Source organism: Enterococcus canintestini (genome assembly GCF_001885735.1).
Lineage (GTDB): Bacteria > Bacillota > Bacilli > Lactobacillales > Enterococcaceae > Enterococcus_C > Enterococcus_C canintestini.
Map to the genome: position 1 here is coordinate 57,672 of NZ_JXKG01000008.1, position 50,883 is coordinate 108,554.

Sequence of the window (50,883 nt, forward strand, 5' to 3'; positions counted from 1 at the left end):
TTTTAGATGAAGCATCTTCTTCTCAAATGAAAAATATCGTCTCCACGATTCAAAAAGCCCAAAATAAAATTATTCGCAATACAACGAGCAAAGTCATGTTAATTGAAGGTATCGCAGGTAGTGGTAAAACTTCTGCCCTTTTACAACGAATTGCTTTTTTACTTTATCGTAATCGTAAATGGTTGGCTGATGAACAAGTTCTCTTATTTTCACCTAACCATCTATTTTCTGATTATATTTCAATGGTTTTGCCTTCCCTTGGAGAAAGTACTGTCCCAACTCGAACATTCCGCTCTTTTATGGACCAGTTATTGCCACAATTTACGATTGAAAAAGAAGCTGAGCAAGAAGTTGTCTTTTTATCTGGCAATGAAAAACAAAGCGAGCGACTAAAAAGCAGTTTAGTTTTAGTCAAGGCTATTAAAAATTATATTAAAGCAATCACCGACTTAGGACCGTTATTTCGTAATTTGAAAATTAATGGAGAAACTTTGATTTCAACAAAACAAATGCGCACTTGGTATCAAGAAACAAATCCAAATTTACCACTTTACCAACGGACACAATTATTGCAGACAAAACTATTGAAAAAAGTTGGTGGCCTACAAAAAGACGAAGCCAAAAAAACTTGGGTAAAAGAGGCCGCCGAAGAAGAATTACAACAATATTTTGCAGATCATCCTAACTTAACTGATTCTGAAGAAAACGAACGAAAATTACGCAATCAGATTAAAAAACAAATTGTAAAGCGCCACTTTCACAGTATGGTTAAAAGTATTAATCGTTTCCAATTTATTAACTTTTCCAAACAATATTTGCATTTTTTACAAAACGTTTCTAAAAAAACTTTAACTGAAAATCACGTGACTGTAAATCAATGGCAAGAAAGTCTCGAAGCTACCCGCGACTTATTAAAAAATCGCCTGTTAAAACAAGAAGATGCTGTTTTATTCTTCTTACTATTAAAAGGATTGCGACCAGTTGACTTACCAGTCAATGCTCGTTTCATTTTTATCGATGAAATGCAAGACTTTCCACCTGCACAAGTGGCGCTATTACGGGAGTTGTACCCCCAAGCCAACCTTACGCTGTGTGGAGATTTAAATCAAAAAGTCTTTGGTAATGAGACCATTGTCGGTAATTTAGCTGCCCTTTTCCCAGATCAAGAAGTAACCCGATACCAATTAACAACAAGTTATCGATCCACTAAAGAAATTACAGACTTTGCCAATCAATTTTTATCAGAAGAAGATACTGTGGAAATGACTGCCAGAAAAGGAGATCTACCAACCCTAGTAACTGGCTTTAATAAAACGGAATGTCTGAATTATTTAATAAATGATTTAAAAGAAAATGAAGCAAAAGCTCAATATTGGCGGACAGCAATTATTTGTCGGACCAGTCAAGATTGTGTTGCTCTTTATGAAGCGCTAGACGAAAAAATGAAACAAGAGATTCAATTAATTATCTCGGAAGAGGATTTCATGAAACGACGTATTATGATTATCCCTGCTTACCTAGCGAAAGGCTTAGAATTTGATCGTGTCTACGCTTGGCAAATTGACGATAGTTTTAAGACGTTACAGGATCGGTTAATTTTTTATACTATTGCAACTCGGGCGATGCACGAACTAACCGTTATTAGCCATGAGCCCCTCTCACCATTTTTTGACACAGCGGATCCATTAACATTTAATAAAGTCGTTTTATAAAAACTCAAAATTTCACTAACAAGAATGAAAATACCCAAACTATCACAAACGATTGGTTAGTTCTAAAAACTAGTAAATCGCTGTAATAGTTTGGGTTTTTAAATGAATAATGGCATCTGTGGATATTTTAATTGAATAATATTTAATATCATTTTAAGTTCTGACAACTGCTTTTTATCTTCTTCATCAAATAGTTTCGCGTGACGTCCTACCAAACCATTATCAATTAAATGATGTTTTTTATTCCATGTTTTAAAATCATTCAAGTTTTGACACTGGCTTACAGGTAATCCAGCCGCATCTATTATTTCAGACAGACGAAAAACTAAAAAGGCGCTGTCAATCACTGTATATTCTTGATATTTATGAGATTTTTCTTGATTTTTACGATCTCTTAAAATTACTTTTTGAGGTTCATTTTTCAAATACCAATCCAATAGTATAAAAAAACCCTCTAAACGAAATTCTTCAGCAAATAATTCATAACTCTCAGGGTTTTGGCGAAAAACCAAAGGAATCAAATAATTACGACGATAAATAAGCATTGGCGCTTGGGTCACACTGTAGTAAACATAACGATTCAAGTAACCAGCTCCACGAAAATCACCTAAGCGATACCCTTCCACCCCAAAGCGTTGACATCGAGCAGCTAAGGTAGAACACGCACCGACTGATACTGCTAACTCCGCTTTTTGTTCATAGTCGCTTAAAATGCGATCAAAAGGTTCCAAACTGATTTTTTCCAAACAACAACACCACCTCAAAGATAACGTTTTCTCTTCAATAGTATAGCATAATTTCATTAAACCATTTGCAGAGAAAATTCGAAAAAATAAAAAAATTCATTTTCTGACAATAATATCAGCCAATTTATACTTCAATAACTAAATCATAAGTCAAATTGGAATTTTTTAAACGTTGGTATCAAGATAATACCGTAATTTTTTCTACCACTTATTTGTTTATTTTTTGAAAAGACATAATAGTTTTCAAGAGATAAAAATAAGTCTAAAATAAATATGAAAACAAATGAAAACATACTGGAGTGATGGTATTGAAATTATTAAAAGAATATGGCTTTTACCTGCTGCTATTAGCCATTATCAGTGAAATTGCACTCCCTTTTATTTTGGCGCACTATTATCCCAATTACAGCCAAATAAATAATTTAATTTCAACTTTCGGTGAAACCGATAGTCCGACAAAATGGGCCTTTAAAATTTGGGAAATTATTAATGGCACCCTTTTTGTTTTAAGTGCCCCAGCAATTTATGAACGATTTAAAGAAACCAATCAAAAGTTTTCTCTTATTCTTTCGTTAATGGTGGTTGTTTTTGGAATTGGCGATTGTATTATCACTGGTTTATTTGATCGCGCCGCAAATGAAAGTGAGGTTGATTTTACTTCCTTATTGCACAATTATGCTTCTGGCGCAGGCTTCGTTGCACTTTTGTTAGGAACATTCCTTTTGTTTTTACTTTATCGCCAAGAAAAAAATGAAATTTTCATCGTCTTTTTGCCCCTCATTTTTATTGCCGCTATGGTATTTATGTTTTTATTTGCAATGCCAAAGATTCCGATCATCAGCCAATTTCAAGTTTCCCATCGTGGTTTATGGCAAAGATTGAATTTGTGGTTTTTGTATTTACCTTATTTTCTCAGTGCTATTCAAAGTCTTTTAATAAAAAAAAGCTAAAAAACAAGCCTTCATTTTTAATCCTGAAGGCTTGTTTTTTTACTTTTTCTTTTAGTATCAATTGGCTACAGCTCCGATTGATTGATCGGCCAGCGGGTGTTGGCTTTACTTGGTAAAATTAAAGTGATGAAAATAACGATATTACCAATTAAAGGAATCAAGTAAAATAAAATCCACCAGTTACTGTGGTTGCGATCATGTAGACGACGTGCGCGTACAGTAAAATTAGCCAACCAAATTAGTGCGCTCAATAGGACAAAAACTAACGTTACTGCATTCCATTCTTTGATAATTGTACCGTCATCAGCTGTAATTTCAATATAACGGTTAACTCCTGTCACAACCGAATAGATTGCTAATACTAAATAATTAATAACTTGCGGCCACCAATATTGCCCTCTTTTGGCAGATGCGTTCATAACAGTCATGTTATGCCAATATTCTTTATAAGCATTAATCATTTTAACACCTCCTATTTTACTATCCCAAAGCCTATAGCAGTTGTCAAAATTTAAGCTTAAAATCCTTTTAATAAATTCACCAATCATTTATTTTATTTAGAAAGCAATTTATAAATAAAGTTATAAACGCCAACAAAAAGATAAATGAACCCACAAGTGCCGCCTAATTAATCATAGCATCTCCATTTAGCCCATAAAATTTTGAACTTACTGAAAAAAGATTAAATTTTTATAGGCCAGTACTTGTTCAAACTACTTTCTTGATATGAAGAAAGAATTTTTAATTCACATCGAAGGATGTAATCACTTCTTGGGCATTTAAATTTAACACGCTAATATTTACCACTGTGCCACCGCCACCCCATTTTACCAGTGCTAAATCGCCATATCTTCTAAAAACTGGAACGTTGCCAACTCCATTTTGATATTGAAAACTATACCAACCAGAAGTGGTAGTTTCCTCTTGAAAGCCTATGTAATTTCCAGTTGCTTCAGGAGTCAGAGTGTTCCAAATTTTTTCAGCAACTTCATCTGTCATTGTCGTATCAATCGTATGCGATTCTGCTTTCAATTGTTGTAATTCTGTGTTTTTTTCAGACAATGTTTCCTCAAGTTCTGAAATTTTCTGCTTATTTGTTTCTGCACTTGCTAATTCTTTTTCTTTTTCGAGTAATTCTTTTTTCAATGATTCAACTTCAGTCATTAAAGAATTGGTAGTACTAGCATTACTAGTTGATGTAACATTTGTTTGACTTTTTGATGTTTCATTACTTATTGAGCTACAAGAACTTAAGATAACTAGGCTTACAAGTAATGTTGCAAATCCAATCTTTTTCATCAATTTCTCCTTTAATAAATTTTTTTGTAATTAAACGAATGCTAAATAGCTAATAAAACCAGACAAGTAGATACATAAAAAGGTTTAAGTGAAGTAGAAATATGTATTTTGAGATAGTTTTTTATGTACTTAACATCCCCTTAAATTTGCTACATATATATGAGTTTAACACGTTATTTTTGAATTTTAAACCACATTTTTCCGCTTACAAAGAATATTTTTTAATTCTATTAAACTAATTTATTTTTTATACTTTTTTCAATTCTCAAAGAAACTAGCTTAGAAAAAAAGACCAACGAATTTCTTCGCTGGTCTAAATTATCTTATCTTACAAAATTTATGTTGTACTACTTTTTAAACAAAGTGCCGTTTCATACTGACACTTTTCCTAGTAAATCAAAACTAATCATCTAATTCTACATTATGGAAAATACGTTGCACATCTTCTAAATCATCCAAGGCATCGATCATTTTTTCAAATTTTTCCAAGTCTTCACCGGTTAATTTGATTTCATTTTGAGGGATCATTTGAATTTCAGCTACTGAAAATTCACTGATTCCTTTTTCTTTCAACGCTTCTTGAATGCTGTTGAAATCTTCCGGTTCACCGTAAACAATAATTTGATCATCTTCTTGAATTACATCACGAACATCGATATCTTTTTCCATTAGATATTCTAAAATTTCGTCAGCATCTTCACCGGCAAAACCAAAAATTGCCGTATTATCAAACATATAACTAACCGCTCCAGAGACACCCATGTTCCCGCCATTTTTACCAAAAGCAGCTCGTACATCTGCTGCAGTACGGTTCACATTGTTTGTCAAAGCGTCAACGATAACCATTGAGCCATTTGGTCCAAAACCTTCATAACGCAATTCTTGATAATTTTCATCGCCAGAACCTTTTGCTTTTTCAATCGCACGATCAATGATGTGTTTTGGCACATTATACGTTTTCGCCCGTTCGATAACAAAACGTAATTTTTGGTTAGCGTGGGGATCAGGATCACCTGATTTTGCTGCTGCGTAGATTTCAATCCCAAATTTTGCATAAATACGGCTGTTTGCACCGTCTTTTGCGGTTTTTTTCGCGACGATATTTGCCCATTTACGTCCCATACTTTCACTTCCGTTTCTATTATTATTCAACTGACGAAAAAACGTCCTTTTCCATTATACTTGTGTCACAGCTTTATGTGAAGTGTTTTTTTACATCAATTCACTATAAGTGGCATCTGACCGAAGTTTTGTTCTTTGATCTCTTTACTGGCTAAACGATAAACTTCATCTGAGCGTAGTGTTAAAGGTACTTGTTTTGCACCACTTTTCCCTACTCGCGCTAGGATAGGCCAAGTAACATTTTTTTTGATTTGATTTAAATATTTTTGCCCATTAGCCGTAAAACCTAAGATCCGCAAATAGTTATTTTCCCATGCATTTGTGATTTCTTTAGTACGTATATTTAATAAAACATAGCAGAGTTGGCGTTGAATGCGGGTCACAGTAAAATGTTTTGATTTCACGTCTTTTAAAAACGTTGTGAACTCACTTTGTTTCACTGCTACTTCTTTTAATTTTAAAGCTAACCCTAATTCCATTTGATAAATTACTAATAGTTCTTCTACTGTGCTGCTTATTAAACGATAGCGCAAATAAGGCCAAAATTGCTGCCACGAAATAGCAGGTTGTTTCAATGCTTGCGCCATTTCCTCTGGTACAAAATCTGCAACATTTTCATTTGTTGCCAGTAATCGCCGAATTGCCGTTGCACTGGCAATTTTCTCATCTGTAACCGCAAGATCATGATACCCAGCTTTTTGTCGCTTAATCGCAATTAAATTCATTGGCTTTGGTAATTGTGCATTTTCTTTAGCGTAACTTAAACCTAAGATATGATTAGGTAACACTTGTTCAACCGGTGGCAAAGCAAAAAGCGTTTGATAAACCTCTTGCATAATTTGAGGATAAGTTCTTTTTTGATCCGCTTTTTCTTTAAAAAGGGCTGCTACTTCTTCTGCTCTAAAATTTAGTTGGTGACCAAAATAATTATAGTCAAAAGAAGTTTCATAGTCGGTACCAAAACACAAGCTTTCACACTGTAATTGTGCTAATGTTTGGACACTCCCATTGGCAAAAATATCTGCTGCTTGGCAGGCGTATTGAAAAGGGAGTTCTACCACTAAATCCGCTCCATTTGAAAGGGCTGCTTGTGCTCGTTGCCATTTGTCTACCACAGCAGGTTCTCCCCGCTGTAAAAAATTACCACTCATTACTGCTACCATTACATCGGCCTGGCTTTTTTCGCGGGCTTTTTTGAGATGATAAAGATGGCCATTATGAAAGGGATTATATTCAACAATTACGCCACATGCTTTCATCGATTTCTCCTTTACTAGCAAAAAATGTAAATATCTTAGTCCTAAACAAAGATATCCGAACTCAGCATGTTTCATACTAACACACAAAGTTCGGATAAAGGTTTAATTATTTTTGACAGACAAAAAACCAACGGCGCGTTTTTTCATTGGGTTCACTATCAGTAAAATCTCCCAAACAGGCGACTTGGCTAAAACCTGCATTTTCTAACATTCTTTGATAAAGCTCGAGCGAATAAGTACGCTCTTTATGCAATTCATCACGACGTTCAAACAAATCACTTTCTGCATCTTGGGCGACAAAGAAAGTTAAAAAATGTTCAATACTGTTGGGAAGTTCTCCTGCATAACTTTCCCACAAAAAGGCAAAATCATCCGTTTGATAATGGTAATTATAATCAGGAAAAACTTCATTAATTTGATAAAGAGAGTGAACATCAAAAATAAAGATACTTTCATCTTTTAAAATTTGATAGACGCCATCAAATACTTGTTGCACAGCTTGTTCATCTGGCATATAGCATAATGAATCTGAAAAACAAGTCACTGCTTCATATTCGCCAATATCATTTAAATCTAGCATGTCCCCTTCAATAAACTGAACGGAAACATCCGCTTCAAGCGCTCTTTGACTTGCAATCATTAACATTTCTTCAGACAGATCTAACGCTGTTACATCATAACCAGCTTTGGCAAAGCGACAGGCTAAAGCACCTGTCCCACAAGCTAGTTCCAAAAGTTGTTTTTTTCCTTTTAAGTGGCGCTTTGAAAATTCATACCACTTTTCATAGAGGCTTTTATCCATTACTTCATCATAGACAAAAGCAAAAGTTTCATAGGCCATTTTAAGACACAAGCCATGCGTTTAAGTCGACTAAAGGTGCGTCAGACCACAATTTTTCTAAATTGTAAAATTCGCGTTCGCTCGTGCTAAAGACGTGAACGATCACATCGCCTAAGTCAATTAAAACCCACTTAGCACCATCTTTACCTTCAATCCGTTTAATGGCAACTCCTTGTTCTTCTTCTTTTTCAACAATTTCATCGATAATTGCATTGATTTGACGTTCACTATTGGCCGAACAGATTAGAAAATAATCCGCTAACAGTGAAATCTCCCGTACATCTAACGCAATAATATCTTGCGCATGTTTTGAATCAGCAGCTTTTACAGCTGTCTGTAAAATATTTTCACTTTCTATGGTGATTCCCTCCTAAAATATATCTTTCTGTAATTAAATGTGTTTTGCAACCCACTTATTATATGTCTCAATTGTTTTGGGGTAGATTGGTTTTCCTTGTTCAATCAAATACGTTAATGTATGTTTAGTTTCATAAGCTACCGCATCATCTAAATTAACCAAAGCAATTTCTCTTGCTTCATTTACACCAGGAAAATCACGGCCTGGTTCAATAAAATCTGCGACATAAATAATTTTAGCTAAAAGTGACATTTCAGCAGCGCCTGTTGTATGCAACGCAATTGCATTCAGAATTTCTTCATCATCAATGCCAAGTTCACGTTGAACAAAATCAGCTCCAACAATGCCATGCCAAATCGCGTTGTTCCATTTTAATAAGGCTAAATCAAAACCATCGCGACGAATAACCAATTGGAATTCTTCATCACTTCGTTCTTTTGCATAATCATGAGTTAGCGCAGCAATACTTGCTTTTTCAGGCGAGGCACCATATTTTTCAGCTAGCGCAATCGCGGTTTCTTCAACGCCTAAAACATGTTTGAAACGTCTTTCGCTCATTTGCATTTGCACTTTTTGCATTAACAATTCACGATCCATTGCCGTATAATTATCACTATATTTCATCAAGATACAGCCCCTTTTCTAAAATATAGTTTAACACAGGATCAGGTAGAAAGTAGCGAACAGAGCATCCTTGCGCAATTTTTTTCCGAATCTCAGAAGAACTTAAATCCATTTGGGGGATATCTACCCAGATAATTGGATAAGGTGTTTCTTGACTGTAATTTGGCCGTTTCACCCCGACAAATTGAACCAAATCGATCAGTTCATCGATTTGACGCCATTTTGGCAAATACGCCACCATATCACCGCCAATAATGAAATAAAAATCGACATCAGGGTTTTGCTCTTTTAAAAGCTTCATGGTTTCAATCGTATAACTTACACCTTGTCGCTTTATTTCAATGTCTTCCACTTTCAAGCGCGGATTATCTGCCACAGCCAGCTCCAACATCGCCAAGCGATGTTCTGGCGCAATTGTTTTTTTTGCATCGACATGAGGTGGCAGATATTCAGGCATTAAGCGTACTTCATCCAGGCCCAAAAGTTGACCAACTTGATCGGCAATAATTAAATGCATCAAATGAACAGGATTAAAATTTCCTCCTAAAATTCCAACTTGTTTCCGCCGCTTCGTATTAAGAGGAGCAACTTTAACATTGGGCACAACATCAATTGTCACTTTTTGCATCTGCCAAACCTCCTAAATTGCTTTTACTTCTTTTGAAATTCGTTGATATTTTTCTTTGCTACTTGGACGATACAAAACCAAAACCCGCCCAATAATTTGGACAACTTGGCAATGTACTTCATCGGCCAAAATATGCGCCACATCTGTTGCAATTTCATCGGTATTTTGTAACAAAGAAACTTTAATTAGTTCGCGTTTTTCCAACGCTTCGCCAATTTGTGTTAGCATTGGTCCACTAACCCCACCTTTACCAATTTGAAAAATTGGTTGTAAGTGATGTGCTTTACTTCTTAAAAAACGTTTTTGTTTTCCCCGTAATTCCATAATTGCCTTCTTTCTAAATCAATGCTTTTCTAGTTAAAACAGATACACCCTTTGGAGCCCACCCAGCTATAACACAAGGTTCAGTAATTGTAATCCATCCTATACCAGCAAAGACAATATCAGTTTTTTCTTTAATTGAAAATTCAAAACGTTGTAAGGGCGGAAAATCTTTCACTTCATCAAGACGAGGTGGTTGTAATAATCCCCCGACGTGTTTTTCATAAAAAGCATCCGCATTTATAAGCTTCGTGCGGTGAATCTCTACGTCATTTGAAACATATGTTACAAATGAACTACGCTTCCCTTTAATAAAGTCAAAGCGAGCCAAACCACCTAAAAAGAGTGTTTGTTCTGGATTTAATTGATAGACTTTAGGTTTAACTTCTTTTTGCGGTGCGATAATTTTTAAATCTTTAACCCCTAAATAGTGAGCCATTTGCTCTCTATGAATAATTCCAGGAGTATCAATTAAGAAATGTCCATCTTCTAAAGGAATTTCAATTTTATCTAACGTGGTACCTGGAAAGCGAGAGGTAGTAATTAAATCTTGTACGCCAGCCGTCTGCTTAATAATTTGATTAATTAAAGTCGATTTACCAACGTTGGTTACTCCGACCACATAGACGTCGCGCCCTTCACGATATTTTTCAATCGCTTCAAGTAATTCCGTCATTTCTTGCGGTTTTTTTGCACTAGTTAACAAAACATCGACAGGACGTAATCCAGCTTCATGGGCTCTTTCTCGCATCCATTGTGTCATTTTTCCGCGTTTTAAAGATTTCGGTAAAATATCCACTTTATTACCTACTAATAAAACGGGATTATTCCCCACAAAACGATGCAAACCTGGAATAATTGAACCATTAAAGTCAAAAATATCGACCACATTAACAATTAACGCATCCTTTTGACCTAATTCATTTAATAAACGTAAAAAATCATCATCCGTTAAAGCAACGGGTTGGATTTCGTTATAATGCCGCAAACGAAAACATCTTTGGCAGTAGACTTCGCCACTTTCAAGGCCTTTATCTAATGCAGACTGAGGTGTATAGCCTATTTCCCCAGGATGTTGTGTTTGAATTTCTGCACCACAGCCAATACAATAAATTGCTTCAGTTTCAGTCATTTAATTCACCTTGCCATTTCATATCCGGATTATTTTTTTGTAGATGCTTCATAATTTTCCGTTCAAAAAAGCGATTAATACGGGTATTCCAGCCATCTGTTGCCACCACAGGCTTGACTAAAATACTTTTCACGCCTGCTCTATTAGCACCGCGAATATCCGTCATAATTTGATCGCCTACCATTACAACATCTTCTTTTTTCATTCCCAGCTTTTGATAGCCTGCCTTAATTCCTCTAGCAAAAGGTTTTAACGCGCGCGCAACAAAATCCAAGCCAAATGGCTCCAATGCATGGGCAATACGTTCTTGATTATTATTAGACACTACCACAACTGGAATTTTTGCCTCATCCATTTGTTTTAGCCATTGGCGCAACTCTTCTGTGCCATTTGGATTATTCCATGCGATTAAAGTATTATCTAAATCTGTTAAAACAGCTTTAATACCATGTTTTTTTAATTGTTCCGGTGTAATTTGATAGATGGCTGATACCATCCAAGTTGGTTTATATTCCTGAAACATAGGTGCTCCTTTACTTAAAAAATGAAGAAGTACCCTGTACTCCTCAAACCGAAATTATACTATAAAAGCTGTGATAATTCTAGCTTTGGTAATTTTCATAATAATTCTTTCAAACTTTATTAAACAATCTCTCGCTTTTTTATAAAAAGGAATTACAATTCTTTTTTATCAACGCATTTAAAAAAAGTTCATCAAATTACTTGCTCGAAAATAAAAAAAGCTATATACTAGTTCTTGTTTCGCGGGTGTAGTTTAGTGGTAAAACAGAAGCTTCCCAAGCTTCCGTCGCGAGTTCGATTCTCGTCACCCGCTTTGATTACAAAGCCACAAGCCTTGTTATTATAAGGTTTGTGGTCTTTTTTATTTCGATTACACAAAAATTACACAAAATTTGCTTTTTTAGTCTCACTTTGATTTAGATTTTCATAAAAAGTTTCATCCCCATCTGAAAGTGACAGATTCCCAAAAATAAAACAAAAGACATTTCATATTTCAATTTTATAAGTTGTATGCGTAATAAGGTAGTGCTGTGATTTCAGATAAAAAAAGAAAACGATCGCATAAAAAGATAAAAGAATTTCTTTATGAAATATATTCTTAAATATTTAATGGTGTTTTCTTTAGTATTTATTTTGACGAGTTGTGAATTAAATAAAACTAGTCAAATTAGTTATTCGGGGGTAATCGCTGCTGATGCTATAAATTAGTATCTTTAGGTTTATTACTCAATCGGTACATCAGTAATCATGCGATATCGAGTTTTTATCGTCCATTAAGAGTTTAACAATTGCACTATTTCGTTTAGATAAACGCGTACCAGTAAATAATTACCGGATTAGACCAATCATTCCACCTATCAGATTTTTCTTTTAAAAGTTACTAAATAGTGAAATCCTAGTGAAATTGAATCGATTTTGTACAAACGTGGCAATATGATTGTAAATAGATTGGCGATAAAATATTTAACAGTTTCTTTAACTAAATCTCTTCACATCGAAAATCACACATCCGTTTCAATCATTCGTTGCCTTCTTACAAACTTATTCCACTAGATATACCAACTATTGGGTTTAAATATTCATTCTTACCATACACTTTTTCTAAATAATTTGAATCTAAGTATTTAAGATTAACAGTGACCAAATCTTCTATCTCATATTTATCTTCCCATATCATCCAAAGCTCAAATGAATCTGAAGAGCGGATTAAAAATTCAGACAGTCTATCATAGAAAAAATTCCAACTATATAAATCAAGATAGTAGATATTTTTCTTTGCTGTATATTTCGAAATAATACCGTCCCCGCTGTCTTTAATAACATTAAAGGGTTGAGCTTTCTTTTCATCTTCGATTATTGTAAATATCTTATCGTCTTTATCAATATTACTTAAATCAATTTCCATATTCTTCACGAAGTCTGAAATCAAATTATCAGCGTTAGCAAATTTCATAATGTCGTTAATCGAAATCATCCCAGAACATTCAGTATTTTCTTCTAAATTAATTTTTGAATCAGTTGCGAAATAAAAGCCAATAGACAACTCCTTTACCTCCTTGAAAGTTATATCTAAAAAAGTATAAACTTTTTTACAATCTTTTTCGCTAAAATTAACTACATTGTAATAGTCGAATTAGTTATAACAAAAACTAATATTTTTAATACCAAATTGAAGACATTTTTCAATTTGAGTTCTACTCAATTATATTCATTATATCAGCACGATTTTTCTTTATTGATGCATATATAAATTTAGATGTGCTTTTTTACAAGCTGTATAATTACATTTAATTAATATCTTTCATTGATTATTGACTATAAAAAGTATAAACCTTATTTCAGTCAAAACCGTAAAAATATGCTAAAATTATTGAAAGCGATATTTTCACGCTGAGAGTTATTTTTACTACTTTTATTTAAAACTATTAAGGAGTATACACAGATGGAAATTTTAGGAAACCAAGCTGCTTTTTTAGCAGACTACAAAAAAATTGTTAAAACTGGTGATATGTCTGATGAAATGATTATTGACAAAGTTGTTGGTGAATTGCCTACTGCGCCAAACTTTCAAATCATCGCCGACAATAACGAAACGAAATTAGGACAACGAATTTGTTTTCCTTTTAAACAAGAAGTCACCGCTACTGACCCAGATGGCGTGATTACTACGCGCTATATTTATATCGGTTCACCTTTTGAGCTGGATACTAAAGCAGACGAACAGCCATAAAATAAAAAAGTGTAAAACTGTAAGACCATGATATCTTTTTTGTCACAGTCTTTTCAGTTTTACACGTTTTTTATGCTAGAACCTTTGATAAGAAGCTAATGGTACGTGGATGTTTGGGCTGATCAAAAATAGCAGTCGGTGTTCCTTCTTCCATAATAATTCCTTCATCCATAAATAAAACACGGTCTGCTACCTCTTTGGCAAAGCCCATTTCGTGGGTGACAATTACCATGGTCATACCATCTTTGGCTAAATCTTGCATGACCTGCAAAACTTCGCCTACCATTTCAGGATCAAGAGCAGAAGTCGGTTCATCAAATAGCATCACATCAGGTTGCATAGCCAGTGCACGGGCAATCGCAATCCGTTGTTTTTGGCCACCGGATAAAGATTGCGGATAAGCAGTAGCCTTGTCCGCTAGACCAACTTGAACTAACAATTTCTCTGCAATTTTTTCTGCCTCTGAATTGGAAATATTTTTCACTTTTCTAGGGGCTAATGTAATATTGGCTAACACATTCATATTAGGAAACAAATTAAAGTTTTGAAAAACCATGCCCATTTTCTCTCGCATGTGATAAAGATCGTTTTTTGCATCTGTAATATTTTGTTCTTCAAAAAAGATTTGTCCACTTGTTGGTGTTTCGAGTAAATTCAGACAGCGTAAAAAAGTACTTTTACCTGAACCAGAAGGGCCAATGACTACAACGACTTCACCTTTTTTTATTTCAGTGCTAATTCCCTTTAAAACTTCATTATTTTTAAAAGATTTGTGCAAATTTTTAACATCAATTAAAACAGACATTTTATCGCTCCTTCAAATTTTACTTATCGACTGTAACCAACACCCATTTTTTGTTCCCACCAGGCTAAAAGACGCCCGGTTGAAAAAGTAATTACAAAATAAATAGCTGCCGCTACAAAGTAAGGCTCTAAAGGAATATAAGAATTGGTAATGACAATTTGTGCAGTATTCATTAATTCATAAATACCAATGGTTGAAAGTAAAGATGAATCTTTAATCAAAATAATAAATTCATTTCCCATCGGTGGTAGAATATTTCGTAAGGCTTGGGGAAAGATAACATAACGCATTGCCTGCATTGGCTTTAATCCCAGCGATCCTGCTGCTTCTTTTTGACCAGCGTCAACAGATTGAATTCCCCCGCGAACAATTTCAGCTACATAGGCACCTGAATTTAAAGAGATGACGATAAGTCCGGGAATAAGACGGGTGAAATCCAACTTTAAAATCCCGATATCAATCGTTGGAGCTGAGAATGTCCCTTGTAACAATACAAAACCAATCATAATTTGGATTAACATTGGCGTACAACGAAAAATTTCAATATAAATATTGGCTACCCACCTTAAAGGAGCGATGGGACTAAGTTTTGCCAGTGCCATCAAAATGCCGATCACAGTGCCAATAATAATTGTTACAACAGAGATAATTAAAGTTATCACAGTACCATATAAAAAATATGGATAATATTCAGCTAAAAAAGAAAAGTCCATTTTTTATTCCCCATTTTATTCTTCGGTCGATTTATTGGCTAAAGCCGTATTTTCTTTGACATATTTTTCAATTTCACCAGAATCATTTAATTCTTTGATGATTTTATCAATTTCTTTTTTCAAAGTATCGCTATCTTTTTGCAACGCAATAGCATAAGCTTCATCTTCGCTAGATTTTAAATCAATAGCAGCAAATTGTAGTTCGGGATTTTGAGCGATATAAGAAGCGCCCACCGTTTCTTCTACAACTAAAGCATCAATTGAGCCTTGTTTTACCTCTAAAATTAAGTTTGGCACTTTGGCTACAGAAACGATTTGAGGATCATCAAATTGTTCTTTGACGATATCTTCTTGAATAGAACCTTTTTGGGCTCCAATTTTTTTACCACTTAAACTCTTAATTGAATTATACTTAGCTGCGTCTTTTTTATTAATGACTACTTTTTGTGGTGGATTGTAATAATTAGCAGAAAAATCAAAAGCTTTTTGACGTTTAGGTGTAGCGGAAATACCAGCAATTCCTAAATCGACTTTGCCTTCTTTTAAAGTAGCTAAAACAGCATTGAATTCCATGTCTTCGATTTTTAATTTTACTCCTAGTTTATCTGCTATAGCCTGGGCCAAATCGATATCAGCGCCAACAATTTTATCTTTGCCATCGATTAATGTATGAAATTCAAAAGGAGCAAATTCAGCCGAAGTCCCAACTTTTAGTTCCCCGCTTTCTTTGATGGCGGCTAATTTATCTTCTTTTTTGTTGCCACATCCGCCTAATAAAAAACAAACACCAATAATTGCTAAGCTAGTCCAAAACTTTTTCATCCTACCACTCCTAATAAATATATATTCATTTTTTCTCTGTTTGTTGAGAATATATACATATTATCATATCGTTTTTTCAAATGCACGCTTTTTCTGAATTTTTCTTACAAATATTCGTATATTTTTGCAATAAAAAAAATAAGCGTCTTTGAAACGCCTGTAAACATCGCCTAAAATAAAGAAAATATCGATTTTATATCCCCGCTTTTTTACAACAAAGCAACTTCCATTCATTTTTTATACAAAAAAGCATTTTTCTAATTTTTTTGCAAAAAAAAGACTTATCATTCATCGTCGTCATGAATGATAAATCTTCAATTAAAATTTTCGAAAGCGCTGATAGCGATCAGATAGTAGCGTCTGAGTATCTTTTTGTGACAACTCGGTTAGTTTTTCAACTAAGTTTTGTTGAAGCGTTTTAACGATAACTTCTTGTGGTAATGCTTTTCCATCTTTTGTTTCAGGAATTACTTTTTCAATTACATTTAAGGCATATAATTCTTGTGCGGTAATTTTCATTAAGTCTGCCGCTTCAGCAGCGCGACTACCATCTTTCCATAAAATAGAAGCAAATCCTTCTGGTGATAAAATTGCATAAATAGAATGTTCCATCATCCAAACCTCATCACCTAGCGCCAATGCTAACGCACCACCACTTCCACCTTCACCGATAATAATCGCAATAATGGGTACATTTAAATCTGACATTTCCATTAAATTTTTGGCAATTGCTTCTCCTTCACCACGCTCTTCTGCCCCAACGCCACAATAAGCCCCCGCCGTATTGATAAAAGTAATCACGGGACGTTTAAATTTTTCAGCTTGTTTCATAAGACGCAAAGCTTTCCGATAACCTTCTGGATGAGGAGACCCAAAATTAGTTTTTAAATTTTCTTTTAAATCCCGTCCTTTTTGAATCCCAATGACCGTGACCGGCTTATTATTTAAAGTGGCAATTCCACCAACGACTGCTTCATCATCAGCAAATAAACGATCACCATGAAACTCTTCGTAATCTTCAAAAATCAGCTCAAAAAGCTCTAATGCACTTAGGCGTTCTTTGCTGCGGGCTAATTGGACAATTTCGCAAGCTTCGGTCATTTAGCCAACCACCCTTCTACTGTGTGTAAACGTAGTAAATGCTCGATTCGACTTTTCAATTCTGTGCGGGGCACAATTTGATCCACAAATCCGTGTTCTAATAAAAATTCAGCTTTTTGAAAGTCTTCTGGCAGCTCTTGTTTAATCGTCTGCTCAATAACTCGTCTTCCAGCAAAACCAATTAGACTTTGCGGCTCCGCCAAGATAATGTCACCTTCCATCGCAAAACTAGCAGTGACCCCCCCAGTTGTAGGATCAGTTAAGACTGTTAAATAAAAAAGGCCGGCATTACTATGTTGTTTTACTGCCGCTGATATTTTTGCCATCTGCATTAAAGAAAAGATTCCTTCTTGCATTCTAGCACCGCCAGAGGCTGTAAAAATAACAACAGGTAAACCTTTTTGGGTTGCTTTTTCAAATAAACGCGTAATTTTTTCTCCGACGATTGTTCCCATACTTCCCATAATAAAATGAGGATCCATTACACCTAATGCAAAAGCTACGCCATTAATGGTTGCTTCTCCTGTTAAAACAGCTTCATTTAAACCCGTTTTTGCTTGTGTTTGTTTTATTTTTTCTTTATACCCAGGAAAGTTCAGAGGGTCTTTGGTAACAAGATCTGCGTCCCATTCGTCAAAACTTTTCTCATCAATTGTAATTGCGATTCGTTCCCACGCACTAATCCGAAAATTATAAGCACAATAAGGACAGATTTTTTCGACGCCAATATCTTTGGTATAAAGCATATGTTTACAGTTGGGACATTTTGCCCATAAGTTATCCGGAACCTGAGGCTTTTGACTTGGTGTTTGGGTACGATTGGGATTAATCCGGATATATTTTTTCTTTTTAAATAATGCCAAATAAATCCCTCCTATGTTTCAGGTGTCCACGCTGGTAAAAAGACACTTTGTAAAAAGGCCGTATCATAATCACCAGCAACCACATTCGGATGTGAAATCAAATCCAATTGAAATTCTGCATTAGTAGTAACACCGTCTGTCACTAATTCTCCTAGGGCACGTTGCATCTTCATTAACGCTTCAAAACGAGTCTGACCATGAACAATAATTTTTGCAATCATAGAATCATAATAAGGTGGAATGGTATAACCTGAATACATCCCACTTTCAACACGGAGCCCTAATCCGCCACTTGGCAAGAATAAGTTTTTGATTTTACCAGGAGCTGGTGCAAAATTAAAAGCTGGATTTTCTGCATTAATTCGACATTCGATTGCATGACCACTAATTTTTATATCACTTTGCTTTAACCCCAGTGCTTCACCAGCTGCAATTTCAAGCTGCTTTTTAACTAAGTCGACGCCGGTGATCATTTCAGTAATCGGATGTTCTACTTGAATACGCGTATTCATTTCCATGAAATAAAAAGAACCTGTCTCATCCATCAAAAATTCAATCGTACCAGCATTGCGATAATTTACCGCTTTTGCTGCCCGTACTGCCGCTGAGCCCAGCGCTTCTCGCTTTTGCTCTGAGATTACAACAGAAGGCGCTTCTTCTAAAACTTTTTGATTATTACGTTGTAAGGAACAATCCCGTTCTCCTAAATGAATGACATTACCATAATCATCCCCTAAAATTTGAACTTCAATATGACGCGCTGGGTAAATAATCTTTTCCAAATACATCGCATCATTACCAAAGGCCGCTTTAGCCTCTTGTTGAGCTGATTTAAAATGTTGCGGTAATTCTTCTTTAGTCATTACTTTACGTATTCCTTTGCCGCCTCCACCAGCAGCAGCTTTTAGCATCACCGGATAGCCAATTTCATCAGCTATTGCCAATGCTTCTGTGACGTCTTTTAAATCCCCTTCGCTACCGGGAATAACCGGAACCTCTGCTTCAATCATTAATTGACGGGCGTTAATTTTATTTCCCATTGCATCAATTGTTTCACTTTTTGGCCCAATGAAGGTGATATTGCATTCTTCACACATTGCTGCAAAACGACTATTTTCAGATAAAAAACCAAAGCCTGGATGGATTGCTTCAGCTTTTGTGACAATCGCAGCACTTAAGATTTGTTGCACGTTCAAATAAGAATCACTTGCTTTAGCAGGACCAATGCAAATTGCCTCATCTGCCATTTCAGCGTGGAGTGCATCTTTATCTGCTTCAGAATAAACGGCAACTGTTTGAATACCTAATTCGCGACAAGCGCGAATGACACGGACTGCAATCTCACCGCGATTTGCAATTAAAACTTTTGAAAACATACATTCACCTATCCAATCATAAAGGTTAATTCTGCTTCAGCTGCTTTTTTACCGTCAACATAGGCCACACCTTTGCCAATTCCGGCTGTAGCTTTCACTTTTAAAATTTCAACTTCTAATATTAATGTATCGCCGGGAACAACTTTTCGGCGAAATTTAGCTTTATCAATCCCACCAAAATAAGCGGTTTTTCCTTTAAAATCTGGTAACGAAAGTAAAGCTACTGCACCAGCTTGTGCCAAAGCTTCAATAATTAGAACCCCCGGCATAACAGGTTCTTTAGGAAAGTGCCCTTGAAAAAAGGGCTCATTTACTGTCACATTTTTTTTAGCAACAACCTTTTGCCCTGCTTCAAGTTCTTCGATGCGATCAATTAATAAAAAAGGATAGCGATGTGGAATAATTTCTTTGATTTCTTCAATTGTCATAACTGCCATAATTTAACCTTCTTTCACAACAAATAACGGTTGATTAAATTCTACTACTTGTTCGTTTTCCACTAAAATTTCCACGACTTCACCAGTCACATCACTTATGATTTCATTCATCACTTTCATCGCTTCGATGATACAAAGGACTTCTCCTTTTTCAACATGGTCGCCTACATTTTTGAAGACTGGTTGATCTGGCGCACTCTTTAGGTAGCAGACGCCAACAAGTGGTGAGACGATTTCTTTACCTGCTACTTTTTGTTCAGTTATAGAAACCGGTGAAGATTTAATTGAAGAATCCTCTAAAGATTCATTATCTAAACGAAAACTTGGCGCTTGTGTCGGTATGGGTTGTGTGGAAACAACTTCTCCAGTAGCAGCTTTTTCACCACGAACTTGCTGATTTTTATTAAAGTACAGTTCAAAGTTATTATCTTTTAAATCAAATTCAGTTAAAGTTGACTGATCAAATTGCGCTAATAAATCTTTGATTTCGTTGATATTCACTAGCTTATGCCTCCCAACGTTTTAGACAGATAACAGCATTATGACCACCAAATCCCAAAGAGTTACTCATGGCGTATTTTAACTCTGCCTCTTTTGCTTTATTTGTCACGACATTTAAATCAATGGCGGGATCTTGTTTTGTGACATTAATAGTTGGCGGTACAAATTGGTATTGTAAGGCTAATAAAGAAGCAATCGCTTCAATTCCTCCGGCTGCACCTAATAAGTGACCTGTCATTGATTTTGTACTGCTGACATAAGTATCTTTATAATTTTCCCCTAAGCCGTATTGAATTGCTTTGGCTTCTGCTACATCATTTGCTGGCGTACTAGTTCCATGAGCATTAATATAATCTACTTCACTAGCTGTAATACCTGCTTCTTTCATCGCTAACTTCATCGCTTTACCAGCACCTGAGCCATCTGGATTTGGTGCAGTCATATGATAAGCATCACAATTTGCACCGTAACCGACGATTTCAGCTAAAATATTGGCACCGCGCGCTTTAGCATGTTCTAAAGATTCCACCACAACGACACCGCCACCTTCGCCCATGACAAAACCACTGCGATTTTCATCAAAAGGGACAGAAGCTTTATTTGGATCCGTTTCATTTGTCAAAGCCGTTAAAGCAGCAAAACCAGAAATTCCAATCTCATTAATTGAAGCTTCCGCGCCACCAGCTAAAATGACATCGGCATAACCATGTTTAATATTCCGAAAAGCTTCACCAATAGAATGCGTACCTGAAGCACATGCTGTCACCGTACTCGTACAAATTCCCTTAGCGCCAACTTTCAGCGCAATATTGCCCGCTACCATATTAACAATAGACATTGGTACAAACATCGGCGAAACTCGTTTTGCTCCTTTATCATGCATGCGGATGACCTGATCTTGAATTGTCTGTAAGCCACCGATGCCAGAACTTACCATTACACCAAACCGATCAACATCCATTTCTTTGGTATCTAAACCAGACATTGCCATTGCTTCTAGTGCAGCATAAAGGCCAAATAATGAAAATTTATCCATTCTTTTAGCGTCTTTTTTAATAAAGTATTTATCAAAAGGAAATTCTTTTACTTCAGCTGCGACAGTGATACCTGTTTCACTAGCATCAAACTGTGTAATCTCACCGATCCCATTTTTTCCTTCTTTTAAACTATTTAAAAATGTTTCAGCATCATTACCAATGGGAGATGCAACACCATAACCTGTAATTACTACGCGATTCATATTATCCTCCTTATTAAAAGCAGCTTTTTAATCGTTAACCATGCATTACCAAACCACCATCAACATTAATCACTTGACCGGTGATATACGGACTTTTAGCAAGAAATACTGCCGTTTGTGCAATATCTGTAACGGTCCCAAATTTTTGTAACGGAATATTTTTACTTACTTGTTCTTTTACTTTCTCAGAAAGCACCTCTGTCATATCAGTTGTAATAAATCCTGGTGCAATGGCATTACATGTAATGCCTCTTGGAGCTACTTCTCTGGCAACAGATTTTGTGAACCCTACCATTCCCGCTTTACTTGCCGCGTAATTTGCTTGACCAGCATTTCCAATTAAACCAGAAACTGAAGACATATTAATAATTGTCCCACAGCGGTTTTTCAACATTTTTTTCAAAACTAATTGCGTCATGTTAAAGGTCCCGCTTAAATTAATTTTCATAACATCCTCAAAATCTTTTGCGGTCATGCGCAATAATAGTTTATCGTTAGTAATACCAGCGTTGTTAATTAAAATATCAACACTGCCCATTGTTTCTTCAATTTCTGCTAATAGATTTTTAGCTGTATCGTAATCACTGATATCACCAGTTACACCAATACAAGATACGCCATACTTTTCAATTGCTTCAATTTGCGCTAGCGGCACTGGGCGTCTCCCATTTAAAATGATATTAGCGCCTTCTTTTGCAAAAGCTTCTGCAATACCTTTACCGATTCCTCTTGTACTACCAGTAATTAAAACATTTTTTCCTCTAAGCTCCATCTCTTCCTCCTGCAACGTGACTATTTATTTGCTAAAATCGTCATCGTTTCATTCAATGTTTTGCTATCTTCTACTCTTGTAGTCGTCAATGTTTTGTCAATTTTTTTGATAAAGCCACTCAGAACTTTACCCGGTCCAATTTCGACCATTTGATTAATTCCTAGTTCTTTTAAAGTAGCGATACTTTCATAAAAATGAACCGGAGACATTACTTGGCACTCAAGTAATGATTTAATGTCTGTTTGTGGCATCACTTGTGCTGTGGTATTACTAATAACCGGGATCTTCATTGGTTCAAAATTGATATTTGCCAGCTCTGTTTGTAATTTAACAGCTGCTGGTGCTAACAAAGCCGTATGGAAAGGGCCACTCACATTTAATGGAATCAGCCGTTTTACACCTGCTTTGGTTAGTAATTCGCAAGCTTTATCAACAGCAGCTACCTCACCACCAATAACAATTTGCTGCGGCGTATTATAGTTTGCCGGTGACACAATACCAATGCTACTTGCTTCTTTACAACACTTTTCAATTACTTCACTTGCTGTATTCATAACTGCCACCATTTTGCCACTACCAAGAGGAGCCGCGTTTGCCATAAAGTGTCCTCGTTTAGCAACTAAACTTACAGCAGTTTTAAAATCAAGTGCACCACTTGCCACTAGCGCAGAATATTCGCCTAAACTTAAACCACAGACGGCATCTGCATTAAAGCCGTTTTCTTTTAATAAACGCCAAAAAGCAATACTGACAGTTAATATAGCCGGTTGCGTGTATTGCGTTTGATTTAATTTGTCTTTTTGCTGCTCTTCAAAACATAAAGCCGCCATATCATATCCCAGCACTTCACTAGCTTCAGCAAAAGTTTGAGCGACAATCGCTTCACTATCGTATAGTTCTTTTCCCATTCCAGTGTACTGTGCTCCTTGACCACTAAATAAAAAAGCCGTTTTCATCTATTGCCCTCCGTCTTTTCAGCCCAAGCCGTTATCTTCAAATACTTTTTTGAAATTTTTAAGCTCTCAATTTAATTGATTAGCTTTTCTTATAATGAAAGACGCGTCTTTCATTATAAGAAAAGCCAGACTAACGCCTAGCTTAAAAGAAATTATTCAGCTTTTTGAGCTTCAACATATTTCACAAGGTCTGCTACAGTTGCAATTCCTTCTTCTGTTTCGATTTTTACATCGAATTCGTCTTCAATTTCATTGATGATTTGGAATAAGTCCAAACTATCCGCTTCTAAATCTTCTTGAATATTAGTTGTTAATTGAATTTCATCTTTTTCTTTTCCTAATTCTTCTGCTACGATTTCTTGAATTTTTTCAAATACCATGTTTATTTCCTCCAATTAAATGAATGATTTTATAATTTATATTGCAAACAGGTTTTAAAGCGTGGCTTGCATAACACCCCAAGTCAAACCACCACCAAAGCCTGAAAACACCACATTTTGTGTTCCATCTAAACGGATAACACCGGCCCTTACAGCTTCATCTAATAAAAGCGGAATACTTGCAGCTGATGTATTGCCATATTTATCCATATTTTGTAAAAAACGTTCTCTGGGAACTTTCAATTTTCTAGCTACTTTATCCAATATGCGCGCATTGGCTTGATGTAACAAATAAAAGTCAATTTTTTCTTTGTCTTCTACAACTAATTGGTCAATTGCATTTACTACATCCCGTGTCGCAAAATCAAAAATCTCACGACCCGCCATTTTCAAATATGAAAAGGACGTATCATCTTCTTTGAAAGGATTAGTATTTTTGACATAACCTGAAGTTAGTGCTGCACCTTTAGTACCATCAGCAGACAACTTTTCTTTTTTTATCATTGGTATTTCACTGGCCTCCAGCAAAACTCCCGCCGCACCATCACCGAATAAAACAGCAGTGGAACGATCTTGCCAGTCAACTACTTTAGATAAAACTTCACCGCCAATAACGATACCTTTTTGAGCGGTTGTTTGAATGAGTTTTTCTGCCATCGACAGCGCGTAGACAAAGCCCGAACAGGCAGCAGATAAGTCAAAAGCAAAAGCATTTGTAGCACCAATTGCACCTTGTACCATACAAGCAACAGATGGTGTCATATAATCTGGTGTCATGGTTGCAACAATAATGAAATCCAAATCTTCAGCTGTCAGCTGACTTTTCAAAAGCAATTTTTCAGCCACGCCAATACAAAGATCAGAAGTATTTTCACTTGTTGCAATGCGTCGTTCTAAAATACCCGTACGACTTTTTATCCAGTCATCTGATGTCGCCATAAGTTGCGCTAAGTCATCGTTTTTAACAATTTTTTCTGGAACAAAACTAGCTGTCGCAGTAATTTTCCCGTATTTTTTCATCTTCACACTCACTTATACTCTTGTAAAAAATCATGGAGATTTTTTAAAGCTTTTAATAAAGTCGCTTCCTCATCACTATCCATGCCAGCTAAAACACGTTTAATCATTTGACGATGAAAATATTCATGAACACGGAATAATAATTTGCCTTTTTTCGTCAATCCGAGTTTGACCACTCGCCGATCGTCTTCACTACGAATCCGTTCAACATAGCCCTTTTTTACTAACCGGTTGATGGCGGTAGTCAAAGTCCCCACCGTGATAGAAAGTTCTTTTGCCACTTCTGAAGTGGTCTTTTTTTTATACATGCCAATAGCCTCGATTGTGTGCATTTCCGTAATACTCAAATCATTGAACTGCGATTTTTGCAACTCAGATTCCTCAATTGTTAAGATATCGTTGAAGACGCTCACAAGGTAGTCATTGACTGTTTCTAAATCTTTTTCCACACTTTCACCATCCAAATTAGTTTGATTATCAAATCGTTTGACTATCAAAATATATTATAACTTTTTTTAAAATGCAATAGTTTTTTTAAATTTTTTTATTTTTCTAAAGCTATACTCATCTGTTTTTGATTCTCGGTGAATTGTTTCAAAAAAATATTGACAAGTATAAAGGTGAAAGCTAACATTTAATTTAGTTTGAAAATCAAAGTATTTTATTAAGGAGACTATTATGAAATTAACACCAGTCAAAATTGGTGATTTAGCTTTACAAATCCCCATTATTCAAGGTGGCATGGGAATTGGTGTCAGCCTCTCTCGTTTAGCGGGAAATGTTGCAAAAGAAGGTGGTATGGGGATTATTTCATGTGCTCAAATTGGATTTAATGATCCTATTTTTGAACGGGCACCATTTAAAGCCAATATGAAAGCTATTAAAGAGCAATATCAAGCTGCTAAAGCCATTGCTGGAACAGGAATTGTCGGCTTTAATATTATGTGCGCAACTTACAAATATGAAAAATATGTACAGCGTTGTGTTGAAGTTGGAGCCGATGTTATTATTTCAGGCGCAGGATTGCCGATTCATTTGCCTGAATTAGTCGCAAACTCTAAAACGAAGATTGCACCTATTGTTTCTTCTGAAAAAGCAGCTAAAGTTTTGTTGCGAACTTGGGCTAAACGCTACCAGCGCACAGCGGACTTTTTAGTGATTGAAGGCCCTGAAGCTGGTGGCCATTTAGGCTTTAAGTACGATAACATTCACGAAGCAATTAAAAAGATGGATCAAGAAGTTATTAAAATCGTCGCAGTAGCAAAAGAATACGGTGAAAAATTTAATTGCCAAATTCCTATCTTTTTCGCAGGAGGCGTATACGACCGCAATGATATTGACCATTACTTAGGTCTTGGTTGTGCAGGTGTACAAATGGCAACGCGATTTGTCGTCACAGAAGAATGCGACGCGCCTATTTCATATAAAGAACGCTATTTACACGCCACAAAAGATGCCGTCAAAATTATTAAAAGCCCAGTTGGTATGCCAGGACGCGCAATTGAAAATGAATTTACCCAAACGATTACGAGTAAACAAATTCCTATTAAAAAATGTCGGAGTTGCCTTTCTCACGATCACTGCGATCGCAAAACTATTCCTTATTGCATTACGGAAATGTTGTTACAAAGCGTTCGTGATAATCCAGATCATGGACTCATTTTTGCTGGCAGTAATGTTTTCAAAATAAATGAAATGACTACTGTTTCCCGCTTATTAGCAGAATTGAGCCAATAAAAAACACGAGAGGAAAATCCTCTCGTGTTTTTTATTACGATTATTGAATTAGATCATAGATTTCCATTGCTACGATATCAATATTGTCGAATTGATAGTGCTGTTGGGTATCTGTTTCAGTCAATTCAAATGTTTCAGTTGATTTATCGTAAGTTACGGTACATTTTTCAACGCCTTCTTTTTCAAAGCGGCGAACTTGGATTTCATTATCGGTTGCTTCAGTCATTGCTTCTAAACGTCTGATAATGGCAACTAATTGTGAACTTGTCATGGGGAAAGCCTCCTTTTTCTCAACTTCTGTTATATTGTATCAAAAGCGCCAGCAGCTTGCATTGGTTTTTACAAAAAAATCATATTTTTTTGTAAAAACATTAGTTTCCCCACCATAGTTTAATTAAAGCTTGTGTTCCATCATTTTCGTATCCTTTTTGCGCGAGCAATTCATACAAACGAGTTGCTTCTTTAGTAGCTGGTAAATCAATTGCCATTTTCTCAGCTTCAGCCAATGCTATTTTTAAATCTTTGATAAAATGCTTCACAAAAAATCCTGGTGTATAGTCTTCTTTTAAGATACGAGGTGCATAGTTTGCTAAAGACCAGTTGGCACCACCGCCACCACCTACAGTTTCAATAACCTTTTCCAGATTTAAACCCGCTGCCTTAGCGTAAACCAGCATTTCTGTCATCCCAGTCATAGTGCCGGCAATCATAATTTGATTGGCCATTTTCGTATGCTGTCCTTTACCAGGACCGCCATGTAAAACATAACTTTTTCCCATCACTTTAAAAAGTGGCATTACTTTTTCATAAGCTTCCTGGGAGCCACCTACCATAATGGTTAAAGTTGCGTTTTTCGCACCTAAATCACCACCAGAAACTGGTGCATCTAATGATTCTGCGCCTTTTTGTTTCGCTGTTTGAGCAATTTGTTCTGCTAAAGAAGGTGTACTGGTCGTCATATCAACTAAAATTTTATCTTTTACATCCGCAGTAAAGATTCCATTTTCGCCATAATAAATTTCTTTTACATCTTGCGGGTAACCAACAATCGAAAAGACCACATCTGCATTTTCTGCTACAGCTTGTGGTGTATCGCACCAAACCGCACCTTGTTCTACGATTTGCTTTGCTTTAGCTTTAGTTCGATTGTACACATAAACTTCATTACCAGCCGCTAATAAATGTGCGGCCATCCAATGACCCATAACGCCGATACCGATAAAACCAATTTTCATCTGCTACCATCCTCTCAACTAGCCATAAATGCCATAAATAAAAAATCACAACTTTAGTATAAGCTAAAGCCGTGATTTTTTGTTGTGATAAGACTGTATTTTAATTAGAAGTCCGTTTAAATGAATACAATTTTACTTTAATTTTTTTCATCGTTGGAGCAGTTTCTTTTTCTAAAGATAGGTTGGCATAATAAGCAATCATGTCGTGATAAAAGTCTAACATTGCTTCACCAAAATGAGTCGCAGAAATTTCATACAGTTTATTAGAAAGCTTCATTGGATCTGATTTTTGACCACTGGCGATATAATCCAATAATGCATCAGCAAACTCTTCATCTTTGGCAAAAGTGACCCCAAATGACGCATCGTCAATCAAGTTATCTAAATAATCATTTCCTTCAACGATTAAAGGTGTACCTGCAGCCATTGCTTCTGTGTAAGTTAAGCCTTGTGTTTCTGAAGTTGAAGCACTAACAAAATAATCCGCTGCATGATAATAAAGAGCGACTTCATCATTTGGTACTTCGCCAACAAAATAGACGTAATCTGTTAAATCTAATTCTTCAACTAACTCTTTTAATTCTTCTGTATAAGGTCCTTTACCAACAATGACTAACCGGGCTTTGGGTAATTGTGATACGACTTGTGGTAAACCGTGAATAATTGCTTGAATATTTTTTTCATAAGAAATACGACTCAATGATAAGAGCATAATTTGGTCATCTTCAATGCCCATTTCGTTTCGCAATGTTTTTTTCATTGCTAAAGTAATGTCAGGTCGTTCAAATTTTTCCAACTCAATCCCCGTTGGAATAACACGCATCGGAGAAGTAACACCATAGCCTCTTAAGGTATCGATGACACGTTCACTTGGGCAAACGACTCCTGTTGTATGATTTGCAAATAAACGGGAAAAGTATTTTACATGAGATTGTCTGACTACTTTTCCTTTTGCTATATAATGCAAATAGTCTTCATACATAGTGTGGTATGTATGAATCACTGGTATTTTTAATTTTTTTCCGACCATTTTACCTAAAAGCCCTGCGCCAAATTCAGTATGCGTATGAATTAAATCTAACTCTAATTCTTTGGCGATTAGATAAGCATACCACATTCCTCGAACAACAATTCGTCGATCTTTAAACGAAACAAAAGGCACACTTGGCATGCGAATAATGTCATCTTCTACGCCAGTTGCATTAGGATCGGTCGTAGTAAAAATGTAAACTTCATGTCCTTTTTTTTCTAGCTCCGTCTTTAATGTTTTAATTGATGTCGCAACACCGCTAACTTGCGGAAAATAGGTATCTGTAAAAAATCCGATTTTCACAGTCTTTCCTCCAAACTATCTCGCTGTAACTTCTTCAGTTAACCAACAACTTTTCTATAGTGTAGCACAGCTTTTTCATACTTTAATCAAACTATAGTCCTATTTCAAGTTATATTTTAGCGTTAATATCACTAAAATAGCAATGAAAAAAAAGCAAGTGACAAACTCGTTAGATACTTTGTGTACATCCATGCCACATTTTTGCTAATAAATGCTAGTAGCGTTTAATTTTAACCATTTTATTCTTTCTTCTAGCATAGCACATAAGTTGTCGTATTTCTTTTTTTAAAACTACAAAAGAACAGATTTAGAAATGGAAAAACACAATTTAAAAGTAAAATTCAGATAAACAAAAAAACCTCAGAGAAAAATCTCCGAGGTTAAAAATAACTTTTATTTTACCGCTTCTTCTACTAATTCAATGACTTCTTCCATTGTATCGCAGTCATTTAATGCTTTATCAGCAAGAACTTTCATATCTTCAGTAGATAAACGTTTCATTAAGCTACGTGTTTTAAGAATTGATGTTGCGCTCATTGAGAATTCATCTAAGCCCATTCCCATCAAAATTGGCACAGCAGTTTGATCGCCGGCCATTTCACCACACATACCAGCCCATTTACCTTCAGCGTGAGCTGAATCAATTACGTTTTTGATTAAACGTAAGATAGATGGGTTATATGGTTGGTAAAGGTAAGACACGCGTTCGTTCATACGGTCTGCAGCCATAGTATATTGGATTAAATCATTGGTTCCAATACTGAAGAAGTCGACTTCCTTGGCAAATTTATCAGCTAAGACAGCTGCCGCTGGAATTTCAATCATAATACCAACTTGGATTGTATCAGAAACTGCTACACCTTCGTCGATTAATTTTTGACGTTCTTCATCATACATTTTTTTCGCTGCTCTGAATTCTTTCAATGTTGCGACCATCGGGAACATAATTCGTAAGTTACCAAAGGCAGAAGCACGTAACAACGCACGTAATTGCGTGCGGAACATGTCGTCACCTAATTCTGATAAACTAATACGTAATGCACGATAACCTAAGAAAGGATTCATTTCATGCGGTAAAGTTAAGTATGGTAATTCTTTGTCCCCGCCAATGTCCATTGTCCGAACAACGACTGGTTTATCACCCATACCTTCTAAAACTGCTTTATAGGCTTCAAATTGATCTTCTTCGGTTGGAAAATCAGGTGAGTCCATATAAAGAAATTCTGTTCTATATAAGCCGATTGCTTCAGCGCCGTTATTGTGTACCCCTTCTAAATCTTTTGGTGTACCAATGTTAGCAGCTAATTCAAAGTGTTTACCATCAGCAGTGACAGTATCTGCTTCTTTTAATTTTTCCCATTCAGCTTTTTGGGCCGCAAAATCTGCACCCGCTTTTTGGAATTCAGCTTTTTGTTCTTCAGTTGGATCAATGATGACGTCACCGATAATACCGTTAACAGCTAGGATGTCACCTGCTTTAACTTTAGCTGTAATTTCTTTTGTTCCTACAATTGCAGGAATTTCAAGAGAACGAGCCATGATAGCAGAGTGAGAAGTCCGTCCGCCAATGTCAGTAACAAAAGCTTTAACGAATTTCCGGTCTAATTGTGCAGTATCACTTGGTGTTAAGTCGTGGGCAACCACAACTACTTCTTCATTAATCATTGAAGGATTTGGTAAAGTAACTCCTAATAAGTGTGCTAAGACACGTTTGGCAACGTCACGGATATCAGCTGCGCGTTCTTGCATGTAAGCATTGTCATCCATTGCTTCAAACATGCCAATATACATGTCAGTAACTTCTTTCAATGCAGCTTCTGCATTGACTTTGTTATCTTTCACGTTTTGTTTAATTTGACCAATCATTTCAGGGTCAGATAAGACCATCAAATGGGCGTCAAATACTTGAGCTTCTGCTTCGCCCAAACTTTGCGCTGCTTTTTCCCGAATTTGTTGTAATTCTTCAGTAGATTTTGCTAAAGCATCGTCTAATCTTTTTGCTTCTGCTTCAGTATCTTCTACTGAAATTTTGTTAAAGGATAAATCCGGTTGAACTAGCAGGTAAGCTTTCGCAACGGCAACTCCGTCACTGGCGGCGATCCCTTTTAGCATTTCAACCATTATTCAGATAATCCTTCTTTCTTCATTGTTTCAACGATTGCAGCCATTGCGTCTGCTTCGTCAGCACCTTCTGCTGTGATTGTTACGTCAGAGCCTTGGCCAACACCAAGAGACATAACGCCCATGATAGATTTAAGATTTACTGATTTGCCTTTGTACTCTAAGTTAATGTCAGAGTTAAATTTGCTAGCAGTTTGTACTAATAATGTAGCGGGACGTGCGTGAATCCCTGTTTCTGCAACTACGTGAAAATCTTTTTTTTCCATATTAATCGGTCTCCTTTGTGAAACAAGTTTTTTGTGAGGGTTTTCTTTTTTAATAGTGGAAATAAATCATCAAAAAAGGCCCTTTCAACTGTTAAGATTACCATTTTTTTTACAATCGTACAACCGTTTTCTCTCATATTAACTAAAAGATATCTAGTCCAATTAAATTTGAAAATTTTTCTTCCTTTATTTAAAGCAATTCCAATCTCTTTGTTATTAAACAAAAGATGCTGACTTATTAGCAAAAATTATCTTCTTATAATAGAAGCAGACAAATTACTTGCACCCTACAATAATTTTAGTATAATACAGTTATGGTCAATAAAGGTCAAAGATAACTTTGACTTGACCCCGCTTTTTAGGTGTATCTTTTTACTCATTAAAAAAAGCGCGTTACAATAATAATTGAAAGTAAATCCATGAAAGGTCGTGAATTATTTATGCTTTGTCAAAACTGTGGCAAAAATGAAGCAACCATTCATTTATACGCAAATGTAAATGGCCAAAGAAAGCAATTAGATTACTGCCAAAGTTGCTACCAAAAATTGAAAAATCAAACTGGTAGTCAAACAAATATGATGGCACAAGATCCATTTGGCTTTGGAAGTCTTGATGATTTGTTCCGTCAAATGTCGCAACAAATGCAACCAAGAAATCCTGGAGATCAAACTCCCCCTACCCAATTTGGTGGTGGCAATAACTTTAACGGTGGGCAACCCCCTCGTCAAAACCAAGGAGCCAACGGACTATTAGGTGAATATGGTATTAACATTACCGAACAAGCCCGCAATGGTGACATTGATCCTGTTGTTGGTCGTGACGATGAAATTAAACGTGTAATCGAAATTTTAAATCGCCGTACAAAAAACAATCCTGTTTTAATTGGAGAGCCCGGTGTTGGTAAAACAGCCGTGGTTGAAGGTTTAGCACAAAAAATTGTCGATGGCGATGTACCACAAAAATTAATGGATAAAGAAGTAATTCGTTTAGATGTCGCTTCTTTAGTCCAAGGTACAGGTATTCGCGGTCAATTTGAAGAAAGAATGCAAAAATTAATCGATGAAATTAAGCAAGCTGAAAATGTTATCTTATTCATCGATGAAGTTCACGAAATTGTCGGTGCTGGTTCTGCTGGTGATGGCAATATGGACGCAGGCAATATTTTAAAACCTGCTTTAGCCCGTGGTGAACTACAAATGGTAGGTGCTACAACTTTAAACGAGTACCGTATCATTGAAAAAGATGCTGCCTTAGAACGTCGGATGCAGCCAGTTCGAGTGGATGAACCTTCTGTTGAAGAAACAATTGCGATTTTAAAAGGTTTGCAACCACGTTATGAAGATTATCATCATGTAAAATATACTGATGAAGCAATAAAAGCTGCTGCCATTTTATCAAACCGCTATATCCAAGATCGATTCTTACCAGATAAAGCAATTGACTTACTAGATGAATCTGGCTCTAAGAAAAACTTAACCATTCAATTGGTGGATCCAAAAGCGATTGAAAAGAAATTGCAAGATGCGCAAGCACAAAAACAACAAGCATCCCAAGAAGAAGATTTCGAAAAAGCAGCCTACTATCGCGATCAAATTAACAAATTAGAAGAAATGAAAAACAAACAAATCAGTGATGAAGAAACACCAACAATCACTGAAAAAGATATGGAACAAATCGTCGAAGAACGAACAGGTATTCCTGTTGGCGAATTAAAAGAAAAAGAACAAACGCAATTGAAAAATCTTAGTCATGACTTAAAAGAACATGTTATCGGACAAGATGAAGCTATTGATAAAGTAGCCAAAGCAATTCGTCGTAATCGGGTCGGTTTAAGTAAAAAGAATCGTCCAATTGGTTCATTTTTATTTGTCGGACCTACTGGTGTTGGTAAAACAGAATTAGCAAAACAACTGGCCTACGAAATGTTTGGTTCTGAAGATTCCATGATTCGCTTTGATATGTCAGAATACATGGAAAAACATAGTGTGGCGAAATTAATCGGTTCTCCTCCTGGCTATGTCGGTTATGAAGAAGCCGGTCAATTAACAGAAAAAGTTCGTCGTAACCCTTACAGTTTAATTTTATTGGACGAAATTGAAAAAGCCCACCCTGATGTTTTACACATGTTCTTACAAATTTTAGATGATGGGCGCTTAACGGATGCACAAGGTCGCACGGTTAGCTTTAAAGATACTTTGATCATCATGACAAGTAACGCAGGTACTGGTAATGTTGAAGCAAGTGTTGGTTTTGCCGCATCAAGAGAAGGTGTTACTCGTTCTGTTTTAAACCAACTAAATAACTACTTCTCACCTGAGTTCTTAAACCGTTTTGACGGTATTATTGAATTCAAAGCTTTAAGCAAAGAAAACTTATTGCACATCGTAGAATTAATGTTACAAGAAGTAAACGATATGTTAGCTTCGCAACATCTTCACATCACAGTACCAAAAGATGTCGAAGAAAAATTAGTTGATTTAGGTTACAACCCTGCAATGGGTGCTCGACCATTACGTCGTACCATCCAAGATCAAATTGAAGATGGCATCGCCGAATACTATTTGGATCACCCTGAAGCAAAAGAGTTGGCAGCACGCTTAACAGAAGATGGTAAAATTGAAGTTACCCATGCTGAAGAAAAAGAAAGTGAAAAACCTGCTGACACAACAGAAGAATAACTAAAAAAAGCTCATAATCTAGCGGAATTGTACTAGATTATGAGCTTTTTTCTCGTCTTATTTTTTTAATCATCGGCTTAGATCAGGAAATAATTCACCAAACTTTGTTATCTTTTCAAGTGTAATCACTTTTCTTATCGCCTTTTGAACCGTATAATAATAGATGAGTTAGTTCAAACTTGCCTTGAAGGAGTGAACCAGATGAAATTAATCAACGTAACCAACAGTCACTCACGTTTGGTGCGCAATCAATTGGAAAATACAGATGCCGAATTGGTGAAAGTTTATACGGCTGGCAACTCTACTGTTGTGTATACAGTAGCACCCAACCATAATGAAATTTTATTGATTAATAAAAAGCGCAATCTGAATGAACGTGAAATTAACGAAATAAAAGAATATTTTCTAAAGAAATTACCAGCTGGCAGCTACGAACCTGATACTATCACCCAGATTGAGCTACCTGGTTTAGTTGAAATTTCGATAAAAACAAATCAGCTAAGTAATAACGCATCTTAAAAGTGACGACAATCATACTTTTAAAACTAAAATACCGTTTCTAGTAACCTTTGCGGATACTAGAAACGGTATTTTTAACTTATGAAAGTGGTAAAGCTGTTTTTTGCTTTTTTTGTTTTTCTTTAAACACACGGAACAAGAAATCATCCGTAGCATCAAAAGATCCTTCACCTTCCACAATCCAATATTGGTGATTATTAGCAGGTACCAAAGAAGCAGCGCACGTAATAATTGCATCATATTGTTCATTGGAGGTTGTATTCATTAACGAATACTCGACAAAAGGCAAATCTTCAATTCGATTAATTAAAGAGTACAAAAGAAAATGGTTTGGAAAACCAATAATTCCAACTTTGATTTTGTCAGTTTTTTCATTTCGTTCCACTTGAGGTAAACTCACCAACGTCAAAAGATTAACTAAATCGTCACTTTTTTTTGCCGCTAAAATATTTGCCACATAGCCTTGTAAGATTTCATAGTTGGGATGTTGTACTTTTAAACTTTCCAAAATAAAATCTAAATTTTTAGGGGCTTTGCCATCAAACAATTGCTGGCGCAAAAAGATAGTTTGATAATTTATTAGTAGCAGTTCTTGTTTATTGCGTGGGAAATTCTGAAAATACGGTAACATTTCTGCCAAGAAGTCTGCTGCTTTTGCTTTTGATTCAGTCAAACTTTTATAATTTTTTCGAACGTAAGGTAAACGCGGATCGTTTTCTGAAAAATACTGCGGCCAGTAAAAAATCATATATGCTACAAAATTAGCTTCTCTTTCCCGATAAGTTTCTGCCACGCCGTCTTGGGCTAACTTTTGCTTAAAGCGGGTATTTAAAGCTGCAGGATATAAAAAGTGATTAATTTCCGGCTCATCAATATAGTGCCCGTGCTTTGTCCGCAACAAACTGATCGCTTGGTAGATAATTTGTTCTCTTTGTTCAAAATACTGTAAATAGATTAAATCATTTTCATCGAGAAGCGTATGTAAATCAAAATTATTTTTTTCAAAGTATTGAAATAATTCTGTTCCAAAATCAACCATCCACAAAAAGTTAAAATACATAATCCGAACCAGTGATTCCCGTCCGGTTACCTCCATTTGCAAACAATTTAGACGAATACCTTTATCTTTCAAATAAGCAACTAATGGCTTTAGCCGCCGCATTAAAGAAGACTGACTTAAATCTGTTAATTGCCCAAACTCTTTTAAATCCATTTCTGGTTGTAAAAGTGTCGCTAGCAAAACTTGATAAGGCACACTATTTTGTAATAAGAATTGGCGGTAACTATGTAGCTTAGGTAAACTGCCGTCAATCTGGACTTTTTCTTTTTCTGTAAACAAGACATAACCTGTCTCTAAATCAAACAAATCTTGATTCATTTGGTTTAATAAATTAGCCGTTTTAATATGAGAAAAACCGGTATATTTTTCAAAATAGTGAATTGGATACAACCCCTGTTCCAATTCCAACATATGTTTAAATAACATAAGTTTATTCTGTGCTGGATCATCTAATAAAATCGTTTCTAACATTTTATGGCCCCTTTTAAGTTTATACCTCATAATAGCATAAATACGATTTGTTTTACTAGATGATTGTGTTTTGCTAAAAAAAATTCTCAATTTGAATAAGTTCATAGAATCTTTTTTGAATTTTTTGTCGTTCTTTCTTCTTGCGATTGGTCTAAAAAAAACAATAAAAAATGCAGCGTCACTAACAAACGCTGCATTTAAAATTTACTACTATCATTTACTAATAACACATTACCACTTAGGTATAAGACGTACTGACTAAAATTATTTAGTTGTCTTTTTCCTAAAACGGGAGACAATCAACGTAATACTTAAGATAATCATTAATACTCCCATAATAAGGTAGTTGGTATTTATCTCATCCCCTGTTTGTGGGTAAAACTCCTTTTTTGTCGAAACATAGACAACTTCATTGGATGTCGAACTTGAAGTGGTTTCCCCTGGCTCTGAAACAGACGACTCAACAGGCATGTTTAACACTCCCGTTACTTGAATATCTCCACTCATCTGCAAGCCCTCCTACAAAATTAAGGTGTATCTCCTGACCAACTAACAGCCTTAAATTCAAGAGTCATAGTGTAATTTTCAGTAATTGTATCACCATCCATTGCATCCGTAACCTCTCCCACATATCCAAAAGTAACAGTATTAGCAGTTGTGTTAAGTTCAGAAGGATCATCTTTTGCAAGTTTTCCATTATTATTTGCAAGTGTATGAATAAGCACTCCGTTACTCGCTGAAGTTGCTAACCCACCTTCAATAATTTTAGGGTTCGCTTTACTAAAGCCATTCAACTCAACCATATAAACAGCTTTGGCAGAAGAATCCGGATCATCTTTTGCTATTCCCTTAAAATGAATATCTACTGGACGACCAGAATTATTAGTAATTGTATAGTCAGGTGATGTGATAGGCGCACCTGCTTTTGGGCTGGCACTATAAAAGATTGTATCTAATGGAAGTGTAACATTAATCCAAGCATCATCTTCTTCTACAATTGTCGCGTCCTCATCGGTATTATCAATACCTAATGTCCCATTTATCGTAATATCTCCAGAATTTTCACCAATAATTTCATGTTGTTCTGCATATGCCGGTAGGGCCATCAACACGATGCTTGATAGTGCAACTAAACCAAATATTTTTTTCATTTTTCCTCTTCCTTTCTTTTTTTATTTCACAACAAAATCAATCGCTGCGGCAACTTGTCCACGTTTTCCTTTGGTATTACCATCATAAATGCTAAAAAGCGCAGTTGCCGGATAACTCCCCTCCTCCAATTTTTTTTCCAGAGTAGCTCCTTTTATTTCATAACCCGGGTGAATAGCACCCGAGGTATAAACTAATTCATTTGAATCTTTTAACCGAATTTCCACGTTGATTGGATTGGCGTTATGAGGTGGATTTTGAATAAACAAATCACTCTTTGTACCTTGTTGTACATTGGCAGTGGGGGCGATAACCATGTTGAATTGGCTAGCATCTACTTTTTTTTGCGCCAATTGTTGTAATTCTTCACCTGAAATTTTGGATGCATCTTTTCCATCTGGCAAAAACTCACCACTAACGATTGTCACAGGTACATCAGGTTGATTAAAATGACGATAAACAAAATATCCCCCAACACTTAACAACAAAAGTAATAATAAAAGTAAAATTATTTTTTTGTTTTTTTGATTGGACTGCGTGTTAGTTGTATTCATTCTGTTACTCCCCCGTTCTCGTAAATTCCAAAATCATGTTGTATTTTGTGTTGATTTCCTTACCTGCGTTACCAAAGTATTCACCAGTAAACTGTAAATTTATTTGCTGATCGATATCTAATTCTCCCATATCAACATTTGCTAAATCTTTTTTTAATGTAGTGGGTTCTTCACTGTCTTTTGCTAGCTGTAAATATAAGTGACCTTTCGTATCGCCGTCTATATTTTCTAACAAATCAACGCCTGACTCACCGTCTTCACTAAAAGAATTTATCTTTAATTCAATTGGATAAGCACTATTATTTTTGACTCGATAGCGTTGTGATGTGACTAGTAGTCGTCTGTCTGCTTCAGACATTTCGGTATTAAAGAACATTTCAGTTGGGAATGTTACATTGAGTGCATCCGTCTTTGTGGTAAAAGATATTTCATACCACTCACTATCACCTGACCCATAGTTCGCTTTAATTTGGACATAAAGCCAATATTCTGTCTGTTCTGCTAAATTGGTAAACTCTACAGAACTTGTAATTTCTGCTTCAGTAAGCTCTGTTACTGTTGCTGTTCCTACTTCTTCTGCTTCTTCTGCTTTTGCTTCTATCTTTTGTTCAGCGATTTTATCAGTATCATTAAAGCTTTCAGTATCTTGTTGCTTACTAAATAGCAAATAATCTACGCCAGTAATAACATTATTATTGGTCAAATAATCAGTTAGATTAAAAGCAGCGCTAGTATCTTTAACCACTTGTTTGATATCTAGTATCACCGCTGGATTAGGCAAGCGTTGTAAGACAATACTTCTTGCTCCTCGAATCGTAGTTTTTTGCTCTGTATCAAAGTCAGTCGACGGACTTAACGTGAAGTCCCCCCTATATGAAGTAATGGTATCGCCCTGGTTAATAATTTTGTCTATAGGAGTATTGCCTGCCGTAATACCGTAACCGGTAATATCGTCGACAAATTCAGAAAATGTGAACCCTGCATTGACGGGTTCACTATTTGTTGAGCCAGAAACATTAAAAGATAAACGATAAGCATTATCGATAATGAAATTTGCTGCAGGGATTGTATTATTAAAAACTTGATTTGCATTTGTTACTGCCATACTTAATGTCGAATCCTTCGCAAAGTTGAATGTGGAAGCATTAGAAAAATTAAACTTACTCGCAAAAGTCAAGCCGAGTTCTCCACCTTCATCAACTTGAAGATTCATTGGTCGACTAAGGTTGACAAACGTTCCATCACCATTAATCTTAAGCGATGCATTCTCTCCAATCTTCATTGTTCCGTTACCTGAATAGTTATCAACAAACCGACTACTCGTTGTGCTATAATCCACAACCGCTCCTGCCTCTAATTCAAAACTAAAATCACGCCCCGATGTCACAATTGAGTTAGTTTGCCCTGTAGCATGTTCAACAATCGTATGACTATTTTTTTTAAATAGAAAATGATTACATTCCGCAAATTCTTGAGATTGCGAACCCTCTCTACTTGAGAAAAAATTTTTTCCTGAAAAGACAATTTTACTATTAGTCCCATGATTATGAAAAGGTTGCGCCCCTTTATTTGAATAATAAGTGACATTTTCGACTTCAACTGTGACATTTGAATTTCCATATCCTCGGCAAAAACCATACCACTCATCAGCCGGAATGGTATAATCAGGTGAACCAAATGTCATATTCATAAATTTTATCCAAACATTACCTGCTCTAACTACAAATGCATTACCATCATATGAGATGGTGCGACCGTTTCCATCAATCGTAACATTACTTGTAATTCGAGGAGAACTTCCACTAAATTCAAAAATATCAGTAGATTCGGCCAATTGAATGTAAGCAACTTGATCCGTTTCAATTGCTGTTCTTAATTCCGCAGAATTTTCAACAATTCTCGGATCACTGTCGGAAGTACCACTACCACTTGCCTGTACACCTACAGCACGGCTGACACTTTCTTTTGTTGGCGGGTCTTTAGACTCACTTTCTTTTGTACTGCTATCGGCTACTTGCTCCTCAGCGATTACTTGTTCCTCAGAACTAGCACTTGTTTGGCTCTCAAGGGTTGCACTAATGCTATCATGAAGTTCTAATTTTTTAGTGGATTCGGTAGTCGTTTCGTGCGTTTTTTCACTTGAACTTTCATCATAATTTTGGGTCGCGGAAAACGAGGAAGAACCCGTTGCAAAAAGAAGTTGGGTACCTAAAAGCAAAGCGCTTAATTTTTTTATACCAATCATTCCAGATAATCTCCCTTCTTTTAGTACTCAATACGAATTCATAAAATTAAAAAAATATAATGCTATTTAATTCAATACTAATTTATAATCCGATATTTTTCAAATATAATGAATATTACATCTGTTATTATCGTTAGAAAAACAACGAATTACACCGATTTTCACTAAAAACAGCACAGATATTTCTAATTCGAAGGGGTATAATTTTACGCTTCATTAAATAATGAAGTGAATTCAAATAAATTTATTAGATAACATAAAAAAAGCTATGCAACGTGATTGCATAGCTTAAAACAACAACTTAAGTTTTATATTATAAAATTTTACATCAAACTCTTCAACTTCACATCGGGATACTTATCGGCAAACCAGCGTTCTGCAAATTGGTTTTCAAATAAGAATAGTGGTTGGTCAAAGCGATCTCGCGCCAAAATATTTCGCGAGGAGCCCATTTTTTCATCCAATTGTTCAGGATCAATCCAACGAGCGATTTTGTGTCCCATTGGTGTCATCACCACTTCAGCGTTGTATTCGTTTTTCATCCGGTATTGGAAAACTTCAAATTGTAATTGCCCAACTGCGCCAATTACATACTCATCAGTTAAGTACGTCCGATACATTTGAATCGCACCTTCTTGTACTAGCTGCTGAATACCTTTATGGAAAGATTTTTGCTTCATCACATTTTTTGCTTGAACTTTCATAAATAACTCTGGTGTAAATGACGGTAATTCTTCATAAGCCACTTTTAACTTGCCTTCATAAAGCGTATCGCCAATTTGATAATTACCAGTATCATAGACCCCGATAATATCGCCGGCTACAGCTTCTTGGATATTTTCTCTAGCATCAGCCATAAATTGCGTTACATTACTTAACTTCATTTTTTTACCAGTACGCTCTAACGTAATGTCCATGCCTCGTTCAAAAGTGCCAGAACAAATCCGAACAAAAGCAATCCGGTCACGGTGGGCAGGATTCATATTCGCTTGAATTTTGAAGACAAAACCAGAAAATTCTGGTTCATAAGGGCTAACTTCATCACCTGATTGTGTTTTGTGGGCATAAGGTGATGGGGCAAATTCTAAAAATGTTTCTAAGAAAGTTTGGACACCAAAATTGGTCAAAGCAGAACCAAAGAAGACTGGCGTTTGTTCCCCGTTGGCAATTTTTTTGCGATCGAAACTATCTCCTGCTTCTTTGACTAGCTCTACTTCTTCTAAAACTTGCTCGTATTGCCCACTCCCTCTAAAAGGATGATCGGCAGGAATTTCACCAGCTTGATCTAAAGGAATTAAACGTTCACCACCATAATTTTCAGGACGATACAGTTCAATCCGTTCATTATAAATGTCATACAGTCCTTCTAAGCCTTTTCCCATCCCAATCGGCCAATTCATTGGGTAAGATTCAATTTGTAATAAGTCTTCTAATTCTTCTAATAATTCCAGTGGTTCTCGGCCGTCACGGTCCAACTTATTAATGAAAGTAAAAATTGGAATTCCCCGTCTTTTGACAACTTGGAATAATTTTTTTGTTTGGGCTTCAATCCCTTTGGCGCTATCAATTACCATGACAGCACTATCAACTGCCATCAATGTTCGATAAGTATCTTCAGAAAAATCTTCGTGCCCGGGCGTATCTAAAATATTTACCCGTTTATCATCATAGTCAAATTGCATCACTGAACTGGTTACAGAAATCCCCCGTTGTTTTTCAATTTCCATCCAGTCAGATTTAGCAAAATTACCGGTTTTTTTACCTTTGACGGTACCGGCTTGGCGAATTGCGCCACCAAAAAGTAATAATTGTTCAGTAATTGTCGTTTTCCCAGCATCCGGGTGGGAAATAATCGCAAATGTTCGACGACTATCGACTTCTTTTCTTAAATTTGGATTATCCATTATGTTCTCCTTTGGTTCATTAAATTAAAAATGGCTTTAACCATTAACTTGATTTATTTTTATCTAAAACAACTATGCTAGTATAGCACGGATTGAAAATTTCATAAATGATAAAAAAAGGATGTGCTAAAATTTCAGCACATCACATCCTTACTTAACGTCTTGGTTCATCATCTTCAAATTCTTTGCGAAAATGACGACGTTCTTCTTCTGGTTCAACTTCAATTTCAGGATCATGGAAAATAACGCGTATTTTTAACACTCGAGATCCTTCCATCTCTTCTGAAATCAACGTTAGGTTATCTACTTTAAAGGAAAGTTTTTCACCTTCATCTGGAATTGTCCCTAGCGCTGTAATTAAGTAACCTGCCATTGTATCTACGTCACTCATGTGCAGATCCGTATCAAAAGCTTCGTTAAATTCATCGATTAACATCCGCCCTTGGATAATGTATTCATGGTCATTTACTTTTTCATACAGCTTTTCGACTTCATCTGTTTCATCGTCAATTTCACCGACGATTTCTTCTAATAAGTCTTCTAAAGTAACAACCCCAACCATCCCGCCATACTCATCTAAAAGAATCGCCATTTGGTTACGGGTTTTTTTCAATTCGTATAATAAGTCATCGATAAAAACTGTTTCTGGGACAAATAAAGGCTCTTGTAAAATCTTGTGCATATCAATATTTTCAAAACCAAATTGATACGCCGCTTTTAACAGATTTTTCGTATGCAATACACCAATTACTTTGTCTTTATCTTCATTATAAACGGGAATACGAGAATAATTTTCTGACAATACTTCGGTTACGATATCGCCAATTGGATCATTAATATCTACCATAAATGCGTCTGTACGTGGCACCATCACTTCACGGGCGACTTTTGTGTCCAAAGAAAAAACGCCTTGCAGCATTTCTAATTCGTCTTCTTCTAAAACGCCTTCTGTTTCTAACATATAACGCATTTCGTCTCGCGTCATTTTCGAATCTTCATCGTCAAAATCCATTGGCGTAATTTTAGCCAACAGACTCGTTGAAGCTGATAATAACCAAACGAATGGTTTTGCAATGGTTCCAATTACACGGATTACACCAGAAGTAAAGGTCGCCACTTCTTCTGATTTATTTAAAGCAATTCGCTTAGGATACAATTCACCAAAAACGATTGATACGTAAGTTAAAATTGCTAAAACAATAATATTGGCAATGCTTTTAGCGGCAGCTCCGCCACCTAAAACAGGTGCTAGACGACTGGATAGTGTGTCGGCTAAAGACGCCCCAGATAAAATATTGACTAATGTGATCCCCACTTGAATCGTAGATAAAAAATTCGTTGGGTTTTCCAATATTTTCAATAACTTTTGCGACTTGACATTGCCTTCTTCAGCTTTTTGCTCCACCCGGTTTTTGTTAATTGAAACAACGGCAATTTCCGACGCTGCCAAAAAGGCATTAATTAACGTTAAAACAATTAGTAATAAAAACTGGGCGATCAGCGACTGACTCTCGGGGTCAGAATTCATAATTTCTTTCTCTCCTTATATTTTCATGTTTAAATAGAAAAAAAGCGTGGTACTTACCACGCTAAAATCGTATCACAAAGGTAAATTCTTTGCAATAAAAACCATACTACTCTATTTTTTGTCCCTCATCTTTTGCTACGGGAACTTCTGCTACTTTTTTATCTTCTTTAATAAGTTTGACAATAAAGGTAACTAAAACACGGCAGACGGCATAAAAAGGAACGCCTAAGAAAATTCCTAATAGACCGGCAATATTTCCCGCCACTAACAACACTAAAATAATTGTTAAAGGATGAATGGCTAATGTTTTACCAATTACATTTGGATAAATGATATTGCCATCTAGTTGTTGGACGATTAAAACCACGACACAACATAATAATGCTTTTAGCGGTGAATCAAAGACTGTGACTAAAACAGCCGGCATCAAACCCAAATAAGGTCCAAGGTAAGGTATCAAATTTGTAACACCAGCGATAACGCCAAATAAAAAGGCGTAATCGACCCCAATAATTAGGTAGCCGATAAAAGTAAAAGTTGCCACAAAAACACATTCAATCGCTTGGCCACTAATATATTTAGATAAGGTATAATTCAATTTCCCCAACAAATCAACAATTTGTTCGCGGCGATTTTCAGGAAAGAAGCGTTCAATGTTTGGCACCAAACGATTGCCGTCTTTTAGCATATAAAATAAAATAAACGGCGCAGTTACAATAATCATTGTTGCATTGGCTACTTGACCGACAATTGAGCCGATACTGTTTGATAGACTACTTAAGAAACGTTGAATGATATTCCCATATGAAATATCTAATTTATCAAACTGGGCTTGTAAGTCAATTTGTTTGAAAAATGGACTTTGGGCCATTTCTCTAATCCACTTTTCCACACTGGCGATAAAAGATGGCGTACTCTCCGCTAAAGAACTAATCTGGCTAACCAGACTTGGAATCACGCTACCGATTAATAAGACCAGTGCACCAATTAAAAGTAGAAAAACTAAGATGATGCCGTAAATACGTTTTAATTTGACTCTTTTTTCCAATAAGTTCACAATTGGATTTAACAAATAATATAAAAAGCCAGCAATTAATACTGGGGCAAAAAGAGTAGAAAAAAAGGTGCCGATAGGTTTAAAAATAAAATCAATTTTAGTTGAAACAAAAATCAAAGTAGCTAAAATCAGCAACTCCAGCGACCAAAACATGATTTTTGAATTCTTTAGTTTGTCTAACAAGCGATCACTCCTTTGTCTAAACAAAACAGTTTACAATTTGGTGATTCTGTTTTAATTTTAGTTGTTACTAATCTTATCAAAAAATAACTAGATTGCAAACTTAAAGCAAGCAAGTTTGCCGATTATTTGGCAAGAATCAAAAAAATAATGAAAGAAGGCGATTTTTTTGCGCATCCTCCAAACTCGTGACACAATGAGTGACATTTATTTAGCGGCAGTAAAAATTAGGAATCAAGTTTTTGTCAAAGAACAAAACGTACCGCTATCTGTTGAAATCGATGAAAATGAAGCCTATGCAGTTCACTTTGTTTTATATGACGATAAAAAAGTACCATTGGCGACAGTTCGCCTACTACCGATAAATGATCAAATTGTAAAAGTCCAGCGAATGGCCGTTTTAAAAGAATATCGGGGCAAAGGTCTCGGAAAAACATTACTAAAAGGTGCCGAAGATTTTGCCAGAGAACACGATTTTAAAGAAATTACCTTAGGGGCACAATGGCAAGTTCGTGATTTCTACCATAAATTAGGGTTTATTCCCCAAGGAGAACCTTTTTATGAAGCGGGTATAAAACATATTACGATGGCAAAAAAACTGGCTGAATAGTTAAATTTCAAAAAGAAGATGAAGTTGTAATAGATGGGGTTAGCTTCAACAAATAAGTTGAAATTTGCGAAAGTTGCTTTTCAAATTTTTGCAAATTCCGTCTTATTTAAGAAAAAGCTACTTTTGTCACAACGTTTATTCTAAAAAAGAAGCTGTGATGATAGTTTTATCACAGCTTCTTTTTTGGTTTTTATTTGTTTAAACTTTCCACATAAGTACGTACACCCGTTGCAATTCCATTTGCTACATTCGCTTGAAAATCTGTTTGCTTTAATAGCGCTAAATCACGATCACTATTCAAATAACCTAACTCCAATAATAGACTAGGACGATTGGACTGACGTAAAACAAAATAATTACCTACTCGAATGCCATTATTATTTAAAGAAAGATTTTGGTCAAGAGCATTATTTATAATTGTCGCCACTTCTTTATCTTCTTGATAGTAATAATAAGTTGTTTGCCCATCCATGCCATTATCATAGTCATATTTATCATAATGTAGACTGATAAATAAATCGGCATCTTCTGCCATAGCTTTTTTAGTAATAGTACTTAACTCAAGGTACTCATCTTTAGTACGGGTATATACAACTGTTACGCCTAGCTTTTCTAAAGCCGCACCTACTTTTTTTACTGTTTGTAGCGTCAACTCTTTTTCAATTAAAGTCCCGTCTTCACTTTCAGCGCCGGTATCAACCCCGCCGTGTCCGGCATCTAATACTACTTTAAATTGGGCTAATGTTGGCTTTACTTTACGAGAACTGGTTGCAATCTCGGTATTTTCTTTTTTGAGCCAACCGATTTTCCCTTCATTGGTGTTTATTTTTATCCAGTCGCCTTGCGTTACCAAATAAAGCCCCCACTCACCACGATACAATTTTGTAACAGTTTCGCTCTTTTCATCTGGTTCTTTTTTCAGCAAAACATAATCATTATCTGTTTCTGCCACCGTGCTGTATAAAGACGGATCAACGTAAACTTGAACTTTTTTACTGGTGACAGTCAAAGGGTTCGTTTGATCAACTGTCAAAACCGAAGGCTGTTCTTTTTTCTCTACGGTTTCTTTTGTGGCGTCGCTTTTTAATTCACTCTGCCAAATAACCCCTGCTATACTTATTAGACTAACGGCTAAAATAATAAATCCTAACTTAGTTTTTGTCTTCATTTCTTATCCAACCTGTATTTTATTTTTATATCTTTATTGTACCTTAAAATCCTTAAATGAAGCTAAAAAACTATCCTACCAAAAAGTAGGATAGTTTTTTTATTTTCGTGACAATTGCTTGTAGCGGTCATACCAAATATCGATATAGCCTTCAGAAAAAGGACCTTTACCATTATTAATCCAATCCACTAATATTTTGACGTTTTCTTTTAAAATATAATCAACGTCTTTGGGATAATGCATGAGCTTACTGTGCTGCTCATATTCATCCACATCTAGTAGCCGCTTTTCACCGTCAGGAAAAACCTTGATATCAAGATCATAATCAATATACTTCAAGGCCTCCTCGTCTAATAAATAAGGTGAAGCTAGATTACAATAATAGGAGACACCTTTTTCACGAATCATGGCAATGACGTTAAACCAACACTTTTTATGAAAGTAGACAATTGCAGGTTCTCTTGTCACCCAGCGTCTACCGTCTGACTCTGTTACAAGTGTGTGGTCGTTGACACCAATCATCGAATATTCACTGGTTTTTAAAACCATTGTATCTCGCCACGTACGGTGCAAATTGCCATCGTGTTTATAACTTTGGATCGTTACAAACTCGCCTTCTTTTGGAATTTGCATGCTATAACCCTTCCCTTTTAACCATGATGGTATGTTGGGTATGTTTTACACCGACATCGTAATTATTATAGCAATAAAAGTAAGCCTTGACTAGAAATGTTTATTCACTATTTGTTTTTTTCCAACAGGTCAACTAACTTTTGCTGTGGCTTAGGGAAAACGTAGTGGTCAAATTCTTTTAAAGGGACAAAGTGACTTTTTTTTGGCAGTAAAAAGTCGGCTTGTTTAACACCATAAAAAAGCAGTACATGCCATTTTAAATGACTAAAAATATGCTTGATCTCACCTAAGTGTCGTTTTTGCCACACTACATCTTTTGGCAACACCTCAGGTAAAGAGATATCTTCTGCTACTGAAAAAAGATTTAATTCATGACTTTCTTTATTAAAATTTTTTTGCCCGAATTCAAACGTCTCTTTACTAACTTCAATTAAAGGAAACGTCCACATCTTTGCCAACAACCCGTCATCTGGTCTTTGTGTTAATAAGTATTCACCTTGCGTATTGGTGATAGCTGTCGCAAAATAATAAACATCTTTTGGTTTAGCTGCTTTTGTTTTAACTGGATATTTTTCTTGCTGACCAGTTTGATAGGCAACACAAAAGTTTTTTAATGGACAGTTTTCACACTCTGGTTTTTTAGGCGTACAAATTCCTGAGCCTAAGTCCATTAGCGCCTGATTGAAATCTCCTGGTGCAGCAACAGGGATAAGTTGACGCAATACTTGATCAAAAATTTTGCGACTGGCGGGTTTAGCGATGTCAGCGTCAATCCCATATAAGCGACTAACTACCCGCATGGCATTGCCGTCAATGGCAGGTTCGGCTTGATTAAAAGCGATACTAGCAATTGCCCCAGCAGTGTATGGTCCGATACCTTTTAATGAATGAATCTTCTCAATATCAGTTGGAAAGGTCCCGTCAAATTCTGTCATAATTTGTTGGGCGGCTTTTTTTAAATTACGGGCGCGTGAATAATAACCTAACCCTTCCCAGACTTTTAAAAGTTCTTGTTCATCACTTTCTGCTAGTGCTTTAATAGTTGGATATTTAGCAGTAAAACGATAAAAATAATCAATAACTGTATCTACGCGAGTTTGTTGCAACATAATTTCAGAAATCCAAATAAAATAAGGATCGCGACTTTGGCGCCAAGGCAGATTACGTCTGTTTTTTTGATACCAGGCAATAAAAACTTGTTGCAACTCTTTTATTTGTGCTTCATTTAAATGCTCATTCTTCTTGTTCATCGATAAACTGCTGAATCTCCTCTAATGAAAAGCCTTTTTGATAAAGACTTTGTTTGATTTTTTGCTTACGAATTTGCGGTGCTTTATTTTGATGTCTGCGCCAAAGTTTTTCACCTGCTTTTTTTAAAGCCTCTTTTTCCAAATCTTCATCTATTTCCAGTTCCAAATTAGCCAATACTAAATTGGTAATATCGCCACTAAAACCTTTTTGCCGTAGCGTTAATTGTAATTTTTGTTTTGTTTCTTTAAAACTTTTATTATGAATTTTTTTTAGAATTTTTTGGGCGGCATGTTCTGCTACTTCAATTTGAGTCTTATCATCATATAACCACAGCGCGTTTTCGATTACCTCTGGAGTTAGACCCTTTTGGCGCAATTGTTGTTTAATTACCGCCGGTCCCTTATCGCTCAAACGCATTTGCGTTCTAACGTAGCTTTCGCCATAGATTTTATCATCTAAGACAGATAAGTCTTTTAAATGTGCGATAATTTTTTCTCGATCGGAACTAGGAATTTCACGATCTTTCAAATATGTTCGCACTTCTTTTTCTGAGCGCAGCTGATAACTGATATAATTTAACGCCAATTGAACACCGACATCATAGTGCGCATTTTTATTGATTTCTGCTAGTGTCTTTTCGTCTAGCTCGAGTCCTTTTAACAAACGAAATTTAATTAGTAAATCCTCTGAAACTCTTAAAGTTTCACCATTGGATAAATCAACTTCATAAAATCCGTTTTTCCCTTTTGCTACCCGCGCAACAGTAATCATCAGTAAGCCTCCTTTACCAGTTTTCATGAATAGATAAAACACGAATATATGTTTGTAGTGTACCATAAAGTACTACTTGTCTAAAGCCTTTCGGTTGGTTTTGTTTCTGAATAGATTATGTTAAGATAACTACAGTAAAAAGACAAAAAGAACAGCACTTTTCATAGTTGCTGTCACAAACAAGGAGCCAGCTATGGAACAAGTTGTCAAACAGGGACAAAAAATTAACGTCACAATTAAACGCTTGGGTATTAATGGTGAAGGAATTGCCTATTACAAACGCCTAATCGTCTTTATCCCCAAAGCTTTACCCGGAGAAAAAATAACCGCTCAAGTTACAAATGTTACTGCAAAATTTGCTGAAGCTCAGATTTTACAAATCATAAAAAAAAGTCCACATCGGATTACGCCCCCTTGTATTTTTTATGATCGTTGTGGTGGCTGCCAGTTGCAACATTTGGCTTATGACAAACAATTAGATTTTAAACGCGATTTATTGCAACAAGCTTTAACAAAATTCAAACCAGTTGGTTATAAAAATTACGTATTAAAAGAAACTATTGGGATGGAAGACCCATGGCGTTATCGTAATAAAGCACAATTTCAACTGCGATATAATACGAAAAAACAAAAAGCTGAAGCCGGTCTTTACGAAACTGGTTCGCATAACTTAGTAGCAATTGATAACTGTCTGGTGCAAGAACCAGACACACAAGCTGTTATGAATACGACGGTACAATTAATTAATAAATATCAAATTCCAATTTATGATGAAAAGAAAAATAGTGGGATTTTAAAAACATTGATGGTACGAAAAGGGGTACAAACTGGCGAAGTCCAATTAGTATTTATTACACATACTAATAAATTACCCCAAAAAAACAGCTTAATTCGTGAGTTAACCCAGCGTTTACCTTTTTTAGTCTCTATTATGCAAAATGTTCAAAATAAAAAGACGTCACTGGTTATGGGAGAACAGACCGAACTTTTATGGGGCAAAGAAAGCATCGCAGAAGCATTGGATGAATTGCAATTTGATTTGTCTGCTCGCGCTTTTTTCCAGTTAAACCCGTATCAAACAAAAATTTTATACGATGAAGCCCGCAAAGCACTGGCTTTATCGCCACAAGAAACATTGGTAGATGCTTATTGTGGTGTTGGGACAATTGGTCTTTCGATGGCAAAAATAGCGAAAGAAGTACGGGGAATGGACACAATCGAACAAGCCATTTCAGATGCTAAGCGTAATGCCAAACGTCTAGGTGTGACAAACACCCATTATGAAACGGGAACAGCTGAAGAACTCCTTCCTCAGTGGTTAAAAGACGGTTTTAGTCCGGATGCCATTGTCGTAGATCCTCCCCGCACTGGTTTAGATCAAAAATTATTACGTGCGTTAACGCAACAGCCAGTCAAAAAATTTGTCTATATTTCTTGTAACGTTTCAACGTTAGCTCGAGATTTAGTTAGTTTAGCGAAAGTTTATGACATTCATTATTTACAATCAGTGGATATGTTTCCTCAAACTGCTCGCTGTGAAGTTGTTGTAAAAATGACGAAAAAGTAAATTAGGTAATGATTAGCTTTATTCAAGTAAGAAGAGAAAAATACTACGAAATAAAATCAATACTTTAGCTACAAAAATAGAGGTTATGACAAGAGTCTTGTCACAACCTCTATTTC

General features: G+C 35.9%; 52 protein-coding genes and 1 tRNA gene (1 of these 53 cut by a window edge). 9 read left to right on the forward strand and 44 right to left on the reverse strand.

The window, feature by feature from the left end; all coding sequences use genetic code 11:
* Positions 1 to 1,712, forward strand: the 3' portion of a protein-coding gene (gene helD, locus RU96_RS06460; RefSeq protein ID WP_071864724.1) for an RNA polymerase recycling motor HelD. It extends 568 nt beyond the left edge of the window; only the last 1,712 of its 2,280 coding nucleotides appear in the window; its start codon lies beyond the left edge, outside the window; its stop codon occupies positions 1,710 to 1,712.
* A 98-nt stretch (positions 1,713 to 1,810) separates the two neighbouring features.
* On the opposite strand, the gene RU96_RS06465 is transcribed toward helD, so the two are convergent.
* Positions 1,811 to 2,458 (reverse strand): hypothetical protein, encoded by a 648-nt coding sequence (locus RU96_RS06465; protein ID WP_071864725.1) that lies wholly within the window; start codon positions 2,456 to 2,458, stop codon positions 1,811 to 1,813.
* 302 nt (positions 2,459 to 2,760) lie between these two features.
* Between RU96_RS06465 and RU96_RS06470 the strand changes: the two genes are divergently transcribed.
* Complete coding sequence (locus tag RU96_RS06470; RefSeq protein ID WP_249024154.1) at positions 2,761 to 3,408, forward strand: DUF998 domain-containing protein; 648 nt, start codon at positions 2,761 to 2,763, stop codon at positions 3,406 to 3,408.
* 65 nt (positions 3,409 to 3,473) lie between these two features.
* Here RU96_RS06470 and RU96_RS06475 read toward each other — a convergent pair whose 3' ends face one another.
* The 11 genes from RU96_RS06475 to RU96_RS06525 all read right to left on the reverse strand — a co-directional run bounded on the left by RU96_RS06475 (position 3,474) and on the right by RU96_RS06525 (position 11,515).
* Positions 3,474 to 3,869, reverse strand: coding sequence for a DUF805 domain-containing protein (locus tag RU96_RS06475; RefSeq protein WP_071864727.1), 396 nt, complete (start codon positions 3,867 to 3,869; stop codon positions 3,474 to 3,476).
* Positions 3,870 to 4,149: 280 nt separating this feature from the next.
* The gene (locus RU96_RS06480) at positions 4,150 to 4,707 is read right to left on the reverse strand and encodes a hypothetical protein (RefSeq protein WP_071864728.1); all 558 of its coding nucleotides are present in this window, start codon (positions 4,705 to 4,707) and stop codon (positions 4,150 to 4,152) included.
* A gap of 402 nt (positions 4,708 to 5,109) precedes the next feature.
* Positions 5,110 to 5,829 (reverse strand): YebC/PmpR family DNA-binding transcriptional regulator, encoded by a 720-nt coding sequence (locus RU96_RS06485; protein ID WP_071864729.1) that lies wholly within the window; start codon positions 5,827 to 5,829, stop codon positions 5,110 to 5,112.
* Positions 5,830 to 5,924: 95 nt separating this feature from the next.
* A complete protein-coding gene (locus RU96_RS06490) occupies positions 5,925 to 7,088 on the reverse strand; it encodes a nucleotidyltransferase (RefSeq protein WP_071864730.1) in 1,164 nt (387 codons plus the stop codon).
* A 106-nt stretch (positions 7,089 to 7,194) separates the two neighbouring features.
* Entirely contained in the window at positions 7,195 to 7,929 is a 735-nt protein-coding gene (locus RU96_RS06495; RefSeq protein WP_071864731.1) for a class I SAM-dependent DNA methyltransferase, read from the reverse strand.
* A 1-nt stretch (position 7,930) separates the two neighbouring features.
* Positions 7,931 to 8,272, reverse strand: a complete 342-nt coding sequence (rsfS, locus tag RU96_RS06500) for a ribosome silencing factor (protein ID WP_071864732.1) — start codon at positions 8,270 to 8,272, stop codon at positions 7,931 to 7,933.
* Positions 8,273 to 8,320: 48 nt separating this feature from the next.
* The gene (gene yqeK, locus RU96_RS06505) at positions 8,321 to 8,911 is read right to left on the reverse strand and encodes a bis(5'-nucleosyl)-tetraphosphatase (symmetrical) YqeK (protein ID WP_071864733.1); all 591 of its coding nucleotides are present in this window, start codon (positions 8,909 to 8,911) and stop codon (positions 8,321 to 8,323) included.
* Complete coding sequence (locus RU96_RS06510) at positions 8,901 to 9,539, reverse strand: nicotinate-nucleotide adenylyltransferase (RefSeq protein WP_071864734.1); 639 nt, start codon at positions 9,537 to 9,539, stop codon at positions 8,901 to 8,903. Before RU96_RS06510 ends, yqeK begins: the two co-directional genes overlap by 11 nt.
* 12 nt (positions 9,540 to 9,551) lie before the next feature.
* Positions 9,552 to 9,863: a ribosome assembly RNA-binding protein YhbY gene (gene yhbY, locus RU96_RS06515; RefSeq protein ID WP_071864735.1), complete on the reverse strand. Its 312-nt coding sequence runs from the start codon at positions 9,861 to 9,863 to the stop codon at positions 9,552 to 9,554.
* A 13-nt stretch (positions 9,864 to 9,876) separates the two neighbouring features.
* Positions 9,877 to 10,992 (reverse strand): ribosome biogenesis GTPase YqeH, encoded by a 1,116-nt coding sequence (gene yqeH, locus RU96_RS06520; RefSeq protein ID WP_071864736.1) that lies wholly within the window; start codon positions 10,990 to 10,992, stop codon positions 9,877 to 9,879.
* Positions 10,985 to 11,515, reverse strand: coding sequence for a YqeG family HAD IIIA-type phosphatase (locus RU96_RS06525; RefSeq protein ID WP_071864737.1), 531 nt, complete (start codon positions 11,513 to 11,515; stop codon positions 10,985 to 10,987). The genes yqeH and RU96_RS06525 overlap by 8 nt, the downstream gene beginning before the upstream one ends.
* A gap of 241 nt (positions 11,516 to 11,756) precedes the next feature.
* Here RU96_RS06525 and RU96_RS06530 point away from each other — a divergent pair.
* Positions 11,757 to 11,827 (forward strand) — tRNA-Gly (locus RU96_RS06530).
* Positions 11,828 to 12,547: 720 nt separating this feature from the next.
* On the opposite strand, the gene RU96_RS06535 is transcribed toward RU96_RS06530, so the two are convergent.
* On the reverse strand, positions 12,548 to 13,057 hold the full coding sequence (locus RU96_RS06535) for a hypothetical protein (protein WP_071864738.1): 510 nt from the start codon (positions 13,055 to 13,057) through the stop codon (positions 12,548 to 12,550).
* Between the two features lie 399 nt (positions 13,058 to 13,456).
* Between RU96_RS06535 and RU96_RS06540 the strand changes: the two genes are divergently transcribed.
* Positions 13,457 to 13,744: a hypothetical protein gene (locus RU96_RS06540; RefSeq protein ID WP_016172173.1), complete on the forward strand. Its 288-nt coding sequence runs from the start codon at positions 13,457 to 13,459 to the stop codon at positions 13,742 to 13,744.
* Positions 13,745 to 13,814: 70 nt separating this feature from the next.
* On the opposite strand, the gene RU96_RS06545 is transcribed toward RU96_RS06540, so the two are convergent.
* The 14 genes from RU96_RS06545 to fabT form a co-directional block, all read right to left on the reverse strand.
* The gene (locus RU96_RS06545; protein ID WP_071864739.1) at positions 13,815 to 14,549 is read right to left on the reverse strand and encodes an amino acid ABC transporter ATP-binding protein; all 735 of its coding nucleotides are present in this window, start codon (positions 14,547 to 14,549) and stop codon (positions 13,815 to 13,817) included.
* A 23-nt stretch (positions 14,550 to 14,572) separates the two neighbouring features.
* The gene (locus RU96_RS06550) at positions 14,573 to 15,262 is read right to left on the reverse strand and encodes an amino acid ABC transporter permease (RefSeq protein WP_071864740.1); all 690 of its coding nucleotides are present in this window, start codon (positions 15,260 to 15,262) and stop codon (positions 14,573 to 14,575) included.
* A gap of 15 nt (positions 15,263 to 15,277) precedes the next feature.
* Positions 15,278 to 16,084: a transporter substrate-binding domain-containing protein gene (locus tag RU96_RS06555; RefSeq protein WP_071864741.1), complete on the reverse strand. Its 807-nt coding sequence runs from the start codon at positions 16,082 to 16,084 to the stop codon at positions 15,278 to 15,280.
* A gap of 318 nt (positions 16,085 to 16,402) precedes the next feature.
* Positions 16,403 to 17,185 (reverse strand): acetyl-CoA carboxylase carboxyl transferase subunit alpha, encoded by a 783-nt coding sequence (locus tag RU96_RS06560; protein ID WP_071864742.1) that lies wholly within the window; start codon positions 17,183 to 17,185, stop codon positions 16,403 to 16,405.
* Entirely contained in the window at positions 17,182 to 18,048 is an 867-nt protein-coding gene (gene accD, locus RU96_RS06565; protein WP_071864743.1) for an acetyl-CoA carboxylase, carboxyltransferase subunit beta, read from the reverse strand. The genes RU96_RS06560 and accD overlap by 4 nt, the downstream gene beginning before the upstream one ends.
* Positions 18,049 to 18,059: 11 nt before the next feature.
* Positions 18,060 to 19,424 (reverse strand): acetyl-CoA carboxylase biotin carboxylase subunit, encoded by a 1,365-nt coding sequence (locus RU96_RS06570; protein ID WP_071864744.1) that lies wholly within the window; start codon positions 19,422 to 19,424, stop codon positions 18,060 to 18,062.
* A gap of 8 nt (positions 19,425 to 19,432) precedes the next feature.
* Entirely contained in the window at positions 19,433 to 19,861 is a 429-nt protein-coding gene (fabZ, locus tag RU96_RS06575; protein ID WP_071864745.1) for a 3-hydroxyacyl-ACP dehydratase FabZ, read from the reverse strand.
* 3 nt (positions 19,862 to 19,864) lie between these two features.
* On the reverse strand, positions 19,865 to 20,362 hold the full coding sequence (gene accB / locus RU96_RS06580; RefSeq protein WP_071864746.1) for an acetyl-CoA carboxylase biotin carboxyl carrier protein: 498 nt from the start codon (positions 20,360 to 20,362) through the stop codon (positions 19,865 to 19,867).
* A gap of 4 nt (positions 20,363 to 20,366) precedes the next feature.
* On the reverse strand, positions 20,367 to 21,602 hold the full coding sequence (gene fabF, locus RU96_RS06585) for a beta-ketoacyl-ACP synthase II (RefSeq protein WP_071864747.1): 1,236 nt from the start codon (positions 21,600 to 21,602) through the stop codon (positions 20,367 to 20,369).
* Between the two features lie 34 nt (positions 21,603 to 21,636).
* Complete coding sequence (gene fabG / locus RU96_RS06590; RefSeq protein WP_071864748.1) at positions 21,637 to 22,374, reverse strand: 3-oxoacyl-[acyl-carrier-protein] reductase; 738 nt, start codon at positions 22,372 to 22,374, stop codon at positions 21,637 to 21,639.
* A gap of 20 nt (positions 22,375 to 22,394) precedes the next feature.
* Positions 22,395 to 23,330 (reverse strand): ACP S-malonyltransferase, encoded by a 936-nt coding sequence (fabD, locus tag RU96_RS06595; RefSeq protein ID WP_071864749.1) that lies wholly within the window; start codon positions 23,328 to 23,330, stop codon positions 22,395 to 22,397.
* Positions 23,331 to 23,482: 152 nt separating this feature from the next.
* Complete coding sequence (locus RU96_RS06600) at positions 23,483 to 23,710, reverse strand: acyl carrier protein (RefSeq protein ID WP_071864750.1); 228 nt, start codon at positions 23,708 to 23,710, stop codon at positions 23,483 to 23,485.
* A gap of 54 nt (positions 23,711 to 23,764) precedes the next feature.
* Positions 23,765 to 24,730, reverse strand: a complete 966-nt coding sequence (locus RU96_RS06605) for a beta-ketoacyl-ACP synthase III (RefSeq protein WP_071864776.1) — start codon at positions 24,728 to 24,730, stop codon at positions 23,765 to 23,767.
* An 8-nt stretch (positions 24,731 to 24,738) separates the two neighbouring features.
* Positions 24,739 to 25,179: a fatty acid biosynthesis transcriptional regulator FabT gene (gene fabT, locus RU96_RS06610; protein ID WP_071864751.1), complete on the reverse strand. Its 441-nt coding sequence runs from the start codon at positions 25,177 to 25,179 to the stop codon at positions 24,739 to 24,741.
* A gap of 229 nt (positions 25,180 to 25,408) precedes the next feature.
* On the opposite strand from fabT, the gene RU96_RS06615 reads away from it, so the two are divergent.
* The gene (locus RU96_RS06615) at positions 25,409 to 26,467 is read left to right on the forward strand and encodes an NAD(P)H-dependent flavin oxidoreductase (protein WP_071864752.1); all 1,059 of its coding nucleotides are present in this window, start codon (positions 25,409 to 25,411) and stop codon (positions 26,465 to 26,467) included.
* Positions 26,468 to 26,507: 40 nt separating this feature from the next.
* Here RU96_RS06615 and RU96_RS06620 read toward each other — a convergent pair whose 3' ends face one another.
* From RU96_RS06620 to RU96_RS06640, 5 genes are all read right to left on the reverse strand, one after another.
* Positions 26,508 to 26,738 carry a YkuJ family protein gene (locus tag RU96_RS06620; RefSeq protein ID WP_071864753.1) on the reverse strand — a complete coding sequence of 77 codons (231 nt, stop codon included), beginning with the start codon at positions 26,736 to 26,738 and terminating at the stop codon, positions 26,508 to 26,510.
* Between the two features lie 100 nt (positions 26,739 to 26,838).
* On the reverse strand, positions 26,839 to 27,702 hold the full coding sequence (locus tag RU96_RS06625) for an NAD(P)-dependent oxidoreductase (protein ID WP_071864754.1): 864 nt from the start codon (positions 27,700 to 27,702) through the stop codon (positions 26,839 to 26,841).
* Positions 27,703 to 27,802: 100 nt separating this feature from the next.
* Positions 27,803 to 29,035, reverse strand: a complete 1,233-nt coding sequence (locus tag RU96_RS06630) for a glycosyltransferase family 4 protein (protein ID WP_071864755.1) — start codon at positions 29,033 to 29,035, stop codon at positions 27,803 to 27,805.
* A 393-nt stretch (positions 29,036 to 29,428) separates the two neighbouring features.
* Positions 29,429 to 31,156, reverse strand: a complete 1,728-nt coding sequence (gene ptsP, locus RU96_RS06635) for a phosphoenolpyruvate--protein phosphotransferase (protein ID WP_071864756.1) — start codon at positions 31,154 to 31,156, stop codon at positions 29,429 to 29,431.
* Positions 31,156 to 31,422, reverse strand: coding sequence for a phosphocarrier protein HPr (locus tag RU96_RS06640; protein ID WP_016172193.1), 267 nt, complete (start codon positions 31,420 to 31,422; stop codon positions 31,156 to 31,158). Before RU96_RS06640 ends, ptsP begins: the two co-directional genes overlap by 1 nt.
* Positions 31,423 to 31,862: 440 nt before the next feature.
* On the opposite strand from RU96_RS06640, the gene RU96_RS06650 reads away from it, so the two are divergent.
* Positions 31,863 to 34,100 carry an ATP-dependent Clp protease ATP-binding subunit gene (locus RU96_RS06650; RefSeq protein WP_211269899.1) on the forward strand — a complete coding sequence of 746 codons (2,238 nt, stop codon included), beginning with the start codon at positions 31,863 to 31,865 and terminating at the stop codon, positions 34,098 to 34,100.
* A 201-nt stretch (positions 34,101 to 34,301) separates the two neighbouring features.
* Positions 34,302 to 34,619, forward strand: a complete 318-nt coding sequence (locus RU96_RS06655) for a DUF1827 family protein (protein ID WP_071864759.1) — start codon at positions 34,302 to 34,304, stop codon at positions 34,617 to 34,619.
* 79 nt (positions 34,620 to 34,698) lie between these two features.
* On the opposite strand, the gene RU96_RS06660 is transcribed toward RU96_RS06655, so the two are convergent.
* The 8 genes from RU96_RS06660 to RU96_RS06695 all read right to left on the reverse strand — a co-directional run bounded on the left by RU96_RS06660 (position 34,699) and on the right by RU96_RS06695 (position 44,770).
* Positions 34,699 to 36,150: a helix-turn-helix domain-containing protein gene (locus RU96_RS06660; RefSeq protein WP_071864760.1), complete on the reverse strand. Its 1,452-nt coding sequence runs from the start codon at positions 36,148 to 36,150 to the stop codon at positions 34,699 to 34,701.
* Between the two features lie 264 nt (positions 36,151 to 36,414).
* Positions 36,415 to 36,657: an LPXTG cell wall anchor domain-containing protein gene (locus RU96_RS06665; RefSeq protein ID WP_071864761.1), complete on the reverse strand. Its 243-nt coding sequence runs from the start codon at positions 36,655 to 36,657 to the stop codon at positions 36,415 to 36,417.
* Positions 36,658 to 36,677: 20 nt separating this feature from the next.
* Entirely contained in the window at positions 36,678 to 37,256 is a 579-nt protein-coding gene (locus tag RU96_RS06670; RefSeq protein WP_249024155.1) for a hypothetical protein, read from the reverse strand.
* Between the two features lie 66 nt (positions 37,257 to 37,322).
* Positions 37,323 to 37,853, reverse strand: coding sequence for a hypothetical protein (locus RU96_RS06675; RefSeq protein ID WP_071864763.1), 531 nt, complete (start codon positions 37,851 to 37,853; stop codon positions 37,323 to 37,325).
* Between the two features lie 4 nt (positions 37,854 to 37,857).
* Positions 37,858 to 40,071: a pectate lyase-like adhesive domain-containing protein gene (locus RU96_RS06680; RefSeq protein ID WP_143350951.1), complete on the reverse strand. Its 2,214-nt coding sequence runs from the start codon at positions 40,069 to 40,071 to the stop codon at positions 37,858 to 37,860.
* 350 nt (positions 40,072 to 40,421) lie between these two features.
* A complete protein-coding gene (locus tag RU96_RS06685; RefSeq protein WP_071864765.1) occupies positions 40,422 to 42,002 on the reverse strand; it encodes a peptide chain release factor 3 in 1,581 nt (526 codons plus the stop codon).
* 154 nt (positions 42,003 to 42,156) lie between these two features.
* On the reverse strand, positions 42,157 to 43,530 hold the full coding sequence (locus RU96_RS06690) for a hemolysin family protein (RefSeq protein ID WP_071864766.1): 1,374 nt from the start codon (positions 43,528 to 43,530) through the stop codon (positions 42,157 to 42,159).
* A gap of 106 nt (positions 43,531 to 43,636) precedes the next feature.
* A complete protein-coding gene (locus tag RU96_RS06695; protein WP_071864767.1) occupies positions 43,637 to 44,770 on the reverse strand; it encodes an AI-2E family transporter in 1,134 nt (377 codons plus the stop codon).
* Positions 44,771 to 44,936: 166 nt separating this feature from the next.
* Here RU96_RS06695 and RU96_RS06700 point away from each other — a divergent pair, with 166 nt between their 5' ends.
* Entirely contained in the window at positions 44,937 to 45,377 is a 441-nt protein-coding gene (locus RU96_RS06700) for a GNAT family N-acetyltransferase (protein WP_071864768.1), read from the forward strand.
* Positions 45,378 to 45,567: 190 nt separating this feature from the next.
* Here the strand turns inward: RU96_RS06700 and RU96_RS06705 are convergent, their stop codons facing one another.
* The 4 genes from RU96_RS06705 to recX all read right to left on the reverse strand — a co-directional run bounded on the left by RU96_RS06705 (position 45,568) and on the right by recX (position 49,200).
* Entirely contained in the window at positions 45,568 to 46,545 is a 978-nt protein-coding gene (locus RU96_RS06705; RefSeq protein ID WP_071864769.1) for an N-acetylmuramoyl-L-alanine amidase, read from the reverse strand.
* 99 nt (positions 46,546 to 46,644) lie between these two features.
* On the reverse strand, positions 46,645 to 47,178 hold the full coding sequence (ntdP, locus tag RU96_RS06710) for a nucleoside tri-diphosphate phosphatase (protein ID WP_071864770.1): 534 nt from the start codon (positions 47,176 to 47,178) through the stop codon (positions 46,645 to 46,647).
* A gap of 107 nt (positions 47,179 to 47,285) precedes the next feature.
* Entirely contained in the window at positions 47,286 to 48,428 is a 1,143-nt protein-coding gene (gene mutY, locus RU96_RS06715) for an A/G-specific adenine glycosylase (protein ID WP_071864771.1), read from the reverse strand.
* Positions 48,412 to 49,200, reverse strand: a complete 789-nt coding sequence (gene recX / locus RU96_RS06720; RefSeq protein WP_071864772.1) for a recombination regulator RecX — start codon at positions 49,198 to 49,200, stop codon at positions 48,412 to 48,414. The genes mutY and recX overlap by 17 nt, the downstream gene beginning before the upstream one ends.
* A gap of 193 nt (positions 49,201 to 49,393) precedes the next feature.
* On the opposite strand from recX, the gene rlmD reads away from it, so the two are divergent.
* Positions 49,394 to 50,767 (forward strand): 23S rRNA (uracil(1939)-C(5))-methyltransferase RlmD, encoded by a 1,374-nt coding sequence (gene rlmD, locus RU96_RS06725; RefSeq protein ID WP_071864773.1) that lies wholly within the window; start codon positions 49,394 to 49,396, stop codon positions 50,765 to 50,767.
* Positions 50,768 to 50,883: the final 116 nt, after the last annotated feature.

Excerpts from the sequence above, each read along its gene's own strand:
- RU96_RS06470 (WP_249024154.1), top strand. The coding sequence starts at position 2,761 with ATGGTATTGAAATTATTAAAAGAATATGGCTTTTACCTGCTGCTATTA.
- RU96_RS06475 (WP_071864727.1), bottom strand. The coding sequence starts at position 3,869 with ATGATTAATGCTTATAAAGAATATTGGCATAACATGACTGTTATGAAC.
- RU96_RS06480 (WP_071864728.1), bottom strand. The coding sequence starts at position 4,707 with ATGAAAAAGATTGGATTTGCAACATTACTTGTAAGCCTAGTTATCTTA.
- RU96_RS06485 (WP_071864729.1), bottom strand. The coding sequence starts at position 5,829 with ATGGGACGTAAATGGGCAAATATCGTCGCGAAAAAAACCGCAAAAGAC.
- RU96_RS06490 (WP_071864730.1), bottom strand. The coding sequence starts at position 7,088 with ATGAAAGCATGTGGCGTAATTGTTGAATATAATCCCTTTCATAATGGC.
- RU96_RS06495 (WP_071864731.1), bottom strand. The coding sequence starts at position 7,929 with ATGGCCTATGAAACTTTTGCTTTTGTCTATGATGAAGTAATGGATAAA.
- yqeK (WP_071864733.1), bottom strand. The coding sequence starts at position 8,911 with ATGAAATATAGTGATAATTATACGGCAATGGATCGTGAATTGTTAATG.
- RU96_RS06510 (WP_071864734.1), bottom strand. The coding sequence starts at position 9,539 with ATGCAAAAAGTGACAATTGATGTTGTGCCCAATGTTAAAGTTGCTCCT.
- yhbY (WP_071864735.1), bottom strand. The coding sequence starts at position 9,863 with ATGGAATTACGGGGAAAACAAAAACGTTTTTTAAGAAGTAAAGCACAT.
- yqeH (WP_071864736.1), bottom strand. The coding sequence starts at position 10,992 with ATGACTGAAACTGAAGCAATTTATTGTATTGGCTGTGGTGCAGAAATT.
- RU96_RS06525 (WP_071864737.1), bottom strand. The coding sequence starts at position 11,515 with ATGTTTCAGGAATATAAACCAACTTGGATGGTATCAGCCATCTATCAA.
- RU96_RS06540 (WP_016172173.1), top strand. The coding sequence starts at position 13,457 with ATGGAAATTTTAGGAAACCAAGCTGCTTTTTTAGCAGACTACAAAAAA.
- RU96_RS06545 (WP_071864739.1), bottom strand. The coding sequence starts at position 14,549 with ATGTCTGTTTTAATTGATGTTAAAAATTTGCACAAATCTTTTAAAAAT.
- RU96_RS06550 (WP_071864740.1), bottom strand. The coding sequence starts at position 15,262 with ATGGACTTTTCTTTTTTAGCTGAATATTATCCATATTTTTTATATGGT.
- RU96_RS06555 (WP_071864741.1), bottom strand. The coding sequence starts at position 16,084 with ATGAAAAAGTTTTGGACTAGCTTAGCAATTATTGGTGTTTGTTTTTTA.
- RU96_RS06560 (WP_071864742.1), bottom strand. The coding sequence starts at position 17,185 with ATGACCGAAGCTTGCGAAATTGTCCAATTAGCCCGCAGCAAAGAACGC.
- RU96_RS06570 (WP_071864744.1), bottom strand. The coding sequence starts at position 19,424 with ATGTTTTCAAAAGTTTTAATTGCAAATCGCGGTGAGATTGCAGTCCGT.
- fabZ (WP_071864745.1), bottom strand. The coding sequence starts at position 19,861 with ATGGCAGTTATGACAATTGAAGAAATCAAAGAAATTATTCCACATCGC.
- fabF (WP_071864747.1), bottom strand. The coding sequence starts at position 21,602 with ATGAATCGCGTAGTAATTACAGGTTATGGTGTTGCATCTCCCATTGGT.
- fabG (WP_071864748.1), bottom strand. The coding sequence starts at position 22,374 with ATGGAGCTTAGAGGAAAAAATGTTTTAATTACTGGTAGTACAAGAGGA.
- fabD (WP_071864749.1), bottom strand. The coding sequence starts at position 23,330 with ATGAAAACGGCTTTTTTATTTAGTGGTCAAGGAGCACAGTACACTGGA.
- RU96_RS06600 (WP_071864750.1), bottom strand. The coding sequence starts at position 23,710 with ATGGTATTTGAAAAAATTCAAGAAATCGTAGCAGAAGAATTAGGAAAA.
- RU96_RS06605 (WP_071864776.1), bottom strand. The coding sequence starts at position 24,730 with ATGAAAAAATACGGGAAAATTACTGCGACAGCTAGTTTTGTTCCAGAA.
- RU96_RS06615 (WP_071864752.1), top strand. The coding sequence starts at position 25,409 with ATGAAATTAACACCAGTCAAAATTGGTGATTTAGCTTTACAAATCCCC.
- RU96_RS06620 (WP_071864753.1), bottom strand. The coding sequence starts at position 26,738 with ATGACAAGTTCACAATTAGTTGCCATTATCAGACGTTTAGAAGCAATG.
- RU96_RS06625 (WP_071864754.1), bottom strand. The coding sequence starts at position 27,702 with ATGAAAATTGGTTTTATCGGTATCGGCGTTATGGGTCATTGGATGGCC.
- ptsP (WP_071864756.1), bottom strand. The coding sequence starts at position 31,156 with ATGGTTGAAATGCTAAAAGGGATCGCCGCCAGTGACGGAGTTGCCGTT.
- RU96_RS06640 (WP_016172193.1), bottom strand. The coding sequence starts at position 31,422 with ATGGAAAAAAAAGATTTTCACGTAGTTGCAGAAACAGGGATTCACGCA.
- RU96_RS06650 (WP_211269899.1), top strand. The coding sequence starts at position 31,863 with ATGCTTTGTCAAAACTGTGGCAAAAATGAAGCAACCATTCATTTATAC.
- RU96_RS06655 (WP_071864759.1), top strand. The coding sequence starts at position 34,302 with ATGAAATTAATCAACGTAACCAACAGTCACTCACGTTTGGTGCGCAAT.
- RU96_RS06660 (WP_071864760.1), bottom strand. The coding sequence starts at position 36,150 with ATGTTAGAAACGATTTTATTAGATGATCCAGCACAGAATAAACTTATG.
- RU96_RS06665 (WP_071864761.1), bottom strand. The coding sequence starts at position 36,657 with ATGAGTGGAGATATTCAAGTAACGGGAGTGTTAAACATGCCTGTTGAG.
- RU96_RS06670 (WP_249024155.1), bottom strand. The coding sequence starts at position 37,256 with ATGGCCCTACCGGCATATGCAGAACAACATGAAATTATTGGTGAAAAT.
- RU96_RS06675 (WP_071864763.1), bottom strand. The coding sequence starts at position 37,853 with ATGAATACAACTAACACGCAGTCCAATCAAAAAAACAAAAAAATAATT.
- RU96_RS06685 (WP_071864765.1), bottom strand. The coding sequence starts at position 42,002 with ATGGATAATCCAAATTTAAGAAAAGAAGTCGATAGTCGTCGAACATTT.
- RU96_RS06690 (WP_071864766.1), bottom strand. The coding sequence starts at position 43,530 with ATGAATTCTGACCCCGAGAGTCAGTCGCTGATCGCCCAGTTTTTATTA.
- RU96_RS06705 (WP_071864769.1), bottom strand. The coding sequence starts at position 46,545 with ATGAAGACAAAAACTAAGTTAGGATTTATTATTTTAGCCGTTAGTCTA.
- ntdP (WP_071864770.1), bottom strand. The coding sequence starts at position 47,178 with ATGCAAATTCCAAAAGAAGGCGAGTTTGTAACGATCCAAAGTTATAAA.
- mutY (WP_071864771.1), bottom strand. The coding sequence starts at position 48,428 with ATGAACAAGAAGAATGAGCATTTAAATGAAGCACAAATAAAAGAGTTG.
- recX (WP_071864772.1), bottom strand. The coding sequence starts at position 49,200 with ATGATTACTGTTGCGCGGGTAGCAAAAGGGAAAAACGGATTTTATGAA.
- rlmD (WP_071864773.1), top strand. The coding sequence starts at position 49,394 with ATGGAACAAGTTGTCAAACAGGGACAAAAAATTAACGTCACAATTAAA.